Here is a 47460-nt window from a genome sequence, read left to right as displayed (position 1 = left end):
CTTTTTGCAATTTCCGAAACGGCATTTTCGTAAATCTTCTCGAGGTAAAGGCCTATTAGCGTAGCTGGGTCCTTGTGGGCCGGCGTCTTGCTGGCTGCGTCGCCCGACATCAACGACAGTTCTGTCTCTGGGTCCGTGGTGCCTAGGAGGCGCATTTTAAACCCTGACACAAAGACCAGATTGGATTGGCGTTTAGCGTGGAACTGCTTGCGCGCATCGTGCCCCCAGCCCACCACATTGCCTTCCTCGTCGAACAGAAGCGCTGTGAGGTTCTTTGGGTAGGCTACCGGCTGGGAAGCCCATTGCGTGTTAGTAATAATTCGCCGACGTTTGGCATCCTTATTAGTTTCGTTAATGACAGCCCATGCAAAGCCAGTTGCATGCGTGCCGAAGTCGATCGCGGCGACAACCTTAGTAGTGAGCATTAGGTATCCAATCCGAAAAAGTCAAGCAACTCTTTCTTTGCCGCTTCCTCGATCGCATCTTCCAATCTTCGGGCAGCATCTAGCTCCCCGACAGAAGCTAGAGTTGTCGCTAAAGTCCGGAGGTCTGCCCGGTCGAGACTGGATGAACGCTCTGCATTTTTGTTTATTTCGGAGTAGGCGGACAGGGAGACTTCTTTCGCGGCGTCGGTTAAACCAACCTCTGCATAAAGACCTGCTTGGCACACCATCGCCTTGACCTTGCTCATCACATTCTGCTCCGCTGCGACTTCGTAGGCAGTGGCAGCCGCTGCGGCGAAGTGACGGTGCCCAGCACCATCGTCTTCAAGTAGTAGTCTGTGCAGGCGTGGCTGGCGTCCAAGGTTAGCGACATGGAACCATTCAGCCATCGCACCTACCACCAGCGAGATCCGATCACCAAGCGCATCCTCGAACTGCAGCCGCCTTGGAATTGCGCTTCCCTGCGAGTGCGCATCAAATGACATGGGGGGTAGATTTATTTGGACCCGGGAAGCATGGTCGCTCTGGGCCAAATTCCAACCGGTAACCGATGCCCAAACCCTCGAAGAATCTTGCACCTCCCCGTACACGAGGATAAGAGGGATACCCTTCAGCGCTTGTTGCATCACTAGGAGATCAGCATCGGTATTTCGCAATGGTCTACTTATTAGCCCGTCCAGGGGCACAACATCGTCGTGCCAAGGCTTGCCTAGCCAACTCCTTCTGATCGCCACCCGAAAGGAGTGGGCGCCTTGATCGTTTTCTTCACCATTCAAATCGTCGTGGTAAAAGGGCGCAAACAGCAATACGGGCCGTCGGCTATCTCCGATTGCCGCCGAAACTACCGATGACACCCGGTCCAGACCGTAAAGGAATGGGTTGTGACTCTCCTCGACCTTCAATTCTCGCAGTTGTCGGTGGACCGCCACTTCCAAGCCGGCCTGCAATATGCTTCGTTGGTTGTCATGCTCTCTCTGCCGCCTTGCGTCCTCATCACTACTTACCGCTAACCGACGTTCACGCTCCTCGCTTATAACTTCTGCATCGCGCGCTTCTCGCATACGAAGTTCTGAAAGAAATTGCTGCTGGTCAAAGAACGTCCCATCGCGCTTGATTCGGTACAGTTCTAGCATATGCCCACCCATGTCGGATATTCCCGTAAAAATATCGCCGAATGGGAGACCCACATCTACTCCTTGAATCTGTGCTATGTCGACTTCTAAGGCTTGGAGAAATCTGAATATCTTTACGAGGCGTTTGCGGCTCCGCGCCTGAAACTTTGGCGCATACAGGGAAGTGGCCGGGATTGGTTTAGTAGGCCGTCGCCGTGCGAGTCGGCTTAATGGCGGTAGCTCGCCTGCCCAAATGCCGCCGACTCCCCACAGAGTCAGGCCTAACTCGGATCGCCGGGCAGCACTAACAGGCAGAAAAAGAGCTTGGATCTAGCCTTCGGAATGGCATGCCTGCCTCCAAACTCACCGATTTGTTTGTATGTCGCTTCACGCACCTCTGGTACATTACTCGCACAAATCCTGGCAGTGGGACCCTGAACCCTCCACCGATCAGCCGGTCAACTCCGCCTCAGTTGTCGTTGCGATCGGCTCTATCTCGGGCTACTGGCGGTCTCACGCAACCTCGCACCTTACTCAATTTCAGACATCTCGGGGCAGCACCGGATAGGCGGAAGCTACTGAGGGCTGCAGTGCAAGAGCCAAGATCAGCCGGTCTTCTTCTTAGGTAGAGTCGATCTGTCAGAAAGCAGACATCCGTTCCCGCTCCATCCTTTGCCAGGCAGTGCAAGGACGGTCGCACAGATACGCTGCGTTAGTGTCGGATCTTGAGCGGGGTGTGTACGAGCACCTGATCACCCGTGAGCTGGCCACCCGCCTCCAGCAGGTCGACCCCGCCCTGATCCAGCACCACAAACTCGACCCCGCCGACGCTCACCACACCCTCGCCCGCCACATCGCCGCCCTGGCCACCAGAGCCCTCCAATCCGTCCCCACCGGCGACGACAAGCTCCACCACCAGGTCGAGATGGCGAACCGGATCGCCGAAGCGATCGCCACCCTCAGCCCGAAGGCAGCGACACAGCAAGACCAGGTGACCGACGCAAAGCACCTGCTCCACGCCATCGCCGCCCCACCAACCCCACCCGCGCTACCCGCCTTCCCGCAGCGCCCCACCACTCCCCTCTCCACCGGCGCGCTGCTGGTGAACGGCCGTCACCAGCCCCGCATCGGCCACGAGGTCAACCACGAGATGGCGTCGGCCGAGAGCGTCGATCTGCTCTGCGCGTTCATCAAGTGGTACGGCCTACGCATCGTGGAGCCGGCCCTCCGCGAGCTGATCGCCCGAGGCGGCAAGGTCCGCGTCATCACCACCACCTACCTCGGCGCGACCGACCAGCGAGCGCTCGACCGGCTCGCCGAGCTGGGCGCCGAGGTCAAGGTGTCCTACGAGACGAGGACGACAAGGCTGCACGCCAAGGCGTGGCTGTTCCGCCGCTCCAACGGCACCACCACCGCGTACGTCGGCTCGTCGAACCTGTCGAAGACTGCGCTTGTGGACGGCGTGGAGTGGAACGTCCGCATCTCGAACATGGAACAGCCGCACGTCATCGACACGTTCACGGCGACGTTCGAGGACTATTGGAACGATCCGGCGTTCGAGGCGTACGACGCGGCCCGGGACGCCGAACGGCTGCGGCACGCACTCACCGGGGAGCGGCGCGACCAGGCTCCGACCGAGATCTCGAACCTGGACGTGCGCCCGTACTCGTATCAGGCGGAGATCCTGGCCGACCTGGACGCCGAGCGGCTGGTGCACGGGCGTTGGCGCAACCTGGTGGTGATGGCGACGGGCACCGGCAAGACAGTTGTCGCCGCCCTCGACTACCGCCGCTTGAACAAGGCGGGCAGGGTGGATTCGCTGCTCTTCGTCGCCCATCAGGAGCAGATCCTGCGGCAGAGCCTGTCGACGTTCCGGCAGGTGATGGGGGACGGCAGTTTCGGCGAGACCCTTGTTGCGGGCGAGCGGCCGAACGGCTGGAAGCACGTCTTCGCCTCCATCCAGTCGCTGCCCCGACGGGAGGTCGACCCCGAGGCGTACGACATGGTGATCGTCGACGAGTTCCACCACGCGGAGGCGCCGACGTACGCCCGGTTGTTGGAGCGGCTGCGTCCCCGCGTACTCCTGGGACTCACGGCGACCCCCGATCGGGCCGACGGCGCCGACGTGCGCCGGTGGTTCGACGGTCATGCGGCCGTTGAACTGCACCTGTGGGACGCGTTGGAGCGGCAGTTGCTCGCGCCGTTCCAGTATTTCGGGCTGCACGACGACGTGGACCTGTCGCAGGTCACCTGGAAACGCGGCCAGGGCTACGACCTGAGCGAACTCACCACCCTCTACACCGCCGACCACGCACGGGCACGGACGGTGCTGCGTGCGGTCCGCGAGAAGGTCGACGTCGCTCGGATGCGGGCGCTCGGATTCTGCGTGAGCATCGGGCACGCGGAGTTCATGGCGGACTGGTTCAACCGGCACAACGTGCCAGCGGCGGCAATCACCTCGGCAGTCGACCGTCTGACTCAAAAAACGCTGTTGCGGGACTTCAAGGCCGGCAAGCTGCGGGTGCTCTTCACCGTGGACCTGTTCAACGAGGGCGTCGACCTGCCGATGGTCGACACGATCCTGATGTTGCGCCCCACCGAGAGCGCCACGATCTTCCTGCAACAGCTCGGCCGCGGACTGCGCCTGGACGACGACAAGCCCTGCCTCACGGTGCTCGACTTCATCGGCGGGCAGCACGCCAACTTCCGCTTCGACCTGCGGTGGCGTGCCCTGACCGGGGTGAGCCGGCGGGCGATCACCGAGGCCGTCCGCGACGACTTCCCGAGCCTGCCGAGCGGCTGCCACGTCGAGCTGGACCGGGTGGCGAAGGAGGTCGTGCTCACCAACCTGAAGAGTGCCCTACCCACCTCGAAGGCCGGCCTGGTGTCCGAGCTGCGGCAGCTCGGCGACGTCAGCCTGGCGACGTTCCTGCGCGAGACCGGCCTGGAAATCGAGGACGTGTACCGGTCGGCAAGCATCGGCGGCTGGACCGGGCTGCGCCGACTCGCCGGCGTCGAGACGTCCACACCGGGCGAGGATGACCGGGAGTTGGGCCGGGCCATCGGCCGCATGCTGCACACCGACGACACCGCCCGGCTCAAGCTGCTGACCCGGGTCGCGGCCGGACCGCCCGCGCCAGGTCAGCAGGTGTACGACGGGAGCGGTCGACTGTTGGACATGCTGCACTTCAGCCTCTGGGGGCCGAACGCGCCCCTCGCCACGCGGGACGAACGGCTGGCGCGGCTGTGGAAGGAACCGGCGCGCTGTACCGAGCTACGCGAGGTGGCCGAGGTGTTGCGCGACCGCATCCACCGCGTCACGCCGACCGCCGCCCCGGGTGCGGTGCCGCTGCGGGTGCACGCGCGGTACAGCCGCAACGAGGCGTGCTCGGCCTTCGGGATGACCAACCCGGGCTCGCTGCGCGAGGGAGTGAAGTGGCTGCCCGACGCCCAGGCCGACTTGTTCTTCGTCACCCTGGTCAAGTCCGAGGCGCACTACTCCCCCACCACCATGTACGCCGACCGGGCCGTCACCGACACGCTGTTCCAGTGGGAGTCGCAGAGCACCACCTCGGCGGCGTCGGCGACGGGGCAGCGCTACAGAACGGGCGGTTCGGCAGTGCACCTGTTCGTCCGGGAGACCCGGGTCCCCGACCGGGACCTGGGCGCGCCGCCGTACCTCTACGCAGGCACGATGACGTACGAGTCGCACACCGGCGACCGGCCGATGCGGATCCTCTGGCGGCTCCACCACCCCCTGCCCGCCGACGTCTACGCCACCGCCCGCACGATCGCCGCCTAGTGCTGCTCCTGGAGTGGGTCAGGGACAGCGGTGTCGAATTGACTCGCCTCCTGCTGGCGCAGTGCGACTAGCTCGGTTGGTCGACGGCGCGGGCGTGTCGCCCGCCGGCCGGCCGCTCGTCCCCGTGGCCCGGCCACCACGCCTTGTGCCCGATCAGCGCGGTCAGCGCCGGGACGAAGAACATCGACATGACGAACGCCGACAGCACGATGCCGATCGCCACCGCGAAGCCCATCTGCTGAAGGAAGGAGATCGGCGCGAGCAGCAGCACCGCGAACGTGCCGGCCAGGATCAGTCCGGCTGCCGCGACGGTTGGGCCGGCGTGTTGCACCCCGATAGCGGCGGCCTCGTGTGGTGCGTTGCCCTCCCGCGCTTCCTCGCGTAGTCGGGCGATCATCAGGATGTTGTAGTCGGTCCCGATCGCCACCACGAAGAGGTAGAGGATGATCGGCAACTGGAAGGTGACACCGGGCTCGCCCTGAAGCCCTTGGAAGAGGTAGACGGTCGCGCCCAGTGTGGCGGCGAAGTTGAGCAGCACCGCGATCACCAGATAGATCGGCGCGACCAGGCTGCGCAGCAGCAGCGCGAGGATGAGCGCGATCAGGCCGGCTGCGACCGGCAGGATCACCGACAGGTCCCGGTTGTTCGCCGAGTTGATGTCCGCGAAGATCGCGGTGGTCCCGCCCACCAGCGCCCGGGTGCCGGGCGGCGCCGACGCGTGCACGGCATCGCGCAGGTCCTCGCGGACGAGGGTGATCGCCTTGTTGGAGACCGGGTTCTCGTTGAGCAGCAGGTTGACCCGGGCCACGCTCGGGTCGGTGCTGCGCTCCGGCGGCTGTGCCTGGCCCACACCCGGGGCTTTCGCTACGGCCGCCGCGAAGTCGTTGACCTGCTGCTCGGTCAGCTGCGATCCGTTACCGGTGGTCAGGTAGACCTCGGTAGGGGCGAGCGCACCGGCGGCGAACCCGCGCTGGAGGTCCTGCGCGGCCTTCGCCGACTCGGTGTCCTGCGGGAAGCCGGCGCTGAAGTCGTAGTCGGCCTTGTAGCTCAGCACGCCTGCGGCGAGCGCGACCAGGATGATGCCGGAGATCGCCGCGACGAGTGCCGGCCGGCGCCCGACGGTGCTGCCGAGCCGGTGCGAGATGGTGGCCTTGGGCGTACGCTGCCAGGCCTTCGACGGCCAGAAGACGTACCGGCCGAGCAGCGAGACGACCGCCGGGACGAGGGTGAGCGAGGTGACGAGCATGACGCCGACCGCGATCGCGAGCGCCGGGCCGAGCGAGCCGAAGAAGCCCAGGGAGGCGAGGAGCAGCACGAGGAACGCGACGATTACCGCTCCGGCGGCCGAGGTGATGACCTCGCCGACCCGCTGAACGGTGACGATCATCGCGGTGCGCTTGTCGTCGCCTGCGCGCAGCCGTTCCCGGTAGCGGAAGAGCAGGAACAGGATGTAGTCGGTGCCGATGCCGAACAGCACGATCAGCAGGATCGTCTGGAGGTCCTGACTGACACTGAGGCCGAATGCCTTGCCGGCGGCGGCGACGAGACCCGTCGTGATGCTCAGGACGACGCCGACGACCACCACGGGCAGCAGCGCGGCGATGGGGCTGCGGAAGATGATCAGGATCAGTCCGATGATCAGGATGATCGTCGCGATGCCGACCACGGCGAAGGCGTTGTTGAAGGTGTCCTCGTTGTCGACGAAGCTCGCCACGTCGCCGGCCACGCCCGCGGTCAGTCCACTGTTCGCCAACTCCGGGCCGATGTCCGCTCGCAGATCGCGGACGGCGTCGAGCAGCGTCGGGTCGTCGGGAGTGGGGGCGTCGAGCCCGACGTTGACGATCTGCACCGACCTGTCCGGTGCCACTGCTGGCGGACCGGTCTGGTAGCCGGACGTGTGCGGGATGTTCTTGGCCTTGAGCGCCTGGGCGAGCTTGCCCACCGTCGACTCGTCCGCCGGCGTCAGCTTCTGCCCGTCGGCGCGCTTGACCACGATGACCGCGGTCGCGGTGGCCTGCTGTGGAAACGCCTTCTGCCCGAGTTCGGTGGCCTGCACGGACTCGTACGAGCGGGGCAGGAAGCTTTCCTGATCCGCTGAGGTGATGTCGCTGAGCGATGGTGTGGTGAGGATGATGGCTGCAGCCACCACCACCCACCCGGCAATCACCCACCACGCTCTGCCCACAACGAATCTGCCCAGCCGCTCGAACATGGTTCCCCCCGTGCGTTCGACACCACAGTCGTCTGGGCCTGGAGCGCCCAGGGCGCGCACCCCATCACTCGTCCGGGTGGTCTTCGCTACCCGCTGTGCAGACTACCTTCGCGTGGCACTCCTTTTCGGATGCTTCAGCTCCGGAGGGCTGCGTATGTTGCCGACGACGGCAAGCCCTGCCTCACGGTGCTCGACTTCATCGGCGGGCAGCACGCCAACTTCCGGTTCGACAGGCGGTGGCGTGCCCTGACCGGGGTGAGTCGACGGGCGATCACCGAGGCCGTCCGCGACGACTTCCCGAACCTGCCGAGCGGCTGCCACGTCGAGCTGGACCGGGTGGCGAAGGAGGTCGTGCTCACCAACCTGAAGAGCGCACTGCCCACCTCGAAGGCCGGCCTGGTGGCCGAGCTGCGCCAACTCGGCGACGTCAGCCTGGCGACGTTCCTACGCGAGACCGGCCTGGAGATCGAGGACGTGTACCGGTCGGCAAGCATCGGCGGCCTCTTGACCAAGCTCGAAGGCGATCCGGGTGGCCTCGTATGTTTCGGCTGCCCCTGGCTCTGCCATCCGGCGCTCACGCAGGTCATTTCAATCCAGGCGATCAGTCATCGCTCTGCCGCCTCGTCCCACCCACCCATAGCATCGATGCTATGGGTTGCTCGATATCCGAAAGCTTCATCCGGACGCGTGTCGTCAATGTGCTCGGCGCAGATCTCTCGCCGAGACACCAGGCGCCGCGTTGGCGGCAGCGCCTCGAAGGAGCACCTCGGTGAGCCTCCCCGCGCACCTCGACGCTGGCGTCACGTGACGCTGACCGAGGGCGCTGCGATCGACAGGTGGCTCTGCTCCGAGCCGCACGATGCAGCTCAACTGTCGTCAGATCGCCGTCACCTGGATAGGCGGTATACCTGTGAGTCATAAATATGACTCACAGGTATACCGCTCATAACCACAGGACCGCCGGGACGCGACAAGTCACCCGCGCCGGACGGCCAACGCGCCGCGCGCGGTGCCCGCCACCTCTGCGACTTACGGCTTCGCGCGCCTATACCGGGCCGGGCCGAGCCGCCGATCCGCAAACGCGGACGGAGACGACGGAGTCGGCACGGGGTTCACGACCTAGCGTTGGTCACGGGCTTGCGCAAGTCGGTGACGTGGTGGCTGGCGTACCGGAGCCGAGGAAGCCGAAGCTCGTTGTGGCACCTGCGGCCAGCGAGCCGTTGTAGGAGACGTTGCGCACCGTCGCCGTTGAGCCGCTGGTGCTCAGGGTGCCGCCCCAGAGTTGGCTGATGCTCTGGCCGTTGTTCAGCTCCCACCGGACGGTCCAGCCGTTGATGGCTGCGGTGCCGGCGGCCACGGTCACCTCCCCCTGGAAGCCGCCGGACCACGAGTTGACGGTGCGGTAGGTCGCGGTGCAGGCAGCGCCGGAGGGTGGTGGCGTGGTCGGCGTACCCGTGGTCGGCGGGGTGGACGTGGGCGGGGCGGATGTGGGCGGTGTCGTCGGCCCGTCCGGTGGCACCAGGGGGCAGGTGGCGTTGAACCGCGAAACACCCGTGCTGTTCGCCAGGGGGCAGAGGAACTGGGTGTAGCGGGTGTCGTTGTCCAGGAACGTCTTGAGCCAGGGGATCAGGAGTCGCATCTCGGTGGGGTTCGACCTGGTGAACGAGAGGTGGTCGTTGCCGGCCAGCTCCGCCCAGGCATGCTCCACGCCTGCGGGCAGCGTGTTGTAGATGCCCTGCACGTAGGAGGGCGTGACCGTGCCGTCGTTCTGCCCCGACAGGAGCATGGTGGGGACCTGGGTGGTGGACATGTTCAGGTTGTTGCCGGGCGTACCGGGTGCGAGGCCGACCGCCGCCTTCAGGGTTGGCCGCCGGAGGGCGGCGAGGAGAGTTCCGGCCCCACCCGCCGAGTGGCCCATGACGCCGAGCCGGTTGGCATCGACCCGGTTGCGGATCGGGCTGGTGCGGGTGAGGTAGTCCAGTGCGGCGAGCAGCTGGGTGGCGCGGGCGTCGGCGCCGTCGGTGCGGCTGTTGGTTTCGATGCCGATCACCACGAACCCGAAGGACGCCAGCCAGGGGCCCATCCAGGCTTCCTCGTTGGCGAACAGGGCGGAGTAGCCGGGGACGATCGCCACCGCGCCCCAGGTGCCCTGGCTGGTGTCGGTCGGGTAGTAGACGTACCCGCCGTTGAAGCCGTTGCCCGCCGGCACTGTCGCCTGCGTCGTGGCGAACGGGCCGCGGGTGGCGGCGACGCTGGCCGGCGTCGGATCCGGACCCCGCTGGTACGGGCTGTCCGCGGCCGCGGGATCCCGTGTCGTCGTCGCCATCGCCAGGCCGACGACCACGGCGAGCGCGGCCGTCAACCATCGTGTGTGCTGCCTCATCGACGGCTCCACTGCTGGTTGGCCTGGCCGGTGCAGGTCCACAGGACGAGCTTCGTGCCGTTGGCGGTGCCCTGGTTGTACGGGTCGAGGCAGAGGCCGGACTGCACTCCGGTGATGGTGCCGTTGGAGTTGATGTTCCACTGCTGGTTCGTGCCGCCGTGGCAGTCGTAGATGGTGACCTGGGTGCCCGGGGAGGTGCCGTTGCCGGCGGCGTCGAGGCACTTGTTGCCGTAGACGGTGAGCGCCTTGCTGGAGGTGTAGGTCCACTGCTGGTTGGTGCCGCCGTGGCAGTCCCACAGGGCTACCTGGGTGCTGTTGGTGGTCGAGTTGCCGGGGACGTCGACACACCTGCCGGAGCGGGTGCCCACGATCGTGGCGGTCTGTCCGCCGCCGCTGCCCGGGTTGCCGATGCTTCCGGGCACCGACTGCAACGCGCTGTACCAGCGGGCGGCCATCTTGTCGTAGCCGCTAGCGGTGGGGTGGACGCCGTCGATCAGGTCGGCGGTGGTGAGGGCGCTGTGCATGTCGACCACGTGCACCCGCTTACCGGCGCTCACCTTGCTCTGCACGATGCCGGGGATCGCCGCGTTGAAGGTGCGGGCGGCAGCGTCCTGGCCGCTGTTGGAGATCGGGATGATCTGGGCCACGAACACCTCGGCGGTGGGCGCGGTGTTGGTGATCTTGTCGATCAGCGTGGAGAGCCGGTTCGGGGCGCTGCTCACGTTGTAGTTCTGCAGGATGTCGTTGGTGCCGATGTGCAGCAGGACGGTCTGCGGTCGTTGGGTGTTCAGCCAGCCGACGATGTTCGCGTCGATCTGGTCGATCCGCCAGCCCGGATGCCCCTGGTGGTCGTGGTCACCCAGGCTGGCCGGCCCGTTGAACTGCGAGCCCACGAAGTCCACCGTGTACCGGTTCGTGGCGAGACGCTGCCAGAGCCCGATGCGGTACCCGCCGGGGACCTGGGTGCCCTCGGTGATGGAGTCGCCGAGCGGCATCACCCGCACCCCGCCGTTGGATTCCGCGTTGGCCGGCCCGGTGGGTGTCACCACTCCGGCGATGACGACGCCGAGCGCGGCGAGCGTCGCGAGCCATCGTGCCCTCGTTCGCATAGCTTTCTCCCCTGATCGGTCGAGCTGGCCGAGGGCATGGGCCGGCCGGTGGGGGCCGCCACGGGCAGCCGGCGACCGTCTGGGAGCGGGGCCGGCCGGACCGAGCAGCCGCCGGCTGCCGGGGGTTTCCCCGGCGTACGCCGATCGTCACATCGGCATGGCGTTACTGCCTCAGCACTGGGACGAGTGTGAGCGCTAACAGAGAAGAGTGTAGATTCGTGGGGTTGATCCGGTCTACCTCTTCCCCTACCGCGCGCCAGGGTGATCGCGCGTTAGGTTACGAGGATGGAGCAGCGGATCAGCCTGATCACCCTCGGCGTCTCCGACCTGGCACGCGCCAAGGTCTTCTACGAGCACCTCGGCTGGCGTGGCCAGGAGGTCGAGGAGACGGTCTTCCTCCAGGCCGGCGGCCTGGCCCTCGTCCTCTGGAGCCGCGACAAGCTGGCCGCCGACGCCGGCGTACCCAACCCGGACACCGGCGGCTTCGGCGGGATCACCCTCGCCCAGAACGTCCGCTCACGGGCGGAGGTCGACGAGGTGATGGCCACGGCGGGCAAGGCCGGCGCCGAGGTGACGCAGCCGGCGCGGGAAACCTTCTACGGCGGCTACGCCGGCTACTTCGCCGACCCAGACGGCCACGTCTGGGAGATCGCCTGGAACCCGGGCTTCACCCTCGGCCCGGACGGCGCTCTCACCCTCCCCGACTTCGGCGCTACGGGCTGACCTGAGGTGTGGCGGTCGCGGCCGGCTGGCTGGGCGACGGCGAGGGCGAGGGCGTGACCGTGGGCGAGTCCGTCGGGTAGGGCGTCGGCGTCGCGCTGGCAGAAGGAGCCGGCGCGGTCGGCGGGACCGGGACCGGCGCGGCAGACGGGACCGGGGCACCGGACGCGACGGGATCGGCGGAGGCGGCCGGCCCGGCTGGCCGGGTTCGTGGAGCAAGCGGCGCCGGACGGACCGGCGGCACCGCCGGGCGGACGGCAGGCGCCGGAACGGTTGGTCCGACCGGGGCGTCGTCGGGCACCGCGGGCGCACCCCGGTCCAGCAGCGCCAGTTTGCCGGTGAAGGTGGACGCGCTGGGCACGATGGTGGCGGCCTCCGCCCTCCGCACCGGGCCGACGTCCGGTGACCCCACCGCGCCCGGGCCGAGCGTCGCGAACACCACTGTCGCGACGGTGGCGACGGCGAGGGCCCGGCGGTCGGGGCGTACGGCCGTCAGGGGCGCGTCGGCCGGAGCGACCGGCGGCAGCGGCACGGGCGGGGTGGCCTGGTGCGCGGCAAGCAGGGCGTCGACCTGCGCGGTCACGGCGGCGCGATCGTCGGTGGCGGCGAGGGTGAGGTAGAACCGGAAGTTCACGGCGGCGCTGGCCGGGACCCGCAGCCCGCGGAGCCGACAGCTGTCGTGCAGCAGGGTGACCGGCACGTCGGGGTCGTGGGCGACGCCCCGCAGGTCCGCGTACCGCCATTCGCGCCGGTGTTCGCGGCCGGCGAAGGCCACGCGGTGGCTGGTCACGACCGCCATGCCACTGTCGACGACCCGCAGGCCCGCCGGCAGGGCCAAGCCGACCGTCTCGGCGAAGGCACAGCCGCCGGGCGTGGGCAGGCCGGCGACGTGCCGGGCCTCCGCCTCGACCAGCTCTGCGACGGGTACGACCCGGAAGACGAGTTCGTCCTCGTCGAGGTCGACGGGAAGGCCGGCGCGGGGCTGCGTACACCCGAGGAACCCGGCGGCCTCGATGCGGAGCCGGACCAGGTGGTCCTGGCGTCGACGCCAGGCGGCGGCGGCGTCGCGGTACGCGCGCCGACGCCTGTCGTTCTCGCGCTCGGCCCAGGCGAGCCGCCAGGAGGAAGGTGCCAGTGCAGTCACGGTCACGCGCGGTACAACCGCTCATCTACGTGACAGGGAACGCCGCGGGGATCGATGCTTCCCTTTGGTCCGCAAAGGAGAGAATTGACGGACGTCGGCGGCTGCTCCGGTGGAGACCGGAGCAGCCGGCGACGCGAGCACTACGACCGTAGCGAGGTGAAGAACTCCCTCAGCTCGGCGGCGAGCAGGTCCGGCTGCTCCAGGGGCATGAAGTGCCCGCCGCGACCCGGTTCGCTCCAGTGCCGGATGTCGGTGCAGGCCCGCTCGGCGATCTCCCGGGGAAAGTTGGCCTGCGAGGGTTCGCGGCTCACCGTGAACGCGGCCGGCACGGTGATCGGGGGGCGCGGCGTGTTGTGGTCGAAGTCGGCGTACTGCCGAAACGACGAGCCGATCGTGCCGGTCACCCAGTAGAGCGTGATGATGGTGAGCAGAGTGTCGGTGTCGAAGCTGTTGGCCAGATCACCGCGGTTGTCGCTCCAGTCCCGGTACTTGTCGACGAGCCAGGCGGCCAGCCCCGCCGGCGAGTCGACGAGCGCCGCCGCGAGGGTGTCCGGCCGGGTGCCCATGATGGCGCTGTAGCCACCGTCGGTCTCGTCGTACGCGGCCTCGGCGTCCAGGAACGCCTGCTCGGCCGCCGACAGCGGACGGGCGTCGAAGCTGGCCGGGAACGGTGGATGGATCATGTGGATGCCGACTACCTGCTCCGGGTGCAGAGCACCGAGCCAGCCCGTGACCACCCCGCCGACGTCGCCGCCGAACGCGCCGTACCGCTGGTAGCCGAGCACGTCCGTCATCAGCTCGTGCAACGTCCGGGCCAGCACCGCCCGGGTCAGCGGCCCGTCGGGCAGCTCCGACCAGCCGAAGCCGGGCAGCGAGGGCACCACCACGTCGAAGGCGCCGCCGGTGGGACCGGTGAGCCGGTCGACCAGGGGCAGCATCTCGACGAAGCTGCTGGGCCAGCCGTGGGTGAGCAGCAACGGCGGCGGCGCGGGCACACCGGCCGGACGGGTCGCCCGGACGTGCAGGAAGTGCAGTTTCCGGCCGCCGACGAGCGCCAGATGCTGGGGGTACGCGTTGAGCGCGGCCTCGCGGGCACGCCAGTCGAACCCGTCGTGCCAGTAGGACACCAGGTCCCGCAGGTAGTCGGGATCGGTGCCGCCCTGCCACGGTCGGTCGCCGCTGCGGTCGGTGAAGCGGGTACGGGCCAGTCGGGCCCGCAGATCGTCGAGCACCGCATCGGAAACGTCGATGCGGAACGGGGAGACAGACATGGATCCTCCGATAAGGAGGGCGCTCCCCGACGCGGAAGGTCAGCTGAGGGGGACGGCGGAGAGGAGCGCCCAGGAATGACGATGGGTGGTCACCGGGCTCACCTCCTCTCGTGGCTGACGACGATCACCCTACCCGTCGCGGGATGCGCGCACGCGCCGCCGCCCGGGGCGACCCGGACGGCGGCGCGGCGGGAGTCAGGCCTGTTGACCGGGCTCGGGGCTCTCGTAGACGCGGCGGATGTCCACCTCCACCTCACCGATCGTCGAGGCGAAGACGTCCACGAACCGTCGCCCCCACTCCACTGCCTCCTCGTGGGAGCGCACGTCCACGAGCGCGAACCCGGCGATCAGTTCCTTGGTCTCGGTGAACGGCCCGTCGGTGACCGTGGTCTTGCCGCCGCTGACGGTGATCCGGGTGGCGTCCGTGACGGTCGGGCAGAGCCCTTCGGCGGCGACCAGGATCCCGGCCTGCGCCACCTCCTTCATGAAACCTTCCATCCGGGCCATGAACTCCGGGCTCGGGTTGAACGCTCCCGGCAGGTTCTCGTCGAGCTTGTGCATCATCATGTAGCGCATGGTTCGGTCCTCTCCAGATCGATGAGTGACGGTCAGCGGGTGGTCGGTCGAGCGCAGAGCGCGGTGAGCCAGCCGAAGGTGGGGACGCAGGCGAGCGCCATCCGCACGCTGAGGGTGTCCTGGTCGGGCCAGGCCAGGACGGCGACGACGGCCAGCGCGCAGCCGAGCGAGAATGCCGCCCGCAGGCGTTGCCCGGCCCGCCACCAGGTGCGGGCGAAGACCAGGCAGGCGATGGGCAGGGAGCCGAAGGCCAGCCCCGCGCCGACGCCGTGACCGATGGCGTGCCAGCTCACCGAATCGGGCGTGCCCTCGGGTGCGCCGGCCGGCCAGCCCATGCTCGGGTCGGAGACCAGCACCCCGGCGATGATCAGGCCGAGGCCGTGCACGGCGATCAGCGCGGGTCCCCACGTCCCGCCCGGCTCGCCGCTCAGCGTCCGGCGCAGCCCGACCGCGCCGGCCAGGGCGAGCAACCCGGTCAGCACGAAGTTGGCGGTCTGGATCCAGCCCAGGTCGCCGAGAGCGAGCAGGCTGAGCGGCTGCCGGCTCAGGTCGAACCCGTCGCGGGTGAGCACCTGGGCGGCCGCCACCACCCCGAACAGCGGCCCGGCGAGGACTCCGCCGGCCAGCAGCGCCCTCGTCGTCGTACGCCGGGAAGCGACGCCGGCCACCGTGGGCCGTGCGCTCGTCTCGTTCGCCGTCGTCGTCATGTCCTTCTCCTCGTCTCTGCCCGGCCGGTCGCCGGTCCCGCGCGCCGGTGCGAGCCGGCTTTCACTGACGCGTCGAGCGGCGGGCACGGGATACGACATGACTGGCGAAGAATTTCTCAGCGGGTCGGCGCGACGCCGCGGGCACAGTCGGCGGCACGGGCGAACAGCAGCGCCCGCTCACGTTCGTTGCCGGTGAGGTGGGCTGCCCTGTCGAACTCGACGCGCGCCTCGTCGTAGCGGCCCAGCTTCGCCAGAAGGTCCCCGAGCACGCTGGGCAGCAGGTGGTAGCCGGCCAGCGCCGACTCGTCGGCAAGCGCTCTAGCCAGGTCCAGGCCGGCGGCCGGGCCGTCGGCGAAGGAGACCGCGACGGCCCGGTTCAGCTCCACTACCGGCGACGGTACGACCCGGGCCAGCTCCGCGTAGCCGGCCGCGATCCGCGCCCAGTCCGTCTCCTGCGGGGTACGCGCCCGCGCGTGACAGGCGGCGATCTCCGCCTGGAGGGTGTACGGACCGGCGGGGATGTCGGCTGCTCGGGCCTGGTCGAGGGCGGCCAGACCCCGGCGGATCAGCAGTTGGTCCCACCGTCCGCGGTCCTGTTCCAGGAGCAGGATCGGCTCTCCCGCAGCGTCGATCCTCGCCGCGGTGCGGGACGCCTGGATTTCCAGCAGCGCGGCGAGCCCGTGCACCTCCGGTTCCGCGGGCATCAGCCCCTGCAGGACGCGGGCCAGGCGCAGCGCCTCCACGCAGAGGGCGGGACGCATCCAGTCGTCGCCGGCGGTCGCCGAGTAACCCTCGTTGAAGATCAGGTAGATCACCTCCAGCACGGAGGCGAGCCGTTCACCGCGCTCCTCGACACCGGGCACCTCGAACGGCACCTTCGCATCGGCGAGGGTCTTCTTGGCTCGGGTGATCCGCTGCGCGACGGTGGTCTCCGGCACCAGGAACGCGCGGGCGATCTCGTCCGTCTTCAACCCGCCGAGCATCCGCAGGGTCAGTGCCGCCCGTGCCTGCGGCGACAACACCGGATGGCAGGCGGTGAAGACCAGCCGCAGGAGGTCGTCGTCGATCCGTTCCTCGAAGGCGGCGTCGAAGTCGGGGAGGAACTGCTCGTCGCCGAGATCTCGCCCAAGGTCGGCGACCCGCCGTTCCAGCAAAGCCCGGCGGCGCAGCGCGTCGATCGCCCGTCGCTTGCCGACAGTGGTGAGCCAGGCGCCCGGGTTGGCCGGTACCCCGTCGCGCGGCCACTGCTCCAGCGCGGCGACCAACGCGTCCTGGGCCAACTCCTCGGCCCAGCCCACGTCACACACCACGCCGGCCAGGGCGGCGATCACCCGCCCGGCCTCGATCCGCCAGACCGCCTCGACGGTGCGGTGCACCTGCTCGTCTCCCATGACCGCCCATCACAGCAGGCCCCTCCAGTGGGGACAAGGAACACGCACAGCCGGCAGCGTCAGCCGGCGCGCCTGCGGTGCGGGAGTGGCCCGTCGACAGGAAAGCGTGACCGCGTACGCGGCGGGTACGCCTCGCAGTGCCCGGCCCACTGGTCGGCGGCGACGGTGAGGGCGTCCGCGGAGACGGTGAGGAGCAGCGGGTAGACGGCGGTCGCCGGTCGGCGCATCCACGGGGGCAGCGACTCGGCGGAGAACTCGACGGTCAACTCCAGCCGGCGGCGACGGATCGCCCGGGTGCGCAGGGCCAGATTGGGTTCGGTGAAGCGGACCATCGCCGGTGGCGGGGTCGGCCCGGCGGCAGCGATCGCCTGACCGTGCAGCCAACTGCTCAGCGCACGGGCCTCCTCGACAAGCAGGCTCGGGTAGTGGTGCGACCAGGTCTGCCCGTCGGCGGTGCGGGCGTCCACCTCGATGAGCAGCCAGTCCTGCCAGCCCGGCGCGGCCCGCTCGGGATCGTCGGGCGGGTCGATGCCGGGCTGGTAGCCGACCGGGCGGATCCGCACCCGGGCACCATCGTCGGACCGGATCTCCACCCGATCATTCTCGCCGACCGAAGCAGACAATAACCCCAAATCAGGTTACTGGGAGACGCTCCGCCGGACGCCCTGATGGTCGGCGCACGCACCCGCCCGGCCACCGGTCAGGCTGACCGAGCCGTCCCGGCACTGCACCAGATAACCCCGGCCCGCCCAGAACTGCGGCACGCAGTCGAACCAGTCGCACACCTCGGCGGCCGGCCGGCGGATCCGGGTTCCGGCACAGAAGTCGTACCCCAGGGGGTTTTCCGGCGCGCCGCAGCGCGGCCCGGACGTCGCGCTCGACGACGGGTGCGGCGCGGACGGGCGCTTCGGCGCGGTGGTGCGCGCGGGCGGCCGGGCCGCCGGGCGCAGCAGCGCGGGAACGGCGCTCGGGGTGGATGCCGGCGTGGCCGCCGCCGCGACCTCCGCGCCACCGGTCGGGTCCGACGGGTTCGAGTCGAACAGCGCCGCAGGCACCAGCAGCGCGATGCCCGCCGCCACCGCGATGGTCCGACGGCCACCGGGAACGAGCGAGGAGAGCCGGGCCTGCGCCGGCGTGGCCACCGCCGGCCGGAACGGCTTGAGCTGGTCGTGCTCCGCGATCAGCTCGTCGAGCTGGGCGAGCACCGCGGCGCGCTGCTCGATCGCGTCGGCGAAGGCCAGCGTCAGCTTGAACCGGAAGTCGGCCGCCGCGTCGGTGGGCAGCAACAATCCGGAGGCACGCCGCCGGTCCAGCACCTGGATCAGGGTCACCGGCGCCGCCGGGTCGTGGGCCAGACCGGTCATTCGGCCGTACGCCCAGTCGCGCCGGCCGCGCCCGCCGAGCAGCACCAGCCGACGGCTGGTGATGACTGCCATGCCGGCGTCGGTGACGCGTACGCCGTCCGGGCGGCGCGGACGCATCGGCGCGGCCGGCGCGGCGACCGTCAGATCCGGTGCGGGCAGCACCGTCGTGTGTCGTACCTCGACCAGTTGCGCGGCGGGCAGCGCCCACAGCACGACCTCGTCGTCGATCAGCTCAAGTGGGAGGCCCGCGCCGGCCGCCGCGGAACCGTGGAAGTCGGCGGCCAGGGCGCGCAGCCGCCGTAACTCGTCGTCGCGTCGCCGCCAGGCCGTCTCGGCGCCGTGGTACGTGCTGACCCGCCGCACGTTCTGCCGCTGCGCCCAGCGGTACCGCCATGTGGAACCCGTCGATTCAGTCCTTGCCACGCCGACTCCTCCGCCGCGCAGGCCACCAATCCGGGGTGCACTCGGATTAACAGTCGTAACGGGCGGCCGGGACACGCCAGGACGGGCGAACTATCCGAACGGTGGAGCAACCCGGACGATAGGGCGATACTGCTGCGTCGATTCATCTTCCGTCGTGCCCTGCGTGGCGATCGCCGTCTCGGTAACGTCAGCCGCAGCCGGGTGGCGACGCCGCCGCACCGCCCGTACGGAGAGGCAACGGTCATGCCGCCAGACACCCTGCCCGGCGTGGTCATCGGGGTCGACATCGGCACCACGAGCACCAAGGCCATGGCGTACGACACCGACGGCCGACTGCTCGCCAGCCACACCGCCGGCTACCCCCTCGACGACCCGCTCCCCGGGTACGCCGAGCAGGACCCGGAGCTGATCCTCGCCGCCGTCGTCGAGTCGATCAGGGCCGTGGTGACCGAGCTGACCGTTCCGGTCTCCGGCCTGGCCTTCTGCTCCGCCATGCACAGCCTCATCGGGCTCGACGCGGCCGGCGAACCGCTCACGCCGTCGGTGACCTGGGCCGACTCCCGGTCCACCCGCCAGGCCGAGCGGCTGCGGGCGGTGCCGTCCGGGCTGGCTCTGCACCGACGCACCGGGACGCCGATGCACCCGATGTCGCCGCTGCCCAAGCTGCTCTGGTTCAACGAGCAGGAGCCGAAGCTCTTCGAACGCGTCGCGCACTGGGTCGGCATCAAGGACTGGGTGCTGCTGCGACTCTGCGGGGCGCTGGTCACCGACCACTCGATCGCCTCGGCCACCGGCCTGCTGGACATCCACACCCTGGAGTGGGACACCGAGGCGCTCACCATCGCCGGCATCACCGAGGAGCAGTTGCCCCAACTGGTCGCCACCACCGCCGTCCTGCCCGGCCTCACGCCGCGGACCGCCACCGCCCTCGGTCTGCCGCAGCGCACCCCGGTGGTGGTCGGCGCCGGTGACGGGCCGCTGGCCAACCTCGGCCTCGGCGCGGTCCACCCGGGCATGGTGGCCTGCTCGATCGGCACCAGCGGCGCCATGCGCGTCATGGTCGAACGCCCCAGCGTGGACCCGCTGGGCGGGGTGTTCTGCTACGCGCTGACCGAGGACCGCTGGGCGGTCGGCGGCGCGATCAACAACGGCGGCCTCGTCCTCAAGTGGGCGGGCACGGCGCTCGCACCCGACCTGGGCGAGCACCCCGAGGAGGAGCTGGTCGCCCTCGCGGCGCAGGCGCCTGTCGGCTCGGGCGGGCTCATCATGCTGCCGTACCTGCACAGCGAACGGGCTCCACACTGGAGTGCGCTGCCCCGCGGCGCGTACGTGGGGCTGACCCACGGGCACCGCCGCGAACACCTCGTCCGGGCCGCCATGGAGGGGGTCTGCCAACAGCTGGCGCTGGTGCTCACCTCGGTACGCGCCGCCGGCAACGAGGTCCGCGAGATCCGCGCCGGCGGCGGTTTCGCCCGCAGTGGCCTGTGGCGGCAGATGCTCGCCGACGTGCTCGGCATGCCGGTGAGCTTCCCGGCCGGCCGCGAGGGGTCGAGCTTCGGCGCCGCGCTGCTCGGCATGCAGGCGCTGGGCCTGATCCCCAGCATCGACGTGGCCGCCGACCTGGTCCGCATCGAGGAGATCATCCGCCCCGACCCCGCCGCCGCCGCCACGTACGCGGCGCTGCTGCCGCTCTTCGCCGAGCTGTACGACGCGCTGGTGCCCACCTTCACGTCGATGCGTCGGCTGGCGCCCGGCCTACCCGCCGAGCCGGCCGCCCCCGCAGGACCACAGATGTAGGCCCTTCGACCGGCCCGGGGAGGGCCTGGTCAGGCCCGCGCGGGCCGGGGCGGGTCAGGCCGCCTCGATGCCGGAGATCAGATAGCGGTGCACGTCGGCGTCGAGGATGGCCACCGTCTGGGCGTCGCTCGGCCCGGCGCCACGGAACGCGGCCAACTGCTCCGGAGACTCCCAGCGTTCGAAGATGTGGATGCGGTCCGGGTCGAGCGGGTCCGCCGCGAGCAGGAAGTCGAGGCAGCCAGCCGCCGCACGGGCCTGTTCGATGGTCTCTCGGCAGCCGGAGAGGTAGTCGTCGCGGGCGCCCGGCTCGACGCGCAGACTGCCGGCAATGATCAACATGAGTGCCTCCCCCGGGGCGGTATCGCTGTTACGCGAGATACCACAGGGTCATAGTTATACCTCCGAGGTCAGGCGCTCGCGGGGACATCGGCTCCCGGACGGGTGACGGCGTTCTCGCCAGCCCCAGCGGCCTCGCGGGCTTCATATCGTGCGAACGTGAGAAAATGCGACAAGAAGCGCTCATCTTCCCTGTTCGCGCCGCGCCCCCACGTACCCCTCAGATGGCTGGCGGCGGCTGTCGCGCTCGTCGTCGTCGCGACGACGGGGCCGGCCACCGCCGACGGCCCGGACCACCAGACCCCGCCGGGGCACGGCGCCGAGCCAGCCAACGACGGGCCGGCCGACGGGGACGGGCCGGCGGACGAGGGTGGGCGCAACGACGAGCCGGGTGTGGAGCCCGCGCCGGAGCGGGCGCCGACAAGTGAGGTGTCCTGGCTGTCGTTTCCCGGTGGGGTGTTCGCGGTGGACTCGCTCGGGCACACGGTGCGGTACCGGGCCTGCGACGGCGACACCGGCCGGGTCGCCGATCCGGACATGCGGGTCGCCGCCGGGGTGGCCAGCGGTGAGGTCACCGTCGAGGGCAGGAGCTTCCGCTACCGGGTGCCACTGATCGGGCGCGGCGCGGGGACGCTCGTGGTGTCCGGGCCGCACGCCCAGCCGGTGGAGCTGCCCGGCGTGGTGGTCACCAGCCCGCAGCCGCCCACCGATCCCGTCGAGGGCGCCCGGCTGTTCCCGCTCAGCGGACAGCTCGCCCGGGTGGTCGCCGACGCCACAGTCAACCCGTCCGGGGCCAGCGTCCGCGACCTGTCCGGACGGTACGGCGACCAGCAGATCTCGGTCAACGGCGCCCTGCGCCCCAAGGCCGCCAGCGTCATCAAGCTGTGGATCCTGGTGGAGCTGCTGCGCCGAGTCGACTGTGGACAGGTCTCGCTCGACGACGGCGTACTGGTCACCCCCGCCGACGTGGTCGGCGGCACCGGTCAGCTCCAATTCGAGACGTTTCCGCAGGAGGTCACCCTGTACCGGCTCGCCCGGTACCTGATCAAGTACAGCGACAACGTCGCGGCGAACGTGCTGATCACCTACCTGGGCGGGTTCGCTCCGGTCAACGCCCTTGTCGACTCGATGAACCAGCGGTCCACCATCCTCGCCCGCCGGATGCTCGACAGCGCGGCGGCCCAGCGCGGCGAGGAGAACTACACGAGCCCGGACGACGTGGTGTCGCTGCTCGGCGCGGTCTGGGACGGCGAGATCCTCACCCCGACCTCCCGCGACCTGATGATCGGGTTCATGCGGGAGCAGACCCTCAACACCAAGATCCCGGCGGCGCTGCCACCCGGGGTCCCGGTGGCCCACAAGACCGGTGACCTGCCGGACGCCTCCCACGACGTCGGCTACTACCTGATCCCCGGCACCGAGACCGCCGTCGCCTTCCTCACCGCCGGCCCGATGGCGACGGGCGACGAGACCGTCCGTCGGATGGCCCGGACCGTCTACGACTTCCTGGTCACCCCGAGCGTCGGCGCGGTCGAGGAGTGAACAGGCGTCAGGCGCCGGGGATGTTCGCCGGCGGGTCCTCCCCGACCACGTCGGCCGCCGGCGGGTCGGCCGCCACCGACAGCCCGAAATCCGAGTACGCCAGGTCGAGCTGGGCCACCTCCGTCTGCTCGGTGGCCAGTTCGATCCGGTAGCGGACCAGCCGACCCTGCTCGTCGACGCTCGCGGTGAACGGCACCTTCGCGGCCCGGTCACCGAGCACCCCGCCGATCCCGCCGCCCAGCACGGCGGCGCTGTCGCGCAGGTCCAGCGTGCCCGCGTACTCCCGGTTGCCGGTCTGCCGAACGGCGGCCGGCGCGGTAAGCGTGCTGGCCAGCCGGGTGTTGTCCAGGCCCTTGTTGTTGACCGGCCGACCCGGCGCGCCGACGTGCCACCACGTCTTGCCGTCCCAGACCGGGACCCGGCGGTCCGGGGCGCTGATCCGCACGTAGACGTCCGGACCGGTGGTCAACCGCTCGATCTTCACCTCGCCGTTGGGCACCTTGAGCGAGGTGGTTTCCGTGCCACGCCGCGCCTTCGGGTCCCACACCAGGATCGTGGTGTCCCCCTCGGCGGTCCCGCCGCTGCCTACGGTCAGCCGGTACGGCTGCTCGTCCACCTTCGCGGCGGCGGCGACAAGCACAGCGGCCGCATCGGTCGGGGCGGGCGCCGCGCCGGTCGAGCCGGTCGACGCCGCGGCCGACGGGCGGTCCGCGGCCGGCTCGTCACCGGCGGCGACCAGGGCCCACACGCCGCCCGCGACCGCCACGACGAGGACGACGCCGGCGACGACCAGCTTGGGCTTCTGCACGGTCATCTCCCCTGAGCGGGCGCCCGCCGGCCGGTCGCCGATCACGCGCGCCGCGGTGCGGTCCGGCCAGACTAGCCGGACCGCACCGGGTCACGCGCGGCTGATCGCGTTGGCGTGGATCGCCTCGTGCAGGTACGCGGCCAGCCCCGGGGCGATGTTCTCGTAGTGCCTGGTGAACCGCTCGTCGGCCATGTACATGTCGGCCAACCCGGTCTGCACCTCGTACGAGCACTCGTAGAACCAGCGGCTGATGAGCTGCCGGTGCTCCTCGGCCAGCTCCATCGCCTCCGGGCTGTCCGCCGGTGCGCCCGAGGCCATCAGCGCGACGATCCGCCGGCCCCAGTCCTCGTTCTCCGCCTTGATCCGCAGCCAGTCGTCCTTCGTGTAGCGCGACGCTCGCCGGTTCGACTCCCGGTACGCGTCGGTGTCGCCCCAGCGCTGCTCGGCCTCGGCCTCATGCTCCTCGGGGTTGAAGTCGCCGAAGACCTCGAACCGCTCTTCCGGGGTGAGTTGGATGTTCAACTTGCTCGCCTCCATCGCGAACTCGATCGCCGCGACCATCTCCTGCAACCGCTTGAGCCGTCCCGTCAGCAGCTCGTGCTGGCGGCGAAGGTGCGCGGCCGGGTCGGCCGCAGGGTCGTCGATGATCGCGCTGATCTCCTCAAGTGGGAAACCCAGCTCGCGGTAGTACAGGACGAGTTGCAGCCGTTGCAGGTCCGCGTCGTCGTAGCGGCGGTAACCGGCTGAGGTCCGGCCGCTCGGCGAGAGCAACCCGATCTCGTCGTAGTGGTGCAACGTCCGGATCGTCACGCCAGCCAGCTTCGCCACCTGACCCACCGTGTACGCCATGGTTCCCCTCCCTTCCGGGAACCAGGCTCCCGCCTGCCGTTACGTCAGGGTCAAGCCCGATTCTGACCCACCGTGGCGGGGCTGTCCGGACGCCCGTACAGATAGCCCTGACCGCGTGGGCAGCCGATCGCGGTGACCGCGTCGTGCTGGCGTTCGGTCTCCACGCCCTCGGCGATCACCGCCAGGTCGAACGCGCCGGCCAGCCGGGTCACCATCTCCACAGTCGCGTACGCCCGGTCGTCCGTGCCCAGCCGCGCCACGAACGACCTGTCGATCTTCAGTTCGGTGGCCGGGATGCGGTGCAGGTAGCTCAACGACGAGTAGCCCGTACCGAAGTCGTCGATGGCGATCTGGATGCCCAGCTCCCGCAGCTGGTGCAGCCGTTCCAGCACCGCGTCGGTCCCCTCGATCAGCGCCGACTCGGTCAGCTCCAGGGTCAACGCGCGCGGCGCCAGTCCGGCGCTGGCGGTGGCCGCCGTGACCGTGGCGATCAGGTCGGGCCGGCGCAGGTGCGCCGCGGCGATGTTCACCGCGACCGTCGCCTCCGGCGCCCGCGCCCGCCAGGTCGCCGCCGCCCGGCACGCCTCGTGGATCACCCAGCGGTCGATCGGGATGATCAGCCCGGTCTCCTCGGCCAGCGGCAGGAACTTCGCCGGCGGCAGCATCCCGAGCCGGGGGTGCCGCCAGCGCACCAGCGCCTCGGCGCTGCGGACCGCGCCGCTGGCCAGGTCGACGATGGGCTGGAACTCCAGGTGCAGCTCCTCCTCGTCGACGGCCCGGCGCAGATCGGCGATCAACTCCGCCCGGGACACGGCCGACTCGCGCAGGCCCGGGGTGCACGTCCGGTACGCGGACTTGCCGGCCGCCTTCGCCGCGTACATGGCGATGTCGGCGTCGCGCAGGAGGTCGGTGTGCGAGGCGTGCTGCGGCCCGTACTCGGCGATGCCGATGCTCGCCGACGGGTGCACGCCCACGTCCTCCTCACCGTCGGAGGGTCGCAGCGCGTCCAGCAACCGCTCGGCCAGCCGCTCCGGGGACACCGGCCCGTCCTGCTCGACAAGCACCGCGAACTCGTCCCCGCCGAGCCGGGCGATGGTGCCGTCGCCGGCCACCGCCGTCCGCATCCGCGACGCCAACCCGCTCAGCAGGGTGTCGCCGGTGGCATGCCCGAACCGGTCGTTGACCTGCTTGAACCCGTCGAGGTCGAGCAGCAGGACGGCCACCGGCCGGCCGTCGCGCAGAGCCAGGCGCAGCAGCCGGTTGAACAGCAGCCGATTCGGGAGGCCGGTGAGCTGGTCGCCGTACGCGAGCCGACGCAGTCGCGCCACCAGGCGCAGGTTCTCGTTGGCGGCCAGCCCCTGGCGTACGGCGAGGGCGGCCAGCAACGCCATCATGGTCACGAAGACCAGCTGCGGGGTCTGGCCGGTGGGCCGGCGGGCCAGCAGCACCGCGATGATCGCCCCACCGACCGGCAGGTACGGCAGCGCCACCCGCCACCACGGCGGCAACGGCGACTCGGCGGTCTCGTCGGTGCCGTCGCAGTCCGGCGGCGGCGGGTTCCCGGTGGCCAGGCCGATCAGCAGATAGCTCAGCGGCCAACACAGGTCGATGGGGTGACCAGCGGCGTAGTCGGCGCGGGCCACCAGCGAGACGTAGACGACGTCGGCGACCACCCGAATGGTGAGGCTCACCGCGAGCACGCTCATCGGCCGCCACAGTGGCCGCGCCGGCCCGGCCACCGCCACCAGAATGGTGAGCTGCATCAGGTCGAACATCGGGTAGAGCAGCCCCAGCGTGCGCGCCGGGTCGGCCAGCTCTGCGGCGGCAACCCCCTGGAACACCAGCACCCAGCCGATCGGCACCAGGGCCAGCGCGACGATCACGCCGTCCAGCAGCGTCCGGGCCCGGCCCACTCCCGTACGGGGCCCGGACGGCGAGCTGAGCAGCGCGGCGGTGCCGGTGAGGATGCCGGCGGTGAAGACCACACCGACCAACGGGGTGTGCGGCAGGTCGCCGCCGACCAGTCGCTGCGCCGTCCAGATCGCCCGGCCCAGCGCGGCGAGCGCCATGGTGACGGCCAGCAGTGTCCAGAACCTGCGCAGCGGGGCCGGATGTCGACGGGCCACGCCGGCGCAGGCGAGGGTTGCCCAGCCGGCCACCAGCAGCGCGCCCACGTCACTGACCAGCGCGGTCCCGGGCAGCGCGGCGACCAGCCAGATCGCCTCCACGACAAGGACCGCGCCGACGACTGACAGCCCGGCCCGGCTCAGCCAGGCCGGCGCGACGCCGCTGGGCAGCGCGCGGCCCGCACCCTTCACGTCCTGTCGCGACACGGTCGCTCCGGCTCTTCGTCGTACGTGCACCCTCGGCGGACCTGTCCACGGCAAACCCCGAAAGCCTAGCCAGCGCCCCGGGCGCCCGCCAGGGTCCGGACGGCCGCGCGAGTCGAGCCGGTCCGGCCACACAGGACCCCCGCCCCGGGACGAACCGCCGCCGTGCGAGGGCTCGGCGGCCGGACGTACCCGCGCCGCCACCTCTTCGGCCGTACCATCTGCGCGGTGACATCTCCCCGCCGTCGGCTGGCGGCCGCGTCCATCCTCCTGGTGGTGGAAGCGGCGCTGTTCGCACTGCTCGTCACCGAGTCCCCGGCGGGCGCCGTCGTCGCCGTCGGCATCACCTGCCTGTCGTTCTGGGTGCACCTCGTTCTGCACGAGTGCGGGCACCTCGTCGCGGCGAAGCTGCTGCGCCTGGAGGTCGTCGCGGTCCGTATCGCGCCGTTCACCGGCTGGCGCAACCACGTGTCGATCCGACCTACGCCGTCGGCGACCGCGTTACCGCTGCGGATGGTGCTGTTCTACCTCAGTGGCCCGGTGGTCAACCTCTGCACCGCGACGGCGCTCGGTGCCGCAATGGCGTCGACGAGCACCGCGGTGACAGATGTCGCACTGCTCGGCGCAGCGCTTCTCGCGGCGCTTCTCGGGGTCGCCAACCTCGTTCCCTCGCCGCACACTGACGGCCGCAACCTGCTCGGCTGGCTCGTGACGCCTACCGCCACCGTCGCGGCGCTGCGTGCGGCCCACTACCAGGAGGAGATCAACCGGACGCTGCGGGCCATCAGCCATGAGGAGGCGGACGAGGGTCGCATCGAAGATCCGGTTCGCGACGCAGACGACCCACGGTTCGCGCTCGCTGCCTTCCACCGACGCTGGAGCACCGGACACGCGCGCTCGGCGACGGACTTCGTCGCCGACGCCGAGCGACTCGCGGCGCTGGCTCGGGCCGAGAGCACCGATCCCCTGACGGCCGCCACAATCGGGCAGGCGCTCAGCGTCCACTTCGGGATGTGGTACCTGTACGCCGCGGTGGTGACCAGATCGCCTCTCGAACACCGGGAGGTGGTGGAGATCTGGGAACTGGCGCGGCTCGGTTCCCAGGTGCAGCCGCACAGGTTGACCGCCCGTGTCGCCATGAGCCTGGCGTACCTGCTCAACCAGCGGCCGGAGCGGGCGCGGGCGCTTCTTCTCGACGTTCGGGTCGGCGTCGACCCGCCGGATCTGTGTAGCGTCGCGTTTCTCCTGCGGGCCATCGCCGAGTGCCACCTCGGCAACCACGCCGATGCGGACACGCACATCAGGGCGGCCGGCGGCGGCTACCCGCAACTGACACAGGTCGTCGCCACGATCCAGGCGGTCGATCCGGTGCTGCCGATGTTCGCTCCGGCACCGACGGCCGACACCTGATCGGTGTGCCGCCACGCCACCGGTACGACCGGAGAGCCAGGAGGATCAACGGCCGGCGGACCGGTTCCAGGGTGAGCGGGGCAGGGTGGTGCCGGCCATCGGCCGACGGGCGCGTCGGCGCCTCCGCCGGCCGGGGGTGCAGGGCGGGCGGCTCACAGTGTGCACGGCGGGGCCGTTGGGCGGGGGTTGCCGGCCGATGAGCCAGCACAGGAAGCGGGCCATCGGCGGCTCAGCCGACCGGGAGGCGCTGGGCGTCGGACCTGGCGATCTCGTACTGCGCCCCGCAGAACGTGCACTGCTGCGCGTACCGGGTGCGGATCGGGATGAGCGGTACGAAGAAGAGGGTGAACTTGGTCGACCGGCGGGTGATGACCTGCGCGGCGTGGTTGCCGCAGTGGCGGCAGACCTGCTGCACGACGCCCGAGCGGTCGACCTTGGTACGCAGACCAAAGATGAAGAACATCGCCCGCCAGTACCCACCTGACCACGAAAAGGAACGTGCCAAGCAGGAAGGGGACGGCGGTGGATGATCATCTGTGGTGGTCGGGCGTCCGGCGAAGTACATGCAGCGCGGCCATCGCCTGAGCCCTGAGCTTCCTTGCCAAGATCGTGCTCGATCGCGACGGAACCGTCAGCTTGCTGCTGCTCCGGAGGGCTCGGGGCCGGCACCTCGGCCGAGATCCAGATCGGCTGCCAGCCCGCACCTCAGGTCGCCGACCCCGGCCAGGGTCGCCGCTCGTCCAACTCAGCGGCGAGCCGGCGGAGGAAATCGCGGAAGTCGTGCTCGCTGTGCGGCGTCTCGATCTCGTCGGTCAGCGGACCGGCGTATTGCCGCGCCCAGGCGATCGCATCGGCGTAGACGCCCGGCCCGTCGCCGAAATACCGCCGCTCCACCATCGCCGCGGCCATCTGACCGGCGCTGGGGTCGTCCAGCTGAGGGGTGAAGATCAAGCCGTACAGGATCTGGTTGATGACGCCCTTCCAGTCGCGGCTGTCCATCTCACACCTCTCGGACGGGGAGCCCGGCACCGCAAGCAGCTCCACCTTGGATCATCGACCCAAAGGCCGAACCATCCAAGATGGAGCTGCTGACGTCTCACTCAGTCACCGCGTCAGTTGGCGGGCTCGGGCTCCAGGCCGGGGACCTCGGCCGAGATCCAGATCGGCTGCCAGTCCGGCACCTCGTGGAACCGGCGCAGCTCGGCCAGGCCGCTCACCGACCCGCTCCAGGCACCGTACGGAGGGTTGGTCTCGTCGAAGCCGCTCTGCACGAAGGTGAGCGTGGTCCGGCCGTCGGACTCGGCCAGCTCCCAGTTCGTGACGCCGGTCGGGCCCCAGTCCACGGACATCTTCCGGCCCGGCTCCACATCGACGATCTTGGCCGCGTAGCCGCTCTCGAAGCCGCCCATCGCGTACCGGCCGCCGACCCACGGCTCGATCCCGATGGGGTAGCCGAACCAGGCACTGGCCTGCTCGGAGTCGGTGAGCGACTCCCACACCTTGTCGATGGGGGCCGCGATGACCAGCTCGCCGCGCAGGTCGGCGGAGGTGAAGTCGGTGCGGGGCAGCAACGGCCGACCCTCCAGGTGGGAGGCCAGGTTGGCGATGGACAGCGCCCAGTAGGTCTGCAGCACGCCACGGATGCTGGAACCGGTCATCGCCTCGTTGAAGTCGAAGTGGCTCTGCGTCAGCGTCAGGACGGTGCTGTCGGTGCTCTCGGCGGTCAACTGGAGCTCGGTGGTGGTCTCCACCCCGTCGAGCAGCCAGCCGAAGCGCAGCGTGTCGTCGTCGGAGTGCAGCAGGCGCTGGTGCGGCGCGTCACCCTCGGGCGTGTAGCGACCCCAGAACTCGTACCGCTGGGGCAGCTCGACCTCGGCGTGCTCGGCCAGCCAGAGTCGCAGCTCGGCCGGGTCGGTCAGTGCCTCGCGGACGCGCCCGACGGGCGCGGAGAGGCGGGCCTGGACCTTCAACGGGTCACTCATGTGTCGTTCCCTTTCGGATAGCAGGCGACGGCGAGCTTGAAGGCATCTCCTTCACTGCCGCCGTATCGGGCGAACAGGTCCTGAAGTGCGGTTTGCAGGTCGTGCAGGAACTGCGGGCGCTGCTCGGCGGGCACCCGGATCTCGCCGGAAACCCCGATCGAGGGCAGCTCGGGGGCGCTTCGGTCCAGGGCGGCGACGTCGGCCTGGACCTCCTCCATCAGGTCGAGCAGGTAGCCCAGGCTCAGCTCGTCGCGGGCTCGGCGCAGCCCGATCCGGCCGACCAGGCGGGGTGACAGCCAGTAGGACCGGGCGGCGGCCTGGTAGATGCCTTCGGTGATGCCGCGGACCTTGCGCTCGTTGACCAGCTCGACGAGGCCGGCCGCGACGAGCTGCTTGACGTGGTAGTAGACGCGCTGCGGCGTCTGGTCGAGTCGGGCCGCGACCTCGGTGCAGGTGCGCGGTTCGGCGAGTTGCCGCAGCACCTCGACGCGCTGCGGCTTGAGCAGGACTTCGGCCTGCTCGATCTGCTCCAGGTACAGGACGTCTCTCATGGCAAAATCAGTTTGTACGTACAAAACTTGTTTGTCAATCGCTTCGCGAGAAGCCGCGCCGACTTTCTCGACGCGGCTCCAGGCAGCGTTCAGCAGATGGTCAGGGCAACCAGTCCGGTCGCAGCGGGTAGCCGTTCACACCGTCCGGGCCGTTGTGGGTGGCCAGCACCTGGTGCAGCTGGATGCCGTTGCGCTCGAACGCCATCCGCGATCCGGCCATGTAGAGCCCCCACACCCGGGCCGTGCCCGCGCCCACCTCCGAGACGCAGAAGTCCCAGTGCTCCACCAGGTTGCGGCACCACGCGGCAAGCGTCAGCGCGTAGTGCTGGCGCAGGTTCTCCTCGTGGTGCACCTCCAACCCGGCGTCGTGCACCTCGCTGATCAACCGACCCGGGCCGGCCAGCTCGCCGTCCGGGAACACGTACCTGTCGATGAACGCGCCCGAGCGGTGCGGCGCCCGGTTGTCGGCCCGCGTGATGGTGTGGTTCAGCAGCCGCCCACCCGTACGCAGCCGCGAGCGCAGCGCCCCGAAGTAGGACGGGTAGTTGCGCACCCCGATGTGCTCGGTAAGCCCGATGGAGGAGATGGCGTCGAACTGCTCCGCCGGCGCGTCCCGGTAGTCCAGGTGCCGCACCTCGGCCAGCTCGGTCAGCCCCTCCCGCTCGATGGCCGCCTGCGCCCACTGCGCCTGCGCCTTCGACAGGGTCACCCCGAGCGCCTTGACGCCGTACTCGCGGGCCGCGTGGCGGACCATGCCACCCCAGCCGCAGCCCACATCCAGCAGCCGCATGCCCTTCTTGAGCGCCAGCTTGCCGGCGACCAGGTCGTACTTCGCCGCCTGGGCCTGCTCCAGCGTGTCGTCCGGAGAGCGGTAGACCGCGCAGGTGTACGTCATCGACGGGCCGAGGACCTTCTCGTAGAAGGCGTTCGAGACGTCGTAGTGGTGCGAGATCGCCGTGCTGTCGCGCACCCGCGAGTGCCGCAGCCCGTTCATCACCCGCTTCCAGCGCGGCTGGGCCTCCTGCGGAGGGGCCGGCGGCGGCATCAACCGCTCCCAGCCCAGCCCGCGCACCAGCGCCAGCCCGTCGGTCACCGACGGTGGGCGCAGCCGCAACTCGTCCTTGAGCACCCGCAGCGCCTCGTACGGGTCACCCGGGTGCACCCCCTGCAACGCCAGGTCGCCGCTGACGTACGCCCGGGCCATGCCCAGGTCACCGGGGGCGGTGAGCAGGTACGACAAACCCCGCTCGGAACGGATCGACAGGGTGATGCCGGCGTCGGACGGGCCGACGGCGCTGCCGTCGTACCCGATGATCCGCACCGGCAGCGGCGCGGCGGTGACCGCGCGGACGACGTCCGCGACGGTCGGACCGGTGGGCCGGCCCCCCGCCGGCGGGGTGGCGGGGACGCTCGCCGCCCCCTGGTCTCGATCGGTCAGGCTCATGCTCGTGCTACCGCCTTTTCGTACAGTCCCGTCAGCCGGTGGTCCGGGTCGTAGCGGTCCTTCACCGCGCGCCAGGTCTCGCCGCCGTAGAGGCGATCGAAGGCGTCCCGGTCGTAGTACGCGTCCGAGTAGAGCGACTTGTGCCCGCCCGACTCCGACACCCTGCGTTCGATCGTGCGGTTGACGTCGCCGTCGGCGGCGCCGGGCGCGATCGGCACGCTCCCCCAGAAACCAATGTTGACGTAGTCCTGCCCCGCGTGGAGCGGATACAGCGGCCAGGACCGCGCGGAACCGGGACCCTCCGGCTCGCGCAACCGCAACGGGCAGAGCCACACCGGGGTCATCCCCACGCTGCCCGCGAACCAGCGCAGGAAGTCGGCCGTGCGGTCCAGCGGGATCTCCACGTCCTGCACGACCCGCTCGCGGGCCGGCTGGCCGCGCAGCCGGTCGATCCGAGCCGCCACCTGGTGCCGGTGCTCGAGGCGGACCAGTCGGTGGTAGACGTCGCTGCGCCGGTATCGCGCCGGCCAGAGCCTGCGCACGACCGGGTGCTGCGCGCCGAACGCCGACGAACACCAGAACCAGTCGGTGTCCCAGCGCCACAGATAGTCGTACGCGGTCAGCACGTCGCGGGTGCGCCGACGCAGTGACCGGTAGTAGATCTCCTGGCCGGTGTAGTCGCTGGGCGGGTCGGCCGCGTCGGTGAACGTGCCCAGGATCAGGTACGCCTCGCCGGGGCTGAACATCACGCCGTCCATCACGTCGACAGGCTCGCCGGCCCAGGATCGGCTGGCGGACACCTCGGCGATCGCGTCGGTGAGCGCCTCCAGTTGGGTGAACCGGATGTTGCGCAGCGCCACGTACCGGCCGATCGGTTGCAGCTCGATGCGCAGCCGGGTGGCGTACCCGAGGCTGCCCAGCGAGTTGGGGAACGCGGTGAACAGGTCGGCGTGCTCCCCGTCCGGCCGGGCGGTGACGATCTCGCCGGAACCGGTGAGGATGTCCATCTCGCGTACCGACTCGTGGGGCAGGCCGTTGCGGAAGGAGGTCGACTCGATCCCCAGGCCGGTCACCGCCCCACCCAGAGTGATGGTGCGCAGTTGCGGCACCACCAGGGGCATCAGCCCGTGCGGCAGCGTCGCGTCGACCAGGTCCTCGTACGTGCACATGCCCTGCACGTCGGCGGTGCGCGCGTTCGCGTCCACCGCGAGCACCCGGTTGAGGCCACTCACGTCGAGGCCCGGGGTCCGAGGAGCGGACCGGGGGCGGAACAGGTTGGAGGTGCGTTTGGCCAGCCGGACAGGCTCGCCCGTGGGCACTGCGGCGTACGACCGCCGCAGCGTGTCCACCGCGTCATCATGGTCAATGGGGTGATCCACACGCTCAGCGCGCATGTGATCACCTTACGCCCGGACCTCGGAAACGGTGGGATGTCAACGCCTGCGGTTTCCCGTCCGGCACCAGTTTCGACGGTTACCGTGGCGGGCATGCCATCGCCCGCTATCACCGCCCTGGACGCCGCCGGACTGCCGTATCGGCTGGTCAGCCACGGTGCGGTAGGCAGCCTCGCGGAGGCCGCCGCGGCCCGGGGCGTGGCCGTCCCGGACGTGGTCAAGACGATAGTCGTCCGCCGGAGTGCCGACGATCACGTCTTCGTGCTCACCCCTGGCGACCGGGTCGTCTCCTGGCCCAAGCTGCGTGCCCTGCTCGGTGTGCAGCGCATCTCCATGCCGGACGCGGCGGGCGCCCTGGCCGCCACGGGCTACGAGCGCGGCACGATCACCCCGTTCGGCGCGAGCACCGCGTGGCCGGTCATCGCCGACGAGCGACTGCGTGGCCGGGAGATCACCCTCGGCGCGGGCGAGCGGGGTCTCGCCGTCGCGGTCGACGCCGATGCCGCGATCGCCGCCCTCGGCGCGACGGTGGCCGACGTCACGGACCCCCAGCCGACCCGCTGATCCCACCGGCCGCCCGCGTTCGCCGGCTGGCCCCGGCCGGCAGTGGTGGGTGAGGATGGCGCCTATGTCCCTGCCCGAGGAACGCCCCGATCCCGCCGGCACCGTCTACGGCGGTCGGCGGAGAGCCCGTTCCGGGCCGCTGGCCGACCCGCTGCTGCGGGTGGCGTTGGCGGTCGGGCTGGTGGGCGTACTCCTCGGGGTGGTCTTCGCCAGCGGCCTGCTCGACGGCGACGACGAGCCGGTGGTGCCCGCGACGGTCGCCGCGCCGCCCAGCGCGGCCGAGCCGACCGCCCCGCCGGCCGAGCCGGGTCCGACCCCCTCGGTCGAGCCGTCGCCGTCGGCCACCCCGGCCCTCCCGACCGCCGGGCCCCGCGTGCTGCGGTCGCCCTCCGGGCTCTGCCTCGGGCTCGACGGTGACGGCGAGAAGGCGCAGGCCGAGCTGGCCGCCTGCACCGGCGGCCAGGAGCAGCAGTGGGTCGTCAACCCGGCCGGCGCGGACGCGGTGACGTTGACGAACGCCGCCCACGGGCAGTGCCTCGACGTCGAGGGCGGCAGCGGTGACGACGGGGCGACGGTGCTGCAGTTCCCCTGTCACGGTGGGGCCAACCAGCAGTGGCGGCTCAGTCCGACAGGCACCGGGCCGGTGCTTGTCGTCGCTGTGCACAGCGGCAAGTGCGCGCAGGCCGACGACGACGGCGCCGAGGCCGGGGACGAGATCCGCCAGCGACCCTGCGACGGCCGGCCCGCCCAACAGTGGACGCTCGGCTGACTCAGCCTCGGAAGCTCCAGGCCCGGGGTGCGGTCGCGGCGGCCAGGACGGCCTCGGACACCGGCCGCCCCGGCCGTCGGCGCAGCAGCAACGACAGCCCGGCCGCGCCGATCGACAACGCTCCCGCCACGTACCAGGCCAGCGCGTAGTCGCCGAGCCGGTCGCGGACCAGGCCCGCGCCCGTCGCCGCGAGCGCCGCGCCGAACTGGTGGGCGGCGAACACCCAGCCGAACACGACAGCCCCGGCGCCGCCGAAGTACTCCCGGCACAGCGCCACCGTGGGCGGCACGGTGGCCACCCAGTCCAGGCCGTAGAAGATGATGAACACCAGCATGCTCGGCTCGGCCGTGCCCGCGAACAGGCTGGGCAGCACGAGCAGCGACAGCCCGCGCAGGGCGTAGTAGGCGCCGAGCAGCAGCCGGCTGTCCACCCGGTCGGTGAGCCAGCCGGAGGCGATCGTGCCGACGATGTCGAAGAGGCCCACCAGGGCGAGCAGTCCGGCCGCCGTGGTCTCGGCCATGCCGTGGTCGTGCGCGGCCGGCACGAAGTGCGTACCGACGAGACCGTTGGTGGTGGCGCCGCAGATCGCGAACCCGCCGGCCAGCAGCCAGAACGGCCGGGTCCGGGCCGCGGCTGCCAACGCGCCCAGCGCCCGGGTCGCCGCGCCGCCGGTCGGCGGCGGCGGCGCGACGACCTCGGTCGCGCCGTAGGCGGGCAGGTCGAGATCCGCCGGGTGCTCGCGCAGCAGCCACACCACCAGGGGTACGACCGCCAGGGCGGCTCCGGCCACGACGAGCGCCGCCGTGCGCCACCCGTGGTCGCGCACCAGCACGGCGATCAGTGGCAGGAAGATCAGTTGGCCGGCCGCCCCGCCGGCGGTCAGCACCCCGGTGACGAGGCCCCGCCGACGGACGAACCAGCGCCCGGTGACCGTCGCCACGAACGCCAGCGCCATCGAGCCGGTGCCCAGGCCGACGAGGACGCCCCAGCACAGCAGCAACTGCCAGCTCGCGGTCATGAAGACCGTCAGGCCACTGCCGGCGGCGACTAGCAGCAGCGCCACCGACACCACCCGGCGGATGCCGAAGCGGTCCATCAGCGCGGCGGCGAACGGCGCGGTGAGCCCGTAGAGCAGCAGGTTGACCGAGACGGCCGCGGAGATGGTGGCGAGCGGCCAGCCGAACTCCGCGTGCAGCGGGTGCAGCAGCACCGACGGGGTGGCGCGGAAGCCGGCCGCGCCGACAAGCGCCACGAAGGCGACGGCGGCGACGAGCCAGGCGGGATGCAGGCGACGGTTCGTGGTCACGTCGACAAGTCTGGGCGGGGTTCTCGACGGCGACGAGTGGCCGGAAAGCCATCATGCGCAATAATCGGGCCATGAGCACTGGCCCGCACCGGATCGCCGTCCTCGCCCTCGACCAGGTCGTCGGCCTGGACCTGGGCACCCCGTCCCAGGTCTTCAGCACCGCCAGGGGTGCCGACGACAGCCGCTTCTACGACGTACAGGTGTGCACCCCGGGCGGTCGGCCGGTTCGCAGCACGGCCGGTTTCCAGGTGCTCCCCGACCACGGCCTGGAGCTGCTGGACACCGCCGACACCGTGATCGTCCCCGGCATCCACGACGGCGCCGTACTGACCTCGGGCGACATCGAGCCGGAGGTGGCCGTGGCGCTGCGGTCGGCGTACGAGCGGGGTGCCCGGATCATGTCCATCTGCACCGGAGCGTTCGTCCTGGCCGCCGCCGGTCTGCTCGACGGACGGCGGGCCACCACCCACTGGGCGTTCACCGAGCAGTTCCGTCGCCTGTACAGCCGGGTGGACCTCGACCCGGGCGTGCTCTTCATCGTCGACGACCGGGTGTTCACCTCGGCCGGAGTGGCCGCAGGCATCGACCTCTGCCTGCACGTCATCCGCCTCGACCACGGCAGCGAGATCGCCAACCGGGCGGCCCGCCGCTGCGTGATGCCGCCGTGGCGCGACGGTGGTCAGGCGCAGTACATCGAGCAGCCGGTGCCGAAGGCCACCGACGCCAGCACCGCCGGCACCAGGGAGTGGGCCCGACAGCGACTGCACGAGCCGATCGCCCTGCGCGACCTCGCCGAGCAGGCCCGGATGAGCGTACGCACCTTCACCCGACGCTTCCGCTCGGAGACCGGACTGAGCCCGGCGCAGTGGCTGCTGCAACAGCGCACCGACCACGCGCGACTGCTGCTGGAGACGACCGACCTCACCGTCGACCAGATCGCCCACCGCTGCGGTTTCGGGACGACGGCCGCGCTACGCCAGCAACTGCATCAGCGCATCGGCGTGGCCCCCTCCACCTACCGCCGCACCTTCCACCCCCGCCCCGAGCTGGCCAGAACCTGACCCACCCGAGGTCACGCCCTCCCGAGGCTGCCGCTCAGGTGCGGAGCATGTGCAGTTGGGCCTGATGTTTGGGGAGGTGGACCCTTTCGTGCAGGTCCAGGGTGCGGGACCAGGGCAACGGCTCGTCGACGATGAGGTCGAAGCCCTCCCGCAGATGGGTCGCGACCGGGGCTTCCGCCGCCAGGCCGAGTTGATCGACAAGCCCGCACAACCGGTCGCTGGTGCCGTGCAGCAGCGCGGTCAGGCCGCGCAGGCCACCCTGCTCGGCCGCGAGCGCGTCGAGCTGCGGACGGTGGATGTCCTCCTCCAGCTCGTAGTAGGCGAACGGCGACCCGGCCAGCAGCGCCTCGCTGGCCTGGATCATCAGCTCGTCGTTGGCGACCAGATGCGCGACGATCTGCTCGGCGCTCAGCTGCCCCTGCGGCGGCGGTCCGAACCCGCCGGCGTCGACCTCAGCGAACAGAGCCCCGTAGGCCCCTCGCAACCCCGCGTCCTGCACCCCTTCAGTCAACCCTGCCCGCAGCCGTTCAGCGGCGGGATTGGCGGGAGCGGAGGTAGTCGCTGACCACGTACTCGCCCAGGTCGTCGGTGTCCGGGGTGAACATGCGGCCGCGGCTGCGTCGGGCCACCGCGTCGACGAAGCGGCGCAGACCCGGGTCGTCGCCGAGCATGAACAGGTTGAGCGTGGCGCCGTAGCGGCTGAGCTTGTCCACCTCGCGGACGGTCGCCTCGATCGTCTCCGGCAGCGGTGGCCAGTGGAACAGCGCCTCGCCGTCGTCCGGGTCCAGGTGGGCGGTCGGCTCCCCGTCCGTGACCACCAGGACCACCGGCTCGGCGTCCGGATGCCGGCGCAGGTGCCGGGCGGCCAGCCGCAGCGCGTGCTGAAGGTTCGTGCCCTGCTCCATGTCCGGCTCCACCGCCGCCAGCTCCTGCTGGGTGAGGGTCATCGCCTCCCGACCGAAGCCCACGATCTGCAACGCGTCCTGCGGGAACCGGGTCTCCATCAGGTGCGCCAACGCCAGCGCCGTCTGCTTCATCGGCCCCCAACGACCCTGCGAGATCATCGAGTACGACAGGTCGACGCAGAGCACCACCGCCGCCGAGGCCCGCTTCTCGGTCTCGACCACCTCGAAGTCGTCCACCGCGAGTTGCAACGGGACTGTCGGACCGGCCCGGCGGACCGCCCGGGTCAGCGTCCGGACCACGTCCAACGGCTGTTCGTCGCCGTACTCCCAGGGGCGGGACGCGCCGCTGACCTCGCCGGCGGCACCCGCCGAACGCAGGTCGTGCTGACCGCGCGGCCCGGCCGTCAGAGCGGAGAAGACCCGTCGCAGCGCCGTCCCGCCGAGCCGGCGCAGCGCCTTCGGGCTCAGCGTGAGCCCGTCCGCGTCCCGGCTCACCCAGCCCTGCCGGCGCAGCTCCCGTTCCAGCTCGCGCAACCGGCGGACGTCGTCGGCGGCATCCCGGCCCAGCGTCCGGGCCACCGCGTCGACGTCCACGTCGTCGAGGGTTGCCCCGGGGTGTTCCTGGTCGAGCTGGTCCAGCAGGTCGTCCAGTTCGCCGATCTCACCCAACGCGCCGGCCGCGTCGCCGTAGTCCAGTGGCTGGTCGCCCCGGACCCGCTCGCCGCGCCCCCAGCGCAGATCCGGTCGCAGCGCCCGCAGGTTCGCGTCGAGCGCGGACAGTTCCCCGGCGAGACGGTCACCGAGTGACTGCTGCATCAGACCGGCCAGCTCGGCACGCTGCCGCTCGGAGAGCGAGTTCATCAGCCGCTCACCAGCCGCTGAGCGGCGGGCCAGCACGTCGATCAGCTCGTCGACCGTCTCCGGCCGCTCCGGGAAGAAGTCACCGTGCCGGCGCATGAACTCGGCGAACGCGTCGGTGGTGTCCTCCGCGCGGCCGTGCCGGGCCAGCAGGTCGTTCAGGTCCCGCATCATCTCGGCGAGCCGCTGCTGCGCCGCCGGATCGGCGGACGCGCGCACCGCGTCGCGCAGCCCGGCGAACCGCTGACCGAGGACGTCGTCGCGGAGCTGGTCGAGGATCTGCTGGTACGAGCGGCGAGCGTCGTCGCTGGCCCACTCGTAGCCGGACAACTCCTCGACCGCCCGCGCCGTGGAGCGGGGCAGATTGTCCAGCACCGCCTCGGCGAACCGCGCGCCGTCGTCGTCGCGGCCCCGCAGCTCGTCACGCTCGGCGGCGAGGGCCTGGTCGAGCAGCGCCTGGGCTCGGGTCACGGCGCCGTCCAGGTCGCCTCGGCGCAGCGCCTCCCGGCGCAGCCGTCGCGCCCGGGCGGCCAGGTCGTCCAGACCACCGCGCCCCTGCGGGCCACGGCGCAGAAGGTCGCGCAGCGCCTCCCGCAGGCTGCCGCCGGCCAGCACCTCGGCGCCGACCGAGTCCACAGCCTCGCGTACGTCGTACGGGGGTGCGAGCGGGTCGGGCCCGCCGTTCCACTGCCCGTACCGGAACCGGTTGCCGGCCACGATCAGCCCCGGCCGCCGTAGACGGTACGACCGGTATCGGTCACGTCCTTGCCGAGCCGGCGGGTCAGGTGCAGCCCCTCCAGCACGAACTCGACCGCCGCCGCGGCCTCCTCCGGCGTGGGCGCGTCACCCAGACCGAGCCGATCGAGGACCTTGGCCAGGCCGGGCACCGTGCCCACCTGGCGCAGCAGCTCGGCCGAACCGACCAGCTCGCCGGTCTCGATGGCGGTGCCGTCCTGGACCAGGTTGGTGAACCCGGACAGGTCCAGGCCGGCCAGGTGGGCGCGGAACGTCTCGGCGGTGGCCGTCCGCAGCAGGTGGGCGAGGACCTCGATCTCCCGCCCCTCCTCGCCGCTCTCGAACTCCACCTTGCCGCGCAGCGTGCTGGTCACCGACACGGCGTCGCCGACCCGGGCCACCGCCGCCTCGGGCCGACCGTCCGGGCTGGCGGAGGCGGCGAGCAGGCCGGCGCGGCGCAGCGCGGCACCGGCGACCGTCTCGGCGGCGGCGATCGCGAACCGGGCGGAGACGCCGGAGCGCGGGTCCACCGACGGGGACTCCCGCACCGCGCGAGCGAAGCGGGCCAGCACCTCCAGCACGTGCTCCGGCACGGCGGCGACCAGGTCGGCCTCCTGGCGGATCAACGCCAGCTCCAACTCCAGGTCGACCGGGTAGTGGGTACGGATCTCCGCGCCGAACCGGTCCTTGAGTGGGGTGATGATCCGGCCCCGGTTGGTGTAGTCCTCCGGGTTGGCGCTGGCCACCAGGAGCAGGTCGAGTGGCAGCCGAAGCTGGTAGCCGCGGACCTGGATGTCCCGCTCCTCCAGCACGTTGAGCAGCGCCACCTGGATCCGCTCGGCCAGGTCGGGCAGTTCGTTGACGGCGAAGATGCCCCGGTTGGTGCGCGGCACCAACCCGAAGTGGATGGTTTCCGGGTCACCGAGGGTGCGGCCCTGCGCGATCCGGATCGGGTCGACGTCACCGATCAGGTCGCCGACGCTGGTGTCGGGGGTGGCGAGCTTCTCGCCGTAGCGCATCGAGCGGTGCAGCCAGCCGATCGGCAGCTCGTCGCCGGCCTCGGCGACCTGGGCGACCGAGGCGGGGGTGAGCGGGTGCATCGGGTGCTCGTTGAGCACCGAGCCGGCGATGACGGGCGTCCACTCGTCGAGCAGCCCGCCCAGCGCGCGGATCAGTCGGGTCTTGCCCTGGCCGCGCTCGCCGAGCAGCACCATGTCGTGCCCGGCGAGCAGTGCCCGCTCGACCTCGGGCAGCACGGTGTCGTCGTAGCCGACGATGCCGGGGAAACGGGTCTCGCCGGAGCGCATCCGGGCGAGGAGGTTGTCACGGAGTTCCTGCTTGACGGTGCGGTACTGGTGACCGGTCGCCCGCAGCGCGCCGAGCGTGCCGGGCAGGTCGGCCGGTGGAACCGGGATTACCGGGTTAGGCGCAGTCACCCGACCCACGCTAGCTCACCTTCGCCGGGGTGCCCCGGTCATCGGGGGGCACCCCCACTGCCACCCTCAGCCCCGCCCGCAGCGCCGGCAGCTTCCCCGGCGGCGCAGGTGGTACGCGTAGGCGGCCGCGCCGAGCGCCACGCCCCACACCGGCCAGAGCAGCATCGGGGTTCCGGTGGGGCTGAACCCGCCGGTGAGCCGGTAGAACTCGGGGTTGCTGAGCAGCCCCAGGCTGGCCGCGGTCACCGCGATGGCGACCAGGGCGGCCGGCACCACCGCCAGCTTCACCGGCACCCGGCGACCGGCGAGGCCGACCATCCAGCCCGGGAACCGCTCGCCCCAGCGCTGCACCAGGCCGAGGGTGAGGATCGCACCGACGGTGGCGAACGCGCCCAGCCCGAAACCGGCCCAGACCAGCCCGGTTTCCTGCATCTCGGTGAGGAACTCCCGGGAGATGCCGAGCGGGATGCCGGCCGCCCAGGCGAACCGGGTCGACGCGTACGCCAGGGGAATGGCGGCGGCGATGCCGGCGGCCCAGCGACCCCAGCGCGCGGCGGCGGCCGGGGTGGTCCAACCCCTGTCGGTGCCGTCGCGGCCGCAACCCACGCACGCCTCGGCGGTGCGGCGCTGCCAGACGAGCACCGCCCCGGCCAGCAGCAGCCCGCCGGCCAGCGCGGCGAACCGGCCGAACAGCGCCCAGTTGAGGACCTCGGAGTAGTCGATCGGCGGCCAGCCGAACGGCGCTCCGACGATCAGGATCGGCAGGTAGCCGAGGACGACGAGCACCCGGGCGTCCGGGACGACCACGGCGAGTCCGAACGCCACCGCCCAGCCGTAGCCGGCGAGCAGTGCCCGCAGCGGACCGGGCGGTCGGATCGCCGGGCGGCTCATCGCCAGCGCGGCCACGGCGGCGGTGAGCAGGACGCCGGCGAAGAGCGGGGTGGCCAGGTCCACCGGCACCAGGCGCAGCAGGTTGACGTCGCCGCCGTGGGTGTCGTTCGCGCCGAACGGGTAGCCGGCGCCGGTGAGCGTGCTCACCAGGGCGAGAACGCCCCACAGGCCGAGCCACGCGGCGGCCAGCGGGGCGAACCGGTCGGGCCACCGGGAGCCGGAGCGGGGTGGGGAGGAAGTGATCGTCGTCATGCTCTCAGCCTCGACCGACAGCCCGTCGAATCCCTCCCGGCCGGCGGTGAACCCGCTCCCCCGGGTGGGGGACCGTTCAGCCCGACGGGGTGACGAAGCCGGACTCGTACGCGGCGATGACCGCCTGCGTTCGGTCGCGGACGCCCAGCTTGGCCAGCACGTTGCCGACGTGCGTCTTGACCGTCTCCACACCGACGACCAGGTGCGCGGCGATCTCCGGGTTGGACCGGCCGGTGGTCATCAGCCGCAGCACCTCGGCCTCCCGCTCGGTGAGCCGGGCGGCGCGCAGCCGATCGCCACCCGCCGGCCCGTACGCCCCGACGAGTTGACGGATAGCGGCCGGGAAGAGCAGCGACTCGCCTGCCGCGACGACCCGGACCGCCTCCACCACCTCCGCCGGCCGGGCTCGTTTGAGCAGGAAGCCGGAGGCGCCGGCGCGCAGCGCCTCGTAGACGTACTCGTCGTTGGCGAACGTGGTGACCACCAGCACCCGGGGCGGGTCGGCGGAGGTGGCCATCAGGTGCCGGGTGGCCTGGATGCCGTCGATGCCGGGCATCCGCACGTCCATCAGCACCACGTCCGGGCGGTGCCGGGCGACCAGCGGCGGCACCTCGGCGCCGTCGGCGGCCTCGGCGAGCACCCGCAGGTCGGGTTGGGCGTCGATGATGGCCCGCAGCCCGACCCGGATCAACTCGTCGTCGTCGACGATCAGCACGCCGGTGGTCATCGCACGTCCTCGTAGGGCAGACGGGCGCGGATCAGCCAGCGGTCGCCGTCCGGGCCCACTGTGAGTCGACCGCCGAGCAACAGTACCCGCTCCCGCATGCCGTCCAGGCCCCGACCGGACCGCCCCGTGTCGGCCCGGTCGGGGCGGCTCATCGTGTTGACCAGCTCCAGTTCCATCGCGTCCGACCGCAGGTCCAGGCGCAGTGTCACAGGGCCGTGGCCGTAGCGGGCGGCGTTCGTCAGTCCCTCCTGGACGATTCGGTAGCCCTCCCGCGAGACGATCGCGGGTAGTCGGGTCGGGTCGCCGACGCGCTGCGCGTGCACAGTCAGTCCGGCCGCGCGGGTGTCGGAGACCAGCCGATCCAGGTCGGCGAGGGTACGCTGCGGCGCCGCCGAGGGCCGGTCGCCGCCGGTCTCGCGGAGCAGCCCGAGCACGTGGTCCAGCTCGTCCATCGCGGTCCGGCCGGCCTCCTCGATGGCGCTCAGTGCCCGCCGGACGAACTCCGGATCGGTGTCGAGCACCTCGCGGGCCGCGCCGGCCTGGAGGGTGGCCACGGTCAGCGCGTGACCTACCGAGTCGTGCAGTTCCCGGGCCAGCCGGTTGCGTTCGGCAAGTCGGGTGGCCCGCGCCTCCAGCGCGGCGATCCGCTCGGCCTGGGCGGGGCCGAGCAGCACCGGCGCCATGGACACGGCGAGCGCGCCGAGCCCGGCGACGGCGTAACCGAGGCCGACCAGCAGGCCCACCCCGGTCAGCGTCAGCCAGCCGCTGTCCCGCCCGTCAAGCGGCCCGAACTGCTCCCCGCTTGTCAGTTCGTCGCCCACGCCGAACTGCTGGGCGATGAACGCCAGCGCCATCGGCAGGGCACTGAACAGGGCGAACATCACCAGTGCGCCGACGATGAGGTGCGTGGCGATCCAGAGCGCGCCGCGCAGCCTGCTCTCCCGGTCGCCCCGGTGCCCCGGCGCGGGGTCGGGCAGGTCGACGCCGAGCAGCGTCCGGCAGGCGGCGATCTCCAGAGCCCGGCTGCCGTCCAGCAGCAACGGCACTACCGCGATCAACGTCGCGATCACCAGCAGGGCGTACACAAGTGGGCGGGGGATCTCCGAGTCGGTGAGCATCTGCGCGAAGGTCACCGCGAGGACCCCGTACGGCAGCGCCAGCACGCCGCCGAGCAGCAGGAACACGCCGCGTCGCCAGGTGCTGCCAGCGACCAGCGGGGCCAGTGCCGCGCGCAGGGTCATGCGGACATTCTGCTGCCGTCACCCCGGGGCGCGACTCCCCCACGGCGGGGAGATCTCAGCGGTGGTCGGCGACGTACCCCTGCGGGTCCTTGTCGCGGAACGGCAGGTCGCGACCATTCTTGTGCTCGCCGTAGAAGGTCAGCCAGCGCTGGCCCAGCTCGGCGCGCAGCTCGAAGCTGGCGTGCCGGCGGAAGTCGGGCAGCGCCTCGTCCTCCTCCTCGGCCAGGTGCTCGCTGTTCTCCCGGCGGGCCGTGCCGACGGCCTCCCACCAGGGTTTCGAGCCGACCGGGTGCAGCTTGGACTCGGCGATGGCGTCACGGATCTTGTTGTGGTCGCCGATCGCGTCGGCGGTCTCGTCCTCACCGTCGTCACCGTGCTTGACCAGGTGCGGGTAGAGGATCGCCTCCTCCGCCTCGGCGTGGATGTCCAGGTGCAGGGCGAGCGCGTCCCAGATGGCCAGCAGCTCCTGCTCGTCGCGGGCGTCGTCGAGGCGGGCGAAGCCGCGCCGGAAGGCGGCGTGGTCGTCCAGGATCAGTGCGGTGATGTCGTCCACTGTGCTCATTTCTCCGTCGGGGCGGTGATCCGGGCGCGCAGCATCCGGGGCAGCGCGGCGAGCCCGGTGACCGGGCGGAACCGTTTGGCGGCTTCGGCGAGCGCCGCGTACTCGTCGTCGGCGAGGTCGATCTCGGCTGCGGCGGCGTTGCGTTCCATCTGCTCCACGCTTGACGCGCCGGGAATGGCCACCACGTTCGGATGGTGCAACAGGTACGCCAGCGCGATCTGGCTGGGGGTGGCGTCGTGCGCCTGGGCGACCTGGCGCAGCGTGTCGATGAGGACGGCGCCGCGCTCCAAATTTTCCGGCAGGAAGTACGGGTTGGTGCGGCGGATCGCGCCGGTGGGCGGGTTTCCCGCGTCGTAGCGGCCGGACAGGAAGCCCTGCGCCAACGGGCTGTACGCGATGACGACCCGCCCGGCCTGCCGCGCGTACGGCAGCAGGTCCTGTTCGGGCGCGCGGTCCAGCATGCTGTAGCGGACCTGGTTGCTGAGCACCCGCCGGCCGAGCGCGGCCTCGGCGACCTGCCAGCGGCGCAGCCCGTAGTTGCTCACTCCCACCTCGCCGACCAGCCCGACGTCCTGCAGGGCGCGCATGCCGCGCATGGTGGTGTGGTCGGCGACGAGCGGGTTGGGCTGGTGCACCTGGTAGAGGTCGATGCTTGTGACACCGAGGCGGGCCGCCGAGGCGACCGCCCGCTGCTGCACCACAGCGGCCACCGGCAGCACGGGGAAGATCTTGCTGGCAACTATGACCTTGGGCCGGTCGTCGCCGAGCGCAGCGCCGAGGATCCGCTCGCTGCGCCCGAAACCGTAGACCTCGGCGGTGTCGAAGACGGTCACGCCCAGCTCGACGGCCCGCCGGACGATCTGCGCGGCCCGGGACTCGAAGTCGGGGCCGTAGCCCCACTCGCGGGAGCCGAACTGCCAGGTGCCGAGGCCGATCCTGGAGAGCGGTTTGGGGGTGTCGAGGGCGATGAACCGCATGGCCTCGAAACTACCCCGTTGTCCTGGTTTCCACGCCCGATCCCGGGCACGACGGGCCGCGGCTAGGCTCATGATCGTGACTTATCTCGCCCCGGATGACCGCTACGACACCATGACCTACCGGCGCAGCGGACGCAGTGGTCTGCGACTGCCCGTCGTCTCCCTCGGGCTCTGGCACAACTTCGGCCCGGACCGCCCGTTCGACAGGCAGCGTGCCATCGTCAGGCGTGCCTTCGACCTGGGCGTCACCCACTTCGACCTGGCGAACAACTACGGTCCCCCGCCGGGCGCGGCGGAGGAGAACTTCGGCCGGCTGCTCGCCACCGACCTCAGGCCGTACCGGGACGAGCTGGTCATCTCCAGCAAGGCTGGCTACCTGATGTGGCCCGGCCCGTACGGCGAGTGGGGCTCGCGCAAGAACCTGATCTCGTCGCTGGACCAGTCGCTGGGCCGGATGGGCCTGGACTACGTCGACATCTTCTACTCGCACCGCTTCGACCCGGACACTCCGCTCGAGGAGACGATGGGCGCGCTGGACGCCGCCGTCCGCTCCGGCAAGGCGCTCTACGTGGGCATCTCGAACTACAACTCGGAGCAGACCGCACGGGCCGCCGCGATCCTGCGCGACCTGGGCACACCGCTGCTGATCAACCAGCCGTCGTACTCGATGTTGAACCGCTGGACCGAGTCCGACGGCCTGCTCGACACGCTGGAGGAGGTCGGTGCCGGCTGCATCGCGTACAGCCCCCTCGCTCAGGGCCTGCTGACCGACCGCTACCTGGGCGGCATCCCGGCCGACTCGCGGGTACGCACAAGCGTCTTCCTCAACGAGAGCGACCTCAGCGACGAGAAGATGGCCACCATCCGAGGGCTCGCCGAGGTCGCCGAGCGCCGCGACCAGTCGCTGGCCCAGCTCGCGCTGGCCTGGGCGCTGCGCGACCCGCGGATGACAAGCCTCATCATCGGAGCGAGCAGCGTCGAGCAGTTGGAGACCAACATCGCCGCCGTGGGCAACCTCGACTTCGCCGCCGAGGAGCTGGCCGAGATCGACCGGCTGCTGGGCTGAACCGCGCGGGCGGCCCGGATCACCAGATCCGGCGCCGCCCGGCCCGGTGGTTGCGGACCTCGCACTGCCGCCCCACCGGGGCCGCCGCGCCACGTCGTCGCCGGCCCACGCCCACCAGCGCCAGGACCAGCACGACGGCGGCACCGGCCAGCACCGGCCACCGCGCGCCGAGGTCGGTCACCGACGCCACCGGCACGCCCGGGTCGGCCGCCGCCTTCACCGCCGCCGGGTCGGTGGCGGCGGGCTTGCCCTCGGCGGTACGCGCAGCAGCCGGCGCTGCCTTCGTCGCACTCTTCGTCGCGCCGCTTCGCGCCTTCCGGAACACGACATCGGAGCAGGAGTAGTAGGTGTCCGGCGTGTTCGAGTTCTGCCAGATCGTGTAGATCAGGTGCCGGCCGCTGCGGTCCGCCGGCAGCCGCCCCGCCAACTGGTACGCCCCGCCGCGCACCGGCGGGTCAGACACCGTCAGGAAGGGACGCGTTTCCAGATCCGCCCAGGTCAGCCGCTTGCGGGGATCGTAGTCGGGCCTGGTGACGTAGAGCCGGAAGGTGCCCCGGTGCTCGATTGTGGTCCGGTACCGGAACATGAACGTCGCGCCCGTGGTCACCTCGGTGCTCGGCCAGTCGGTGCGGGGCAGATCCAATCCCCGGTACGCGGACAGCCCTCCGCTGCACAGCTCGCCGTCCGGGATCCGTTCCCGATCCCGCCCGTTGATCGCGGCGACCCGTACGTTGTCCCACTCCCGAACCGCCGCACCCGCTTCGACGGCGGCCCGGCAGGCGGCGGTGCCCGCGTACCGCCCCTCCGGTCCGCAGGCCGCCGCCCGGCTGACCGGGTCGGTGGGGGCGCCGTGCGCCCACGCGGGTGCCGCGCCCAGCGGTGCGACCGCCACGGCGACCAGCACCACGACGAGCATCCGACGCACGCTCATGGCTTGACCTCCCGTGCACTGGTACGGGCGCGGGACGCCAAAGGTTCGACACCCGGGCCCGGGAATCGCGCGGCGGGCC

General features: G+C 70.9%; 42 protein-coding genes. 10 read left to right on the top strand and 32 right to left on the bottom strand.

The window, feature by feature from the left end; translation table 11 throughout:
* Both AB0K10_RS01675 and AB0K10_RS01670 read right to left on the bottom strand, forming a co-directional pair.
* On the bottom strand, positions 1 to 425 hold a 425-nt coding region (locus tag AB0K10_RS01675), incomplete at its 3' end, for a hypothetical protein (protein WP_363678881.1).
* Positions 425 to 1630 (bottom strand): hypothetical protein, encoded by a 1206-nt coding sequence (locus AB0K10_RS01670; protein ID WP_363678879.1) that lies wholly within the window; start codon positions 1628 to 1630, stop codon positions 425 to 427. The genes AB0K10_RS01675 and AB0K10_RS01670, both read right to left, overlap by 1 nt.
* Positions 1631 to 2270: 640 nt before the next feature.
* Here AB0K10_RS01670 and AB0K10_RS01665 point away from each other — a divergent pair.
* Entirely contained in the window at positions 2271 to 5357 is a 3087-nt protein-coding gene (locus AB0K10_RS01665) for a DUF3427 domain-containing protein (protein WP_363678877.1), read from the top strand.
* A 67-nt stretch (positions 5358 to 5424) separates the two neighbouring features.
* Here AB0K10_RS01665 and AB0K10_RS01660 read toward each other — a convergent pair whose 3' ends face one another.
* Positions 5425 to 7503: an MMPL family transporter gene (locus tag AB0K10_RS01660; protein ID WP_363678875.1), complete on the bottom strand. Its 2079-nt coding sequence runs from the start codon at positions 7501 to 7503 to the stop codon at positions 5425 to 5427.
* A gap of 195 nt (positions 7504 to 7698) precedes the next feature.
* On the opposite strand from AB0K10_RS01660, the gene AB0K10_RS01655 reads away from it, so the two are divergent.
* The gene (locus AB0K10_RS01655) at positions 7699 to 8490 is read left to right on the top strand and encodes a hypothetical protein (RefSeq protein WP_363678873.1); all 792 of its coding nucleotides are present in this window, start codon (positions 7699 to 7701) and stop codon (positions 8488 to 8490) included.
* A 208-nt stretch (positions 8491 to 8698) separates the two neighbouring features.
* On the opposite strand, the gene AB0K10_RS01650 is transcribed toward AB0K10_RS01655, so the two are convergent.
* Together AB0K10_RS01650 and AB0K10_RS01645 are read right to left on the bottom strand one after the other, a co-directional pair.
* A complete protein-coding gene (locus tag AB0K10_RS01650; RefSeq protein WP_363678871.1) occupies positions 8699 to 9952 on the bottom strand; it encodes a cellulose binding domain-containing protein in 1254 nt (417 codons plus the stop codon).
* Positions 9949 to 11061: a ricin-type beta-trefoil lectin domain protein gene (locus tag AB0K10_RS01645; RefSeq protein WP_363678869.1), complete on the bottom strand. Its 1113-nt coding sequence runs from the start codon at positions 11059 to 11061 to the stop codon at positions 9949 to 9951. The genes AB0K10_RS01650 and AB0K10_RS01645 overlap by 4 nt, the downstream gene beginning before the upstream one ends.
* Before the next feature lie 285 nt (positions 11062 to 11346).
* Between AB0K10_RS01645 and AB0K10_RS01640 the strand changes: the two genes are divergently transcribed.
* A complete protein-coding gene (locus AB0K10_RS01640) occupies positions 11347 to 11784 on the top strand; it encodes a VOC family protein (protein WP_363678867.1) in 438 nt (145 codons plus the stop codon).
* Here AB0K10_RS01640 and AB0K10_RS01635 read toward each other — a convergent pair.
* The 7 genes from AB0K10_RS01635 to AB0K10_RS01605 form a co-directional block, all read right to left on the bottom strand.
* Positions 11774 to 12925, bottom strand: a complete 1152-nt coding sequence (locus AB0K10_RS01635; RefSeq protein WP_363678865.1) for a hypothetical protein — start codon at positions 12923 to 12925, stop codon at positions 11774 to 11776. The two genes, AB0K10_RS01640 and AB0K10_RS01635, sit on opposite strands and share 11 nt — an antisense overlap.
* Positions 12926 to 13065: 140 nt before the next feature.
* Positions 13066 to 14196, bottom strand: a complete 1131-nt coding sequence (locus AB0K10_RS01630; RefSeq protein WP_363678863.1) for an epoxide hydrolase family protein — start codon at positions 14194 to 14196, stop codon at positions 13066 to 13068.
* Positions 14197 to 14391: 195 nt separating this feature from the next.
* Complete coding sequence (locus AB0K10_RS01625) at positions 14392 to 14772, bottom strand: YciI family protein (protein WP_363678861.1); 381 nt, start codon at positions 14770 to 14772, stop codon at positions 14392 to 14394.
* Positions 14773 to 14804: 32 nt separating this feature from the next.
* Positions 14805 to 15479 (bottom strand): DUF998 domain-containing protein, encoded by a 675-nt coding sequence (locus tag AB0K10_RS01620; RefSeq protein WP_363678859.1) that lies wholly within the window; start codon positions 15477 to 15479, stop codon positions 14805 to 14807.
* Positions 15480 to 15595: 116 nt separating this feature from the next.
* Complete coding sequence (locus tag AB0K10_RS01615) at positions 15596 to 16870, bottom strand: RNA polymerase sigma factor (RefSeq protein WP_363678857.1); 1275 nt, start codon at positions 16868 to 16870, stop codon at positions 15596 to 15598.
* Positions 16871 to 16929: 59 nt separating this feature from the next.
* Positions 16930 to 17463 carry a hypothetical protein gene (locus AB0K10_RS01610; RefSeq protein ID WP_363678855.1) on the bottom strand — a complete coding sequence of 178 codons (534 nt, stop codon included), beginning with the start codon at positions 17461 to 17463 and terminating at the stop codon, positions 16930 to 16932.
* A 45-nt stretch (positions 17464 to 17508) separates the two neighbouring features.
* Positions 17509 to 18657, bottom strand: coding sequence for a hypothetical protein (locus tag AB0K10_RS01605; RefSeq protein ID WP_363678853.1), 1149 nt, complete (start codon positions 18655 to 18657; stop codon positions 17509 to 17511).
* Positions 18658 to 18900: 243 nt separating this feature from the next.
* On the opposite strand from AB0K10_RS01605, the gene AB0K10_RS01600 reads away from it, so the two are divergent.
* Positions 18901 to 20454, top strand: coding sequence for a gluconokinase (locus AB0K10_RS01600; protein ID WP_363678851.1), 1554 nt, complete (start codon positions 18901 to 18903; stop codon positions 20452 to 20454).
* 54 nt (positions 20455 to 20508) lie between these two features.
* On the opposite strand, the gene AB0K10_RS01595 is transcribed toward AB0K10_RS01600, so the two are convergent.
* Positions 20509 to 20793: an antibiotic biosynthesis monooxygenase gene (locus tag AB0K10_RS01595; RefSeq protein WP_363678849.1), complete on the bottom strand. Its 285-nt coding sequence runs from the start codon at positions 20791 to 20793 to the stop codon at positions 20509 to 20511.
* 156 nt (positions 20794 to 20949) lie between these two features.
* Between AB0K10_RS01595 and AB0K10_RS01590 the strand changes: the two genes are divergently transcribed.
* Complete coding sequence (locus AB0K10_RS01590) at positions 20950 to 22332, top strand: serine hydrolase (protein WP_363678847.1); 1383 nt, start codon at positions 20950 to 20952, stop codon at positions 22330 to 22332.
* Between the two features lie 7 nt (positions 22333 to 22339).
* On the opposite strand, the gene AB0K10_RS01585 is transcribed toward AB0K10_RS01590, so the two are convergent.
* The 3 genes from AB0K10_RS01585 to AB0K10_RS01575 all read right to left on the bottom strand — a co-directional run bounded on the left by AB0K10_RS01585 (position 22340) and on the right by AB0K10_RS01575 (position 26322).
* The gene (locus AB0K10_RS01585; RefSeq protein WP_363678845.1) at positions 22340 to 23140 is read right to left on the bottom strand and encodes a hypothetical protein; all 801 of its coding nucleotides are present in this window, start codon (positions 23138 to 23140) and stop codon (positions 22340 to 22342) included.
* 90 nt (positions 23141 to 23230) lie between these two features.
* Positions 23231 to 23989 carry a MerR family transcriptional regulator gene (locus tag AB0K10_RS01580; RefSeq protein WP_363678843.1) on the bottom strand — a complete coding sequence of 253 codons (759 nt, stop codon included), beginning with the start codon at positions 23987 to 23989 and terminating at the stop codon, positions 23231 to 23233.
* 50 nt (positions 23990 to 24039) lie between these two features.
* Positions 24040 to 26322 (bottom strand): EAL domain-containing protein, encoded by a 2283-nt coding sequence (locus tag AB0K10_RS01575; protein WP_363678841.1) that lies wholly within the window; start codon positions 26320 to 26322, stop codon positions 24040 to 24042.
* Positions 26323 to 26547: 225 nt separating this feature from the next.
* Here AB0K10_RS01575 and AB0K10_RS01570 point away from each other — a divergent pair, with 225 nt between their 5' ends.
* Positions 26548 to 27729, top strand: coding sequence for a hypothetical protein (locus AB0K10_RS01570; protein WP_363678839.1), 1182 nt, complete (start codon positions 26548 to 26550; stop codon positions 27727 to 27729).
* 229 nt (positions 27730 to 27958) lie between these two features.
* Here the strand turns inward: AB0K10_RS01570 and AB0K10_RS01565 are convergent, their stop codons facing one another.
* The 6 genes from AB0K10_RS01565 to AB0K10_RS01540 all read right to left on the bottom strand — a co-directional run bounded on the left by AB0K10_RS01565 (position 27959) and on the right by AB0K10_RS01540 (position 33100).
* On the bottom strand, positions 27959 to 28192 hold the full coding sequence (locus AB0K10_RS01565) for a zinc-ribbon domain-containing protein (RefSeq protein ID WP_363678837.1): 234 nt from the start codon (positions 28190 to 28192) through the stop codon (positions 27959 to 27961).
* 242 nt (positions 28193 to 28434) lie between these two features.
* Entirely contained in the window at positions 28435 to 28728 is a 294-nt protein-coding gene (locus tag AB0K10_RS01560; RefSeq protein WP_363678835.1) for a hypothetical protein, read from the bottom strand.
* A 113-nt stretch (positions 28729 to 28841) separates the two neighbouring features.
* The gene (locus tag AB0K10_RS01555; RefSeq protein ID WP_363678833.1) at positions 28842 to 29711 is read right to left on the bottom strand and encodes an SRPBCC domain-containing protein; all 870 of its coding nucleotides are present in this window, start codon (positions 29709 to 29711) and stop codon (positions 28842 to 28844) included.
* Positions 29708 to 30262 (bottom strand): helix-turn-helix domain-containing protein, encoded by a 555-nt coding sequence (locus AB0K10_RS01550; protein WP_363678831.1) that lies wholly within the window; start codon positions 30260 to 30262, stop codon positions 29708 to 29710. The genes AB0K10_RS01555 and AB0K10_RS01550 overlap by 4 nt, the downstream gene beginning before the upstream one ends.
* 100 nt (positions 30263 to 30362) lie before the next feature.
* Positions 30363 to 31706 (bottom strand): class I SAM-dependent methyltransferase, encoded by a 1344-nt coding sequence (locus AB0K10_RS01545; protein ID WP_363678829.1) that lies wholly within the window; start codon positions 31704 to 31706, stop codon positions 30363 to 30365.
* The gene (locus tag AB0K10_RS01540; RefSeq protein ID WP_363678827.1) at positions 31703 to 33100 is read right to left on the bottom strand and encodes an FAD-binding oxidoreductase; all 1398 of its coding nucleotides are present in this window, start codon (positions 33098 to 33100) and stop codon (positions 31703 to 31705) included. Before AB0K10_RS01540 ends, AB0K10_RS01545 begins: the two co-directional genes overlap by 4 nt.
* Before the next feature lie 93 nt (positions 33101 to 33193).
* On the opposite strand from AB0K10_RS01540, the gene AB0K10_RS01535 reads away from it, so the two are divergent.
* Entirely contained in the window at positions 33194 to 33664 is a 471-nt protein-coding gene (locus AB0K10_RS01535; RefSeq protein ID WP_363678825.1) for a YbaK/EbsC family protein, read from the top strand.
* A gap of 64 nt (positions 33665 to 33728) precedes the next feature.
* Complete coding sequence (locus AB0K10_RS01530; RefSeq protein WP_363678823.1) at positions 33729 to 34433, top strand: RICIN domain-containing protein; 705 nt, start codon at positions 33729 to 33731, stop codon at positions 34431 to 34433.
* 1 nt (position 34434) lies between these two features.
* Here AB0K10_RS01530 and AB0K10_RS01525 read toward each other — a convergent pair whose 3' ends face one another.
* The gene (locus AB0K10_RS01525; protein WP_363678821.1) at positions 34435 to 35739 is read right to left on the bottom strand and encodes an MFS transporter; all 1305 of its coding nucleotides are present in this window, start codon (positions 35737 to 35739) and stop codon (positions 34435 to 34437) included.
* A 53-nt stretch (positions 35740 to 35792) separates the two neighbouring features.
* Here AB0K10_RS01525 and AB0K10_RS01520 point away from each other — a divergent pair, with 53 nt between their 5' ends.
* Entirely contained in the window at positions 35793 to 36800 is a 1008-nt protein-coding gene (locus AB0K10_RS01520; protein WP_363678819.1) for a helix-turn-helix domain-containing protein, read from the top strand.
* A 34-nt stretch (positions 36801 to 36834) separates the two neighbouring features.
* Here the strand turns inward: AB0K10_RS01520 and AB0K10_RS01515 are convergent, their stop codons facing one another.
* From AB0K10_RS01515 to AB0K10_RS01480, 8 genes are all read right to left on the bottom strand, one after another.
* Complete coding sequence (locus AB0K10_RS01515; protein ID WP_363678816.1) at positions 36835 to 37299, bottom strand: hypothetical protein; 465 nt, start codon at positions 37297 to 37299, stop codon at positions 36835 to 36837.
* 28 nt (positions 37300 to 37327) lie between these two features.
* Positions 37328 to 39283 carry a VWA domain-containing protein gene (locus AB0K10_RS01510; RefSeq protein WP_363679558.1) on the bottom strand — a complete coding sequence of 652 codons (1956 nt, stop codon included), beginning with the start codon at positions 39281 to 39283 and terminating at the stop codon, positions 37328 to 37330.
* Positions 39283 to 40743 carry a sigma 54-interacting transcriptional regulator gene (locus tag AB0K10_RS01505; protein WP_363678814.1) on the bottom strand — a complete coding sequence of 487 codons (1461 nt, stop codon included), beginning with the start codon at positions 40741 to 40743 and terminating at the stop codon, positions 39283 to 39285. The genes AB0K10_RS01510 and AB0K10_RS01505 overlap by 1 nt, the downstream gene beginning before the upstream one ends.
* Before the next feature lie 57 nt (positions 40744 to 40800).
* Complete coding sequence (locus AB0K10_RS01500; RefSeq protein ID WP_363678812.1) at positions 40801 to 41877, bottom strand: hypothetical protein; 1077 nt, start codon at positions 41875 to 41877, stop codon at positions 40801 to 40803.
* 76 nt (positions 41878 to 41953) lie between these two features.
* Entirely contained in the window at positions 41954 to 42604 is a 651-nt protein-coding gene (locus AB0K10_RS01495) for a response regulator transcription factor (protein ID WP_363678810.1), read from the bottom strand.
* The gene (locus tag AB0K10_RS01490) at positions 42601 to 43845 is read right to left on the bottom strand and encodes a histidine kinase (protein WP_363678808.1); all 1245 of its coding nucleotides are present in this window, start codon (positions 43843 to 43845) and stop codon (positions 42601 to 42603) included. The genes AB0K10_RS01495 and AB0K10_RS01490 overlap by 4 nt, the downstream gene beginning before the upstream one ends.
* Positions 43846 to 43900: 55 nt before the next feature.
* Positions 43901 to 44407, bottom strand: a complete 507-nt coding sequence (locus tag AB0K10_RS01485; protein ID WP_354817962.1) for a hemerythrin domain-containing protein — start codon at positions 44405 to 44407, stop codon at positions 43901 to 43903.
* Positions 44404 to 45384, bottom strand: a complete 981-nt coding sequence (locus tag AB0K10_RS01480; RefSeq protein WP_363678805.1) for an aldo/keto reductase — start codon at positions 45382 to 45384, stop codon at positions 44404 to 44406. The genes AB0K10_RS01485 and AB0K10_RS01480 overlap by 4 nt, the downstream gene beginning before the upstream one ends.
* A 70-nt stretch (positions 45385 to 45454) precedes the next feature.
* Between AB0K10_RS01480 and mgrA the strand changes: the two genes are divergently transcribed.
* Positions 45455 to 46450, top strand: a complete 996-nt coding sequence (gene mgrA / locus AB0K10_RS01475; protein ID WP_363678803.1) for an L-glyceraldehyde 3-phosphate reductase — start codon at positions 45455 to 45457, stop codon at positions 46448 to 46450.
* 19 nt (positions 46451 to 46469) lie between these two features.
* Here mgrA and AB0K10_RS01470 read toward each other — a convergent pair whose 3' ends face one another.
* On the bottom strand, positions 46470 to 47381 hold the full coding sequence (locus AB0K10_RS01470) for a lytic polysaccharide monooxygenase (protein WP_363678801.1): 912 nt from the start codon (positions 47379 to 47381) through the stop codon (positions 46470 to 46472).
* Between the last annotated feature and the right edge of the window lie 79 nt (positions 47382 to 47460).

It is taken from the genome of Micromonospora sp. NPDC049274 (genome assembly GCF_040678875.1).
Classification (GTDB): domain Bacteria; phylum Actinomycetota; class Actinomycetes; order Mycobacteriales; family Micromonosporaceae; genus Micromonospora.
The sequence above is the reverse complement of the archived record's forward strand: the minus strand, read 5'-3'. Positions and strand labels throughout refer to the sequence as shown.

Excerpts from the sequence above, each read along its gene's own strand:
- AB0K10_RS01555 (WP_363678833.1), bottom strand. The coding sequence starts at position 29,711 with ATGAGTGACCCGTTGAAGGTCCAGGCCCGCCTCTCCGCGCCCGTCGGG.
- AB0K10_RS01485 (WP_354817962.1), bottom strand. The coding sequence starts at position 44,407 with ATGAGCACAGTGGACGACATCACCGCACTGATCCTGGACGACCACGCC.
- AB0K10_RS01500 (WP_363678812.1), bottom strand. The coding sequence starts at position 41,877 with ATGACGACGATCACTTCCTCCCCACCCCGCTCCGGCTCCCGGTGGCCC.
- AB0K10_RS01595 (WP_363678849.1), bottom strand. The coding sequence starts at position 20,793 with ATGTTGATCATTGCCGGCAGTCTGCGCGTCGAGCCGGGCGCCCGCGAC.
- AB0K10_RS01545 (WP_363678829.1), bottom strand. The coding sequence starts at position 31,706 with ATGAGCCTGACCGATCGAGACCAGGGGGCGGCGAGCGTCCCCGCCACC.
- AB0K10_RS01630 (WP_363678863.1), bottom strand. The coding sequence starts at position 14,196 with ATGTCTGTCTCCCCGTTCCGCATCGACGTTTCCGATGCGGTGCTCGAC.
- AB0K10_RS01490 (WP_363678808.1), bottom strand. The coding sequence starts at position 43,845 with ATGACCCTGCGCGCGGCACTGGCCCCGCTGGTCGCTGGCAGCACCTGG.
- AB0K10_RS01530 (WP_363678823.1), top strand. The coding sequence starts at position 33,729 with ATGTCCCTGCCCGAGGAACGCCCCGATCCCGCCGGCACCGTCTACGGC.
- AB0K10_RS01565 (WP_363678837.1), bottom strand. The coding sequence starts at position 28,192 with ATGTTCTTCATCTTTGGTCTGCGTACCAAGGTCGACCGCTCGGGCGTC.
- AB0K10_RS01495 (WP_363678810.1), bottom strand. The coding sequence starts at position 42,604 with ATGACCACCGGCGTGCTGATCGTCGACGACGACGAGTTGATCCGGGTC.
- AB0K10_RS01520 (WP_363678819.1), top strand. The coding sequence starts at position 35,793 with ATGCGCAATAATCGGGCCATGAGCACTGGCCCGCACCGGATCGCCGTC.
- AB0K10_RS01620 (WP_363678859.1), bottom strand. The coding sequence starts at position 15,479 with ATGACGACGACGGCGAACGAGACGAGCGCACGGCCCACGGTGGCCGGC.
- AB0K10_RS01650 (WP_363678871.1), bottom strand. The coding sequence starts at position 9,952 with ATGAGGCAGCACACACGATGGTTGACGGCCGCGCTCGCCGTGGTCGTC.
- AB0K10_RS01535 (WP_363678825.1), top strand. The coding sequence starts at position 33,194 with ATGCCATCGCCCGCTATCACCGCCCTGGACGCCGCCGGACTGCCGTAT.
- mgrA (WP_363678803.1), top strand. The coding sequence starts at position 45,455 with ATGATCGTGACTTATCTCGCCCCGGATGACCGCTACGACACCATGACC.
- AB0K10_RS01580 (WP_363678843.1), bottom strand. The coding sequence starts at position 23,989 with ATGGCGTACACGGTGGGTCAGGTGGCGAAGCTGGCTGGCGTGACGATC.
- AB0K10_RS01625 (WP_363678861.1), bottom strand. The coding sequence starts at position 14,772 with ATGCGCTACATGATGATGCACAAGCTCGACGAGAACCTGCCGGGAGCG.
- AB0K10_RS01550 (WP_363678831.1), bottom strand. The coding sequence starts at position 30,262 with ATGAGAGACGTCCTGTACCTGGAGCAGATCGAGCAGGCCGAAGTCCTG.
- AB0K10_RS01615 (WP_363678857.1), bottom strand. The coding sequence starts at position 16,870 with ATGGGAGACGAGCAGGTGCACCGCACCGTCGAGGCGGTCTGGCGGATC.
- AB0K10_RS01470 (WP_363678801.1), bottom strand. The coding sequence starts at position 47,381 with ATGAGCGTGCGTCGGATGCTCGTCGTGGTGCTGGTCGCCGTGGCGGTC.
- AB0K10_RS01560 (WP_363678835.1), bottom strand. The coding sequence starts at position 28,728 with ATGGACAGCCGCGACTGGAAGGGCGTCATCAACCAGATCCTGTACGGC.
- AB0K10_RS01540 (WP_363678827.1), bottom strand. The coding sequence starts at position 33,100 with ATGCGCGCTGAGCGTGTGGATCACCCCATTGACCATGATGACGCGGTG.
- AB0K10_RS01480 (WP_363678805.1), bottom strand. The coding sequence starts at position 45,384 with ATGCGGTTCATCGCCCTCGACACCCCCAAACCGCTCTCCAGGATCGGC.
- AB0K10_RS01600 (WP_363678851.1), top strand. The coding sequence starts at position 18,901 with ATGCCGCCAGACACCCTGCCCGGCGTGGTCATCGGGGTCGACATCGGC.
- AB0K10_RS01655 (WP_363678873.1), top strand. The coding sequence starts at position 7,699 with ATGCTTCAGCTCCGGAGGGCTGCGTATGTTGCCGACGACGGCAAGCCC.
- AB0K10_RS01640 (WP_363678867.1), top strand. The coding sequence starts at position 11,347 with ATGGAGCAGCGGATCAGCCTGATCACCCTCGGCGTCTCCGACCTGGCA.
- AB0K10_RS01645 (WP_363678869.1), bottom strand. The coding sequence starts at position 11,061 with ATGCGAACGAGGGCACGATGGCTCGCGACGCTCGCCGCGCTCGGCGTC.